The sequence below is a fragment of the Massilia pseudoviolaceinigra genome (genome assembly GCF_030846505.1).
Lineage (GTDB): Bacteria > Pseudomonadota > Gammaproteobacteria > Burkholderiales > Burkholderiaceae_D > Telluria_A > Telluria_A violaceinigra.
Genome location: NZ_JAVCWL010000023.1, coordinates 56,744 through 114,414 on the forward strand (window position 1 = coordinate 56,744; position 57,671 = coordinate 114,414).

The following is a 57,671-nucleotide window of genomic DNA, read 5'->3' on the forward strand; positions in this document are numbered from 1 at the left end:
CAGGCCGGCCAGCGCTTCCTGCGCCGGAATGTCGTGCATGGCCATGTCACGCTCGTAGCGTTCGAGGTAAAGTCGGATGGTGGCGCCTTCGGTTCCGGTGCCGGACAGGCGGAACACGATGCGCGAGCCATCGGTCATCACGATGCGCACGCCCTGCTTGCTCGCGATGCTGCCGTCGACCGGGTCCTTGTAAACAAAATCATCGGCGAAATCGACAGTGTAGCCGTCGATGACCTGGCCGGCCAGTGCCGGCAGTTGCTCGCGCAGGTGCGCCATCAAGCCTTCCGCAGCGCTGGACTCGACCGCTTCGTAATCGTGGCGCGAGTAGTAATTACGGCCGAAACGCGCCCAGTGCTCGCGCACCAGCGTATCGACGGATTTGCCGCTGGCCGCCAGCAGGTTAAGCCAGAACAGCACGGCCCACAAGCCATCCTTTTCGCGGATATGGTCCGAGCCGGTGCCGTAGCTCTCTTCGCCGCAAAGCGTCACCATGCCGGCATCCATCAGGTTGCCGAAGTATTTCCAGCCGGTCGGGGTTTCGTAGCACGGCACCTTGAGCGCCGCCGCCACCCGGTCCGGCGCGGTGGAGGTGGGCATGGAGCGGGCGATGCCCTTGATGCCGCCACGGTAGCCCGGTGCCACAGCCGCATTGGCCGCGATGATGGCCAGGCTGTCGGACGGTGTCACGGCAATGCCGCGCCCGACGATCATGTTGCGGTCGGCGTCACCGTCCGACGCGGCGCCGAAATCCGGTGCGCTTGCTGCGGACATGAGCGCAATCAGTTCGGCCGCATTGACGGGATTCGGATCGGGATGGTGGCCGCCGAAGTCTTCCAGCGGTTCGCCGTTGATGACGGTGCCGCGCGGCGCCCCAAGCAAGCCTTCGAGGATGGCGTGCGCATACGGGCCCGCGACGGCATGCATGCCGTCGAAACGCATCGTGAAGCCGCCTGAGAACAGGGCCTTGATGGCGCCGAAATCGAACAGGTCGGCCATCAGCGCCGCGTAGTCGGCCACCGGGTCGATGACTTCAACGTCCATCTGCTCGATGCGCGCGCTGCCGATGACATCGAGATCGAGATTGGCGGCGTCGCTGATGCGGTATTGGCTCAGGACCTGCGTATGGCTGTAGATGGCGTCAGTGATTTTTTCAGGAGCGGGGCCGCCGTTGGCGATGTTGTACTTGATGCCGAAGTCGCCATCGGGTCCGCCCGGATTGTGGCTGGCCGAGAGCACGATGCCGCCCGAGGCGGCGCGCTTCCTCACCACGCAGCTCAGCGCCGGCGTGGACAAAATGCCGCCCTGCCCCACCAGCACCTTGGCAAAGCCGTGCGCCGCCGCCATGCGCAGGATGACCTCGATCGCGTGGCGGTTGAAATAGCGCCCGTCGCCGCCGACGACCAGGGTCTGGCCGGCGCAGTCGCCCAGGGTGTTGAAGATCGACTGCACGAAATTTTCAAGGTAAGCGGGTTGCTGGAACTCGCTGACCTTCTTGCGCAAGCCGGAGGTGCCCGGGCGCTGTCCGGCAAAAGCCGTGGTGTTTACTGTGTGGATGGTCATTTTTACTCCTGTCTATTAACAATAAGATACGACAGGTAGGAAAATTTCGACGCCACGTTAGCTGGCCTGCTCGCCTTTGTCAGCCACGAACACGGTCAGCAAGCCGCCGATGGCCATGCACGCACCGGCCAGCAGCAGGGTCGCCACCGGACGCCCGCCGAGCAGCGCCGCGCTGATCGGACCGAGAATCACACCACCGATGATTTGCGGGATGACGACGAAGAAATTGAAGACGCCCATGTAGAAGCCCATGCGCTCCGCCGGCAGCGCGCCCGCCAGGATGGCATACGGCACGGTGAGGATGCTGGCCCACGCGATGCCAACACCGATCATCGGAATGAGCAGCATCTCTTTTTGCGTGATAAAGAAAATGCTGGCCAGGCTGATGCCGCCGATGACGAGACAAGCCAGGTGCGTCATCTTGCGGTTGGTGCGGCGCGCGATCGCTGGCAGGATAAAGGCGGCAATGGCCGACACGCCGTTATACACGGCGAACATCACCCCAACCCAGTTGCCGGCGCTCTGGAATGCAGGCGACTGGGCGTCGAGCGTGCCGAAGACATTTTCGGCCACGGCCGGGGTAGTGTTGACCCACATCGTAAACAGCGCCAACCACGAAAAGAAGCTGACGCTGGCCAGTTGAACCATCGTGCGCGGCATGGTGGTGAAGCCACCCAGAATCTCGCGCAGTGCGTGCAGCGTGCCCTTGCGCTTCTCTACATCGGCGCGAAACGCCTTGAGGTCTTCGGGCGGGGTTTCCCGGGTGGTGATGACGGTCCACGACACCGCGCCCATGAAGGCCAGGCCGCCGACATAAAACGAGTAGCGCACCGTATCCGGAATACCGCCGTTGACCGGCACATTGCTGACGTTGAACCATTCGGTAAACATGGTCGGCAGCAGCGAGGCGATCACCGAGCCGCAGCCGATGAAGAAGGTCTGCATCGCAAAGCCCGAGGTCTGCTGGGTCGGATGCAGCTTGTCGCCCACAAAAGCGCGGAACGGCTCCATCGACACGTTGATCGACGCATCCATCATCCACAGCACGAACACCGCCATCCACAGCGACGTGGAGTTCGGCATCAGGAACATGGCCACGGTGGCCAGGAACGCGCCGAGGAAAAAGAATGGACGGCGCCGGCCCCAGAACGGGTGCCAGGTATTGTCGCTCAGGTAGCCGATGACCGGCTGCACCAGCAGCCCGGTGACCGGGGCGGCGAGCCAGAACAGCGGCAGGTCGTCTGCGTTCGCGCCCAGGGTCGAGAAAATGCGGCTGGTGTTGGCGTTTTGCAGAGCAAACCCGAACTGGATGCCGAAGAAGCCGAAGCTCATGTTCCACAACTGCCAGAAACTCAGGCGTGGTTTGATTGGCGGGAATTGCATCTGCATCGAAAGTCTCCAGGCGTTTGGCTACGCATTATATTTGTAGGAAAATAACATGACGATTTCTAAGTGTCAATCTAAACAGTTCCATAGTAAAATCGCCGCAACAGGACGAGCAAAATCGCGATTTTGTAGTCAAATAACAGACAAGATGGGGACACGATGCTGGACATGCAGAAGCGCCTGAATAACCTTTTTTACGCGACCCTGAGTCTGCCTTCAACGGCGATGGGATTTGCGCTCTGTATCCAGATTTCGGCCCTGAGCTGGATTTTGAGCACGCGCTTCAACCTCGAAATTCACGAAATCGGGATCGTGTGGGCGGCCGGACCGCTGGCAGGCATCTTCGGCCAGGTGATCATCGGCTTGATCAGCGACGATGCCTGGTTCTGGGGCGGGCGGCGCCGGCCCTTCATCCTGATCGGCGGCACCCTGGCCGCGCTGATGGTGTTCCTGCTGCCGCGCATCGACATCGTGGGCAAACTCCTGGGTATCGACGACATGGTCATCGTGGCGGTGATCATCGCGCTCACGCTCGACCTGTCGATCAATATCAGCTTCAACCCGACCCGCTCGATCATCGCCGACCTGACCCCGGAAGGCGAAGCGCGCACGCGCGGCTACACGTGGATGCAGACCGTGTCGGGCTTTTTCGGCGTGATGGCCTACGTGATCGGCGCGACCATGGGCAACGACGTGCTCATTTCGGTCGGCGCCGGCATCGTGTTCCTGTTCTCGGTGGTGCCGATGTTCTTCATCAAGGAAGAACGCGAGCTGGTGAAAAAGAACGACACCGCAGCGGCCACCAAGGCCGACTGGGGCCAGCTATGGCGCATCTATATCGCGCACGGCTTTGCGTGGCTTGGCGTGCAGTCGATGTTCGTCTACACCTATGGATTCATCGGGCAGCAGCTGGTGCCGGCGGGGCTGGACACCAAGGCGGCGGACGCCATGAGCGGCCAGATCATCGCGTACGCCTTTGCGGTGCTCAATACAGTCGGCTTCCTGCTGCCGGCGCTGGTGCTCGCCCCCCTCGCGCGCAGGATCGGCCGCGTGCACACGCAGGCCGGCTGCATCGCCATCATGGCGGCCGGGTACTTTTTGATTGCGACCGTGGCGCGCACGCCGATGATGCTGTACGCGCTGATGGCGGTGGTCGGCATCGGCTGGAGCGCCATTGTCAGCCTGCCGTTTGCGATCATGAGCGACAAGGTGGACAAAAGCCGCATGGGCTTTTTCATGGGCGTGTTCAACCTGTCGGTGGTGCTGCCGCAGTTGATGTCCACCGGCGTAGGCTTCGTGCTGAAACAAGTAGCCGACCAGAGCACCTTGTACGTCATCTGCGGCACTTCGCTGGCCATCTCGGCAGCCTTGTGGTGCCTGGTGAAGGACGAAGCGCCAGCAACCCAGGCAGCGATGCCGGTTGCCTCCCACTGAGGTAAACGCAAAATGGGCAGCCGAAGCTGCCCATCTTTTTACCCGCCTGCCGCTTTACTCCGGCTTGGCCAGCTTGCGCGCTTCCTTCTTGGCCTTGGTGGCCGCGTCGTACGGCTTCTTAGGACCGAGCTTCTTCTCTTCAAAACGACGGTCGCCCGCTTTTTTCGGGGCCGCCGCCTTCTTGACCGCCGGCGCTTCGCCATCACGCGTGATGTTCAGCTGCTGGCCCGCGACCCACACACCCTTGAGGTGATCGATCAAATCCGCCGGCATGTCGACCGGCAGGTCGAGCGTGCTGTAGTCGTCGTAGATCTCGATGCGGCCGATGAACTTAGACTCGATGTTCGCTTCGTTGGCAATCGCGCCGACGATGTTGCCCGGCTTGACACCGTGCGCATGACCGACTTCGATACGGAAGGTGCCCATGCCTTCTTCCGACGGACGCGATACGCGCTCGCGCTTGAACGCTGGCGCATCGCCACGGTCGCCACGGTCGCTGCGCATTGGCGCGTCCGAACGCGGTGCGCGCGCGGCAGGGGCGTTTTCCTGCCACGATGGCGCGCTCTTGGCGTCGCGGTTCGGCTTTTCCAGCAGCAGCGGAATGTCGCCGCGCGCCAGCTTGGCCAGGGCCGCTGCGATTTCGACGGCGGGCACGTTCTGCTCGCGCTCATATTCTTCGATCAGCGAACGGAATACATCGAGTCCGCCGGCCGCCAGCACTTCGGTGATCTGGTCCTTGAATTTGGCGATACGCACGTCGTTGACGGCTTTCACGGTCGGCAAGGTCAGCGGGGCAACTGGCTGGCGCGTGGCGCGTTCAATCGCTTTGAGCAAACCCTGCTCGCGCGGGGTGATGAACAAAATCGCTTCGCCGCTGCGGCCCGCGCGGCCGGTACGGCCGATGCGGTGGGTGTAGCTTTCCGGGTCCGACGGCACGTCGTAGTTGATCACGTGGCTGATGCGTTCCACGTCCAGGCCGCGCGCGGCGACGTCGGTAGCGACCAGGATGTCGATCTTGCCGTTCTTGAGCTGTTCGATGGTGCGTTCGCGCTGCGTTTGCTGCATGTCGCCGTTGATTGCGGTGGCCGCGAAGCCGCGCGCCAGCAGCTTGGTCGCCAGTTCTTCGGTACCGAGCTTGGTGCGCGCGAAGATGATCATGCCGTCGAATGGTTCCGCTTCCAGGATGCGGGTCAGCGCTTCAAGCTTCTGCATGCCGCTCACCATCCAGTAACGCTGGCGGATATTGTCGGCGGTGCCGGTCTTGGCGGCGACCGTGACTTCAGCCGGATCGCGCAGGTAGGTCTTGGCGATGCGCTTGATCGCGGACGGCATGGTGGCCGAGAACAGCGCGGTCTGGCGCGATTCAGGGGTTTTTTGCAGGATCTGTTCGACGTCGTCGATAAAGCCCATGCGCAGCATCTCGTCGGCTTCGTCGAGCACCAGCGTTTTGAGCTTGGACAGGTCGAGCGAACCTTTTTCCAGGTGGTCGATCACGCGGCCCGGCGTGCCGACGATCACATGCACGCCGCGGCGCAGCGCCTGCAGCTGCGGACCGTAGCTCTGGCCGCCGTAGATCGGCAGGACGTGGAAATCTTTGATGTGCGTTGCGTACTTCTGGAATGCTTCGGCGACCTGGATGGCCAGTTCGCGGGTAGGAGCTAACACCAGCGCCTGTGGCGACTGCTGCTTGATGTCGATGCGCGACAGAATCGGCAGCGCGAAGGCCGCGGTCTTGCCGGTTCCGGTCTGGGCCTGCCCCAGCACGTCGCGATTGGCCAGGAGCAGCGGGATGGTGGCAGCCTGGATCGGCGACGGCGTTTCGTAACCGACTTCTTTCATGACCTTCAGCACTTGGGCGCTCAGGTTGAGTTCGGAAAACAGTAATACAGGGGTTTCAGACATAGGACACTCACAATTTGACTAGCTAGCCCGACGGGAAAGCATCCTACAGTTTACTCTCTTGTAGTCCAGAATGCGATTTTTTGTAACGGAGTTGCGTACAAGTGGGGTGTAATTGAGGCTATTCGTGCAATCTAGTCGTCGTTAACGCGCTCGGCGCCTTCTCGTGGCATCCCCAAAACGACACAACCCCGCCACACTCGCGTGCGCCGGGGTTGTTTTCAGCGCCGGAATCACCCCGGCACGGCACTCATCAGAACTTGTAGTTCGCGCCCATCAGGAAGGTGCGACCATACTTCTGGTATTCCAGCGGCTTGTTGCGGTCGCCGCCATAGGTTTCATACGCGGTATCCCCAACGTTATTAACCTGCAACACCAAACCCAAGCCCTTGAAGCTGCCTTCGGTAAAGTTGTAACCGATCTGGAAGTCGACCACATCCTCACCCACCACATAACGCAGGGTACGATCATTGGCAAAGTTGCCAATTTCACCAACGAAGTCCGAGCGCTTGCGCTGGCTGACGCGGGTCTCGAAACCGTTCTTTTCATAGTACAAAGTCAGGTTGGTCACGCGCTTCGACAAGCCCGGCAGTGGAATGTTCTTGCCGATGCTGCTGTCCGGATCTTCGATCGCGATCGTGCTCTTGCTATGGGTCGCACTGGCCGACACACCGAAACCATCGAGAATCGGCGTCAGCAGGCTCAGCGGCAGCGAAGCCGACAGTTCCAGGCCCTTCAGTTTGCCGCCACTGCCGTTGTACGGAGCCTTGTAATTACCGATGGCGGTAATGGCATTGGTACCAGGAATGTATTTTGAGAAATCGTAATCCAGGGTCTGCGTATAGATGTAGGTATCGAGCTTCTTGTGGAAGGCCGCAACCGCGAAATACGCCTTATTGCCAAAATACTTCTCATACGACAAGTCGAGTGCCTTGGCGCGCCACGGATCGAGACGCGCATTGCCGCCGCTCGCGCCTGGTTTAAAGTCGACCGTGCCGACGTTGAAGTCGAGCGCAGAGCGCAGCTGGTCGATACGCGGACGGGCCAATTGCTTGGCGGCCGCAAAGCGGATGGTCTGCTGGTTGCTCAGGCCAAACGACAGATTCAAGCTTGGCAGGTAATCGGTGTAGGTCATGCCATCGTTGACCGGCTTGACCTGGCTGCCGACAGGCGCGGTACCGTCGAAATAGTTGGCTTGCGACGACTGTTCGGTGTGTTGCACCTGCACGCCCACATTTCCCTTGACGCTCACCGATCCGATTTCGCTGTCGATATTGGCCTTGATGAAGCTGGTCGTGATCTTCTCGTTCACTTCCCATGCCTTCGAAATCAGGAACGACTCGGTCGAGCTTGGATTGAAGTTCATGTACTGGCCAACCACGCCTGGCACATTCCACGAAGGGATCATGCCGGTACCTGCAAACCCGAGGTCGACCTGGCCATACAACAGCTCGCCAGGAACCGGACCCGGCGCGCCGCGCAGGGTAATCGCGCCTTCGGGCTGCACCTTGTTTTTCTTGCGGTCGGCGTAGTTAACACCCACGTCCACGCCCGAAAAATAGCTTTGCAGCATAGTCGGCATTGGCAGCGAGGCGACCAGCTTGAAGCCCTTGAGTTCGTCCTCGATCTTCGGCGTCTTGCCGTAGCCCGAACCATAAATCGTGTTGCGCAGGTACAGGTTCTTGGCGTCGGTATAGTTCAGGCGGCCACCGATTTGCGAAAAGCCGCCGGTGGCGAATTTCAGGTCGACGGTGTCGAGGAAAGGATCGGCGGCAGCGTTGCTAAGCTGTAGGTTGTTTTCCAAGCTCACTTCGTCGCGGTTTGCCTTCGAGTAACTTACGTCGGCAAACACGGACCAGCCATCGAAACGAAGCGTGTTGCCCCAGCCGACCGCCTTGATCTCATCCTTGCGGTCGTTGTACATACCGCGCACCAATGGATATACGCCGCTCGCCGAACCACCGGTCAGCACGCCATTCGATGTGGTCGCCGGCGTGTAAAGCAAGCCCGGCTTGTAGCCGCCGTTGTAATCGTTCAGCGCCACTTCAAACTGATTGGCCGTTTCCTCGCGCTTGAATTTCGATGCGTACATATCGATCATGCTGGTCCAGGTCTTGTTTGGACGATATTGCAGCACACCCATGACGCCGTCGCGCTTGTTGGTGCCGCTACGCGCGACCGACTTCAGCCCGTCCATCAAGGAGGTACCGGCAGGCACGCCAGGACGCGCCTCGGTTTTCCACGGCTCGTACAACCCCGTTTCGTTGGACAAGACGGGCGACGCCAGGTGCGCGTAACCGATCGCGATACCGATTGTGCGGTCGGCGAACTGGTCGATGTAGCTGACGCTGAAACGGTTACCGGTGTCTTTCGCATTGGCGATGCCGCCGAGCGAATTTTTCTCGCCGCGCACATTCATCGCGATGGTGCGCTTGCCGAACGACAGCGGACGCACGGTTTGCATATCGATGGTGCCGGACAGGCCCTGGCCGACGAGGCCGGCGTCCGGGGTCTTATAAATGGTCACGCCGCTGAGCAGCTCGGATGGATACTGGTCGAATTCGACGCTGCGGTTGTCACCCGTGCTGACCTGTTCGCGGCCATTGAGCAAGGTGGTCGAAAAGTCCGGCGACAGGCCGCGTACGCTGATAACCTGGGCGCGGCCGCCGACGCGCTGCGCCGCCAGGCCGGGAAGGCGGGCGATCGATTCAGCAATACTAACGTCCGGCAACTTGCCGATATCTTCCGCGGAGATAGCCTCGACGATGGAAGACGAATCCTTTTTCACCGAAATCGCGTCCTCGATACCGCGGCGAATGCCCGACACCTTGACCGTTGTGATCGGCTGATCGCTTGCTTGCGGCGCAGCGGAAGCTTGCGCATAGACGTTGCCCGACATGGCGGACACGAACAGCGCGCAGCCGGCAGCGACCGGGCTCAGTGGGAATGCGGCACTCTTGGTACGGGTATTGGCGAAAAATTTCATTCTGTCCCCTCATCTCATCATTACTACACAATTCCCGTATCTTCAGCATGGCGGCGACTGCACGGGTTCCAAAGGCAACGTTCTAGGACGCTCTGAGCCGATTCTGTACTAAAACTAGATGCACTGTCAACGTGAGTTGCGTACGACTACGGAAAAGTGCGGTTTTTGCATCTGCTACCGGCTGCGAAAGGGTAGCTCGTTGTATTTCAGCTACAGAACATGGTAAAGACAGCTGTAGTCCGACTACATGATCCGGATTTTTCCTTGCTTTGGATGGTTCTCGCACCAAGATAGTGCAATCTTCCTTTTTGGAAATTTATTGTTACTACATTTTTGTAGCAAATTTCGTAGTAAAAACCAAACCGTGCATGACGACGCCGTCGCGCCCGTCAAAAATACCGCCCTGCTCGCCCTGCTGACGATCTCTGCGACGCAGCAAATAGAGTATTGACAGGCCATGTAGCTAAACTAGCACCCACAAAGCCGACTGATCGCAGCCCGACCATGGCGTTTGATAGCCATCCTCTTCTGTAGTATGCTTTATCGACAACAAGACCATGTAGCCATACTACGCAACTGCACAGACAGTCATCCCTGACACATTGGAGACCGCATGACCCCAGCAGGAAGCCGCACGCCCCTACTCCGACTATTTGCCGTTGCTGCCTTGGGAAGTGCCGCCGCGCTTGCCGGCGCCGCATCCCTGCCGGCCGCACGCATTTCCCACCTCGAACCGCCCTCCTGGTGGACCGGGATGCGGCACAACAAACTCCAGCTGATGGTCCACGGGGAGCGCATCGCCGACACCCGCCCCGCCATCGACCACCCGGGCGTGCGCATCGACGCGGTCACCCAGGTCGCGAACCGCAACTACCTCTTCATTGACCTGATGATCGGGCCTGACGCCAGACCGGGCACATTCGACATTCTGTTCAAGGAGGGCGCCCGCACCATCCGCTACCCCTACCAACTGCAGGCGCGCGACGCCGGTTCGGCAGAGCGCCAGGGCTTCGGCAGCAAGGACGCCATCTACCAGATCATGCCCGACCGCTTCGCCAACGGCGACCCGGCCAACGACAACGTCCCCCGCATGGCCGACCAGGCCAACCGCGCCTCGGGCACCGCGCGCCACGGCGGCGACCTGCGCGGCGTGGCCGACCATCTGGACTACATCGCGGCCATGGGCTTCACCCAGATCTGGCCCACGCCGCTGGTCGAAAACGACATGCCCGCCTACTCCTACCACGGCTACGCGGCCACCAACCATTACCGCATCGACCCGCGCTACGGCAGCAACGAGGACTACCGCCGGCTCTCGGCGCAGGCGCGCAAGAAAGGCATCGGCATCATCCAGGATGTGGTGCTGTCGCATATCGGCAGCCACCACTGGTGGATGAAGGACCTGCCAAGCCCCGACTGGACCACCAACGGCGGCACGTTCACGCCCACCCAGCACCATCGCGTATCGGTGCAGGACCCGTACGGATCGCAGCAGGACCGCGCCAACTTCACCAAGGGCTGGTTCGCCAGCAGCATGCCGGACCTGAACCAGGCCAACCCGCTGGTGGCCAACTACCTCATTCAGAACAACATCTGGTGGATCGAGTACGCCGGCTTGTCGGGCCTGCGCATCGACACCTACGGCTACTCCGACAGCGCCTTCCTCACCGAGTACACGCGGCGCCTGATGGCCGAATACCCCAACCTGAACCTGGTGGGCGAGGAATGGCACAAGTCGCCGGCGGTGGTGTCGCACTGGCAGCGCGGCAAAGTCAACTTCGACGGCTACATCAGCTACCTTCCCAGCCTGATGGACTTTCCGCTGGCCGAGACCATCCGCGCCACCCTCGCCGCCACCGATCCGGCACCGGGCTTCACCGACGTCTACGAAATGCTCTCGCAAGACCACCTGTATCCGGACCCCGGCAATCTGGTGCTGTTCGAGGGTAACCATGACATCGCGCGCACCTTCAGCGTGGTCGGCGAAGACCTCAAGCTGTACAAGATGAGCCTCGCCATGCTCATGACCTTGCCGCGCATACCTCAGTTCTACTACGGCACCGAGGTGCTCATGACCAGCGAAACCAAAATCCGCGACGACGCCAGCTTCCGCCAGGACTTCCCCGGGGGCTGGCGCGCCGATGCGGCCAGCGCCTTTACCGGCGAAGGACTGAACGCGCAGCAGCGCGAGGCCCAGGCCTTCGTCAAGAAGCTGGTCAACTGGCGCAAGTCGCGCAGCGTCATCCACCACGGGAAGACCATGCATTACGGCGCCGAGAACGGCACGTACGTCTACTTCCGCTACGACGGCAAGAACAAGGTCATGGTGGCGCTGAACAAAGGCGGCAAGGATGCAGTGCTGCCGTTAGAGCGCTTTGACGAAATGCTCAAGGGCGCCAAAAGCGGCGTCGACGCGATCACCGGCGCCACCCATGCCTTTGCAAGCACGCTGACCCTGCCGGCGCGTTCGGCCTTGATCCTGGAGATTGAATGAAGTACCTGATCGCACTGGCGGCCGCAGTCACCATGCCAATCACCGCGACTGCCGGCAAGCCTGGCGTGGACGCCTTTTTCGACGCCATGGCGATCAGCGTCCCACCGGGCCAGCAATCGCAGTTCGTGGTGGGCGACAACCTGGCGGGCTACTTCGAGGGCTACACCCAGAGCCATGACAGAGGTGCCGGCTACACGATCAGGAATGCCTCCGTGTTCGAAGGCTACGCCACGTTTGTAAACGGCACGCCCAACGACCGCACACGCTCCAGCGAACAGGTTCTCCCTTACGGCCACCGGGTGCGCCACGCCGGCGGCGCCATCGAGGAAATGGCGCTGCTGTCGAAAAAGCACGCGCTCGCGATCCGGCTGACCAACCCGGCCGATGCCGAGCTGACCGTGCACTCGCTGCTCAAGGCGCCCGGCGCCATCCGCCGCGACGGCGACGTTATCGTCGTTGCGCCAGCCGATGCCACGGGTCTTTTCACCGCCCTCGCCGTCAACCGCCCCTTCGTTCTGGGCGACGGCCTGACCCTGCGCAGCGCGCAAGCGGTGCGTGACATGACGGTGGTCGTGGCCTTCGGCGACACCGCAGCCCAGGCCAGCGAACGCGCACTGGCGCAGGTCAAGCTTGAGCCGATCGACGCCGAACGCAAGGCACTATATGAAGCGCTGACCAAAAGCTACCTGTCCACCAGCGACGCCGAATACAACAAGGCGCTCAACTGGGCCAAGGCCGCCAGCCGCATGTTCGTGGTCGAGGAATTCGGCACCGGCATCTGGGCCGGCCTGCCTTGGTTCCGCGACAACTGGGGCCGCGATACCTTCATCGCGCTGCCCGGCACCTTGCTGGTATCGGGCCAATTCGACGAAGCCAAAGCCGTGCTGTCGAACTTCGCGCGCTACCAGAACCTGAGCGAGCCGCGCGACACGGAGTACGGCCGCATTCCCAACCGCGTCGCGGCCGGCGAGCGCATCATCTACAACACTGTCGACGGCACGCCGTGGATGCTGCGCGAAGCCTTCGAGTACATCCAGTACACCGGCGACAAGGCCTTTGCGCGCAAGATGTACCAGCTCGCCCTGCCCTACTTCGACGGCGCCCTCGCCAACTACGCCGACCAGGACGGCCTGCTCGCGCACGATTCGGCCGACACCTGGATGGACGCGCGCATCGACAACAAGGACCCGTGGTCCGCACGCGGCCCGCGCGCCGTCGAAATCCAGGCCCTGTGGCATACCGCCCTCAAGACCGGCGCCTGGCTGGCCACGCAGGCCGGCGACCAGGCCCGCGCGCGCCAGTGGAACGCACTGGCCGCCAAGGCGCAGCGCAGCTTCCTCAAGCTGTACTGGGATGGCAGCGTCATGGCCGACCGCCTGCGCGACGACGCCAGCCGCGATACCAAGATCCGCCCCAACCAGCTGATGCTGGTGTCCATTCCGTTCGACGACTTCATTCCGTCCAAGGTGCAGGCGCGCGTGACGCGCAACGCGGTGTCCGAGCTGCTCTACCCCTACGGCATTGCTTCGCTGAGCCAGAACGATCCCTACTTCCATCCGCGCCATGAAAACCCGGCCTTTCACCACAAGGATGCGGCCTACCACCAAGGCACAATCTGGGGCTGGAATGCCGGCTTCACGGTCACGGCGCTGAACAAGTTCGGCTACCAGGATCTGGCCTGGAAGTTGAGCCAAAACCTGGGCCAGCAAATCCTCGGCCTCGGCACACTGGGGAACATGAGCGAACTGCTCGACGCCCTGCCCGGCGACGACGGCAAGCTCAAACCATCCGGCACCTATGCGCAGTCATGGAGCGTGGCCGAGTATGCGCGCAACGGCTACCAGGACTACGTGGGCTTTCGGCCACGCCTGCTCGACAACATGCTGGCCTTCACGCCGGCGATCCCCGCAGCATGGAGCGATTTTTACGCGGCCCTGCCGTTCGGCGCGGCCGACAGCATCGAGGTCGATTTCCGCCGCGTGGGCAAGCAGCAGCACTGGAAGCTGCGCCTGAACGGCGGCGCGCCGCGCAGGGTGTCGTTCAACTTCCTGAACGACGACAAGAGCCGCTCGCAGCTCGCGTTTGAACTCGCTCCCGGCAAGCCGGCCCTGCTGATGACGGGTGGCGGCAAGGCCACGGTCAACGGCAAGCCGCTCGCGGTGCGCCAGCGCCAGGCCAGCTATGCCAGCGAGATCGGCGAACTCGTTTTCCAGACGCCCAGGCGCTACCGCACCGATGACTTCCCCATGCTCAAATCGAAGGATGCCTTGAAGGGCATCGTCGAACGGAAGAAATACCGCTGATGTTCAAGACCACCCACCTGCTCGCCGCCGTCCTGTTCTCGGCCAGCGCCGCCAGCATCGCTGGCAGCGGCACGCTGGCCGCGCCCATGTACCTGCGCGGCGGCTTCAATGGCTGGGGCCTTGACCACCCGCTGGCCTACAAGGGCAATGGCGTGTACGAAGCGGAGATCCTGGTCAGCCCGGGCTACCACGGCTTCAAGGTCGGCAGCAAGGACTGGTCGGCCGAATGGGTGATCGACCCAAGCGCCAGCGTCACCGTCGCCGCCGGTGCAAGCTACAAGATGCAACCCCGGCCCGGTCCCGAGGACTACCTGTTCGTCAAAAAGACCTCGATCTGGCGCTTTTCCATCGACGCTTCCGACCTGGCGGCGCCGCTGCTGCGCGTGGCGCGGACCGGCACGCCAGAAGCCAGCACGGTCGATCCACACCAGGGCCACGCGGTCGGCAGCACCAGCGAATACCGCATCATCGATGGCGCCACTGCCACGGTGCGCTACTCGACGCCGGACGCGGATGCGGCGCTGCGTAGCTACACCCAATCGACCACGATGCCGCTGCGCGACCCCGGCCCGCAATCGGCCACCTATCGAGAGGCCGCAGGCCAGCCCACGGTGCGCAGCGGCAGCCTCGCCTTCGACGCGCTGTTCGCACTGGCGCTCGATGAAATGAAGCAGAACGCGGTCGCGCAGATCAAGGATGGCAACTACAACGGCGCCAGCGCCATCGACTGCGACTGCTTCGAAACAGGCGAAAAATGGCACTACGTCTGGACACGCGACCTGTCGTACGCGGCCGACCTGGGGCTGGCGATGCTCGACCCGGAGCGGGTGCGCAACTCGCTCGACTTCAAGCTGTCCGGCTACCGGCCCGGCATCACGCGCGCGCCGCAGGTGGCGGGCAGCGCCGATGGCCTGCAGATCATCCAGGACACCGGCAGCGGCGGCAGCTGGCCGGTCAGCACCGACCGCGTGGCCTGGGTACTCGGCGCCGAAGCGGCACTTAATAATTTGCCGCCGGCGCAGCGCGCACCGTTCGCGGAGCGCGCCCTGAAAGCGCTGGTCAATACCCTGGAAAACGACCGCCTGGCCGCGTTCGACGCCGCCTCCGGCCTGTACATGGGCGAACAATCCTTTCTCGACTGGCGCGACCAGAGCTACGCCGCCTGGATCGTGGGCGACCTGGCCTCGCTGGCCAGCTCGAAAGCCCTGTCGACCAACGTCCTTCACTACAAGGCGCTGGCCCTGGCCGCATCGCTGGCGCATGACAGCGGCGACCGCGCACGGTCGGCCAGATATGGCGCCTGGGCCACGGCGCTCAAGCGCAGCATCAACGAGCGACTCTGGCTTGAAGACGCCGGCATGTACAGCAGCTTGAGCGCGCCCCACTTCGACGGCGCACCGATGCATAAATTCGACTGGCTCGGACAAGCGCTGGCCATCGTCACCGGCGTGGCCGACGGCGAACGCGCGCGCCGCATCCTGGCCAGCTATCCGCACGGGCCGATGGGCGCACCCGTGATCTACCCGCAGCAGCAAGGCATGCCGGTGTACCACAACCGCGCCATCTGGCCGTTCGTCACCTCCTACGGCCTCAAGGCCGCCAGCCTGCGCGCCAACGTCAGCGTGGCTGACGCCGCATACGACACGCTGATGCGCGGCGCCGCGCTGAACCTGTCGAACATGGAGAACCTGGAGTGGATCTCCGGCCAGCCGCTGCTGCTCGATGAACAGCAGCCGGCGCTGATCGGCCCCGTGATCAACTCGAAGCGGCAACTGTGGTCGGTCGGCGGCTACCTTGGCATGGTGATCGGGAACGTGTTCGGCATCAGCGTGACAGGCAGCGGCATCGATGTACGTCCCTTCATCACCGCCAAGCTGCGGCGCGAGACGTTTGGCGCAGCCTCCGTCATCACCCTCAATAACCTGACCCTGCGCGGCAAGCGCATGAATGTCCGGATCGCGCTGCCTGCCGCCAGCAACGAAGAGGGCTACTATCCGGTCAAGAGCATCGCCATCGGCGGCGTGCCGGCAGCGGCGTCGCTCACGTGGCAGCAACTGCCCGACAACGCCACCATCGATATCGTGCTCGGGGCACTGCAAAAGGGCGATCAGCAGATTCGCCGCGTCGGCGCGGCGCCCTACGCCGAAGGGCCCGACGTTTTCGGACCGCGCGAACCGGGCATCGCCAAGGGCACCAAGGCGGCCACGTTGCGGATCGATGCGAACGGCAATGGCGCCGGCACCGTGTACAACGTCTACCGCGACGGCAAGCTGGCTGCCGCCAGCGGCGCCGCCGGCGCCTGGAGCGACCGCGCTGCGCCGGCGGCCGCGTGCTACGCTGTCGAGGCGCAGTTTGCCGCTTCGGGCAATCGCAGCCACCACAGCGTGCCGCACTGCACCGGCACGGTGATCGAGGTCCCCCTGAGCGGCGCCGGCCTGGCGCAGCTACCGCTGAAGGACTGGGGCAAGCCGGGCGAGCGCCTGCGTTTCGGCGCGATCCGGGTCGCACAGGGCGGCGAGTACGGCGTGCAGGTGCGCTACCATAATCGCGCCAACCAGATCAACCTTGGCATCAGCGGCGGCGTAAAATGGCTGGTCCTGAAAGACGCCTCCGGCCGGATTGCGGCGCAGGGCGTGGTGCAGCTGCCGCATGCGCGCATCGACAAGACCGGCACGCCACCGGTGATGTCGACGCCCTTGCGGACCCGCCTCAAGCCGGGCCGGTACTCGCTGGAGATGAGCGACTTCTATAATATGAGCTACCTGCAAAGTAACAGCACCTTCAGCGCGGCCGGTGGCGCCAAAGGCCCGTCCAACAAGTTCGATGTGTACGGCGCGCGGCTGCTGCGCCTGAAGTAAAAAAGGAAAACGCAATGACACTGGCACGAGTTACGCTGGCCGCAGCAAGCCTGCTGCCGCTGGCCGCGGGCGCCACCACGGTGCGCGTCCATTACGAGAGCCCGAAGGATGGGGTCACCATCCGTGGCGACAAGGGACCGATGTCCTGGTCGAAGGGCGCAGCGGCCAAGAGCGACGACGGCAAGGTATGGACCTATACCTGGCCCGACGACCTGGGCGACGTCGTCATGAAGCCCGCCCTCGGTGACGAAAAAGTCGCCATCGGCGGCACCTACAAGCTCGCCGCCGGCAGCACGCGCGACATCTATCCTTTTTTTGGTGCGCCGTTCGGCAAGGTGAAAATCATTCCCGGCTTCGCCTCGCCCCAGCTCAAGAACAGCCGCAATCTGCGCGTCTACCTGCCGCCCAGTTACGATGAAAATCGGGCCAAGCGCTATCCCGTGCTGTACATGCACGACGGCCAGAACCTGTTCGACGCAAAAACCGCCGCCTTTGGTGTCGAATGGGGTGTGGACGAAACGGTGAACCGGCTGGTCGCCACCGGCATCATGGAAGAGATCATCGTGGTCGGCATCGACAATACGCCGGAACGCATCGCCGAATACACGACTTGCTGCGACCCGCAGTACGGCGGCGGCCAGCTCGACACCTATCAGCGCTTCGTGGTCGACACAGTCAAGCCGTATATCGACAGCACGCTGCGCACCATGCCGGGAAAGGAATCGACCGCCATCATGGGCTCCTCCCTGGGAGGTATCGCATCGATCTGGATCGCCCAGAAAAATGCGGCGGTGTTTTCAAAGGCGGCGTCGGTGTCCGGTTCGTTCTGGTGGAACAAACAGGAATTCGTCACCAGCCTGCCGCCACGCCTGCCGGTCAGGTTCTACCTCGATGCCGGCACCGTCAAGGATGGCCTTGAAGATACCGTCAAGATGCGCGACGCGATGCTCAAACAGGGCTACCGCCAGGACGCCGACCTGTTTTACCACGTGGCCGAAGGCGCAACCCACAACGAAAAATCGTGGGCGGCGCGCGTCGACAAGCCGCTCGCGTGGTTCTTCCCCTGGCAGTAAGCGACCAGGCAGCTGGCGGTCAGCGCTTGCGGCGCTGCAGGTCGAGCGAGGTAACCTTGGCGAAATCGATCGGCTTGACGATATGGTCATCGAAGCCGGCCTCCATCGCCTGCTCGCGATCGCGCGCCTGGCCATAGCCGGTCAGGGCCACCAGCACCGCGTCGTCCATGCCAGGCAGTACGCGCATTTTAGTCGCTACCTCGTAGCCGCTCATGTCGGGCAAGCCGATATCGAGAAATACATAGGTCGGCCTGAACTCGGCCGCGCGGTCGAGCGCCTGCTGTCCGTTGTACGCCACCGTCACATCATGGCCGCTGATGCCGAGCAGCTCGGCCAGCATGTCGGCCGCGTCGACGTTATCGTCCACCACCAGGATGCGCGCAGCGCTGGCGTCATCGGCGCCCGGCACGGCGGCGCCAACGTCAGCGCTGCCGATAGCGTCGATCGGCAGGCGCACCGCGAACACGCTGCCCTGTCCTACCCCGGCGCTGGAGGCGCTGACGGTTCCGTGGTGCAGGGCAACGAGGGTGCGCACCAGCGACAGGCCGATGCCCAGGCCGTCCTGCACCCGGTCCGGCGTAAAGCCATCCTGTGCAAACAGATCGAAAATGTAATCGAGCTTGGTGGCGTCAATGCCGATGCCGTTGTCCGCAATGCGGATAAGGATTTCCTGTCCGATCACGTCGGCCGAGAGCTTGACGACTCCACCCGGCGGCGTGAACTTGAAGGCATTGTGCAGCAGGTTGCCGACGATTTGCGCCAACCGCACATGGTCGCCGCTGAGCCACACCTCGTGCGCCGGCAGCCTCACTTCGAACGCCTGGTTGCGGCTTTCGGCGATGTGCGTCACCGACTCGCGCGCGCTGCCGATAAAGGTCCGCAGTTCCACGCGCTCTTCGTGCAGCGTGATCTTGCCCTGCGAAATACGGGCCACGTCGAGCAGGTCTTCCACCAGCCGCACCAGGTGGCCGGTATGGCGCAGGATGGTCTGGCGTGCCTTGTCCTGGCGCTCCGGCACGTTCGGGTCGAGGCGGCACAGCAGCTCGACCGCATTGCGGATCGGCCCCAGGGGATTGCGTAGTTCATGCGCCAGCGTGGCCAGGAATTCGTCCTTGCGGCGGTCGACATCGCGCAGTTCGCGTTCGACCTTGCCCAGCCGGAGCAGCGCCTTGACGTTGGCGACCAGCTCTTCCGGCTCGATCGGCTCGAACAGATAATTATCGGCGCCGCCTTCGAGCGCCCTGATCTTGTCGGCCACGCCAATGTACGAGGCCGACGTTTGCAGCACCAGCACGGCGCGCGTTTCGGGGTCGGACTTGAGCAGGCGGCACACTTCGAAACCGTTAATGTCGGGCAGCTTGACGTCGAGCAGAACCAGGTCGGGCTTGTCTTCTCGCGCGCGCAACAGGGCCGAGTTGCCGTCGGCGGCCTCGATCACCGTGAAACCGGCACGTGTGAGGATGCGCGACTTGGCGTAGCGCGCTCCTTCGCTGTCGTCGACGTTGAGGATCAGGGAATCGGCAAATGGCATGGACTGCATGGTGGACCTCAATCCGGTTAATAGGAATACGGCGGTACGGCGGCATTGCCTCCCTCTGCCGTGTAGGTGAGCGGGATCGATACCCAGAATACGGAACCGGCGCCCGGCACGCTGTCGACGCCGACCGACCCGCCCAGCAGGCCAGCCAGATTACGGCACAGCGGCAAGCCCAGGCCCGTTCCCTTGACGCGCGTCTGCAAGCGGTTTTCGATCTGGCTGAACTCCTCGAAAATGAGTGCCTGGTCCGACTCGGCGATTCCGAGCCCGGTATCGGACACGCTGAAGTGCATCATACCCTGCTCCGGCAGAAGCGCCGCCCGGACCGTGATATCACCCCGTTCGGTGTATTTGATCGCGTTCGATATGAAATTGCGCAGGATCTGCGACAGCTTGCCCTGGTCGCTGTGCAGCGCCAGCGCCGCTTCCGGTTCCTGGAACGTCAGTGCCAGGTTGGGACTATGCAGCAAGGGTCGCAGCAGGCCGCGCAAGGTGCTGAACATGTCGGCCACCAAAAAGCGCTCGGGCCGCACATCGACCTTGCCCGCTTCGATCTTGGCCAGGTCGAGAAGGTCGTCGACCATCTCGTTCATGGCGACCGTGCCCTGCAAAATGTAGCTGACCTGCTTCTCCTGCTCGCCCGACAGCTCTCCGTCGGCGCGCGCCAGCAGCAGCTTGGCCAGGGCCCGGATCGAACTCAGTGGCGTGCGAAATTCGTGGCTCATGTTCGACAGGAAGCGCGACTTCATCTGGTCGGCGTGGCGCAGGTGGTCAGCCTTCTCGTCGAGCTCAGCGTACAGGACCTTGACGGCGCGGTTGTTCTCTTCGAGTTCGCGCGTCAGCTGCAGCAGCTCCTCCTGGCGCGCCTTCAGTTCATCGAGGGTGCCGAGCAGTTCCTGGTTTTGCTGCTGCACCTCGCCCAGCATCGAATCGGGCGCCTGCGCGTTCAGGTGGGCGCACATGTCGCCCACCATGCGCGCCGTCATGCGCGGCGCATCGCTGGAAAGGCGCTTTTGCAGCACGATCTGGGTGCCGCTGGCGCGCGCCGTGCTGATGTCGCACCGGTCCATCAGGCGGCGCGCGCCCAGGATGCCCAGGCCCATGCCGGTCGACGACTGGTAGCGCCCGGACAGCACCAGGTCGAGGTCGGCGATGCCGGGGCCCTGGTCGTCGATGCGGATTTGCAGCACCTGCACGCCGTCGGCATCCTCTATCGAAAACTCGACCTTGCCGCCATGCGCATAATTGAAGACGTTACGCGCCAGTTCGGACACCGAGGTGGCGATGCGCACCTGATCCTGCATGGCGAAGCCGCACAGCACCGCGATCTCGCGCGCCCGCTGGCGGGCTCCGACCACATCGAGCTCGGTGCCGATCGCGATCTTGAGAATGCGCAGCGACATTACCCAAGCTCCCTTTCGCGCACCACCAGCACGCTGGCGTCGTCGCGCTGGCGCGCGAAATCGCGGTACAGCACCGCCGCGATCAGGCCCGGGTGGCGGAACGCCAGGCCCGGATAGGCATCGAGGTCCCAGCGCGTTCCCAGGCCGTCGGAATGCATGATCAGCATGGCGCCGGGCGCCCACGGATGGGTGAACGTCTGCACCTTGCGCAGATTGCTGCCGACGATGCCGTTGTGCGACATCAGGTGGCGCCGCGCGCTGCCATCGAAGATGCAGCCGGCGATATTGCCGATGCCGGCAAAAGTGAGTTCGCCAGCGTCGCAATCGATTGCGGCCAGGGCCACCGCGGCGCCGCGGGTGCCGTGCAGCGCGCCATGCGCCAGCTGCATCAGTTCCGACACGCCCACGGCTGCACGTTCGACCACCAGCGCGACCGCCGCCTCGGACGCGACCGCCGCTTCCGGGCCGTGGCCCAGGCCATCGGCCATACCGAAGGTCAGGCCCCACTTGGCAAAGCCGAAGTCCCAGGCGTCGCCGCACACGTCTTCGCCCGGCATCGGCAGGCATACCGCGCCCGCTTCCCAGTCCGACACGGGCGCGCCGGCCGCGCCGCTCCACACCGTCATGCGCAGTACTGTGCCCTGGCCTTCGACCGAATAGATATCGAATTCGGGCGTCAGGCGGCCGATGGCGCCCAGTCCCACGCCGTACGTGCCGGCGGTGGAATTGCCGTCTTCCATGCGCAGCGCCACATTGGCCATGCCGGGACCGCGGTCGAGCGCGATCACTTCCACACCGGCGCGCTCGCCCGCATGCAGCGCGCGCAGCAGGATCTCGCCTTCGCGGGCATGCTTGACGATGTTGGTGGCCGCTTCGGTGATCACGATGGCCAGCTGGCCGGCGCGCGTTTCGTCGAACCCCAGCTGGCGCGCCAGCGTATTGCCGGCGCGCCGCGCCGATGCGATTTCGCTTAATTCGCCTACGTGAAACGCCGCTTGCCTGCCTAATCTGTTCAAAACAGCTTCCATTTCGCGATTGTGACGGTCGTGCCCTTGCCTGGCGCGCTGTCGAGGATGAAGTCGTCGGCCAGGCGGCGCGCGCCGGACAGGCCCAGGCCCATGCCGCCGCCGCTGGTGTAGCCGTCGGTCAGGGCCAGGTCGACGTCGGCGATGCCGGGTCCCTCATCGATGAAGCTGACGCTGATGCCGCGCTTGCCGCCGCGTTCGACCAGTTCGAGTTCGGCGCGTCCGCCGCCGCCGTAGCGCAGCGTATTGCGCGCCAGTTCGCTGGCGGCGGTGACCATCTTGGTTTGTTCGATCAGGGAGAACTTGAGGGCGACCATTTCATCGCGCACCAGCTTGCGCAGGCGGACCACATCTTCATCGGTGACCAACGGCGCGTGGACCAGGCCATCGGCGCCGCTCACGGCACGCCCCGCCGCTGCGCGGCGGTCATTCCCGTTCCTGCTGCAGCAGGGCCAGGCCGCGTTCGACGTTCAGGGCGGTGCTCACGCCGTCGAGCGTCAGGCCCAGCTCCACCAGCGTGATCGCCACGGCCGGCTGCATCCCCACCAGCACCGTGCGGGCATCGAGAATCCGGGCCATGGCCGCCGTGTGGCTGATCATGCGGCCGATAAAGGAATCGACGATGTCGAGCGCCGAGATATCGATCAGCACGCCCGTTGCGCGCTCCTTGACGATGCGCGCGGTCAGGTCGTCCTGCAGCGTCATGGCCAGGCGGTCGTGCATGTCGACCTGGATCGTCACCAGCAGCAGACGGCCCATTTTCAGGATCGGTATGCGTTCCATGGCTTAGCGCGCGTTCTGCGGATGGGTGATGGTCGAGCCGGTGCGCTTGAGCGCCACCACGAAGGCGTCGGCCAGGGTGGCCTTGGTGACCACGTCTTCCAGGTTCACGCCGAGGTGCACGATGGTCTGGGCGATCTGCGGACGGATGCCGCTGATGATGCAGTCGGCGCCCATCAGGCGCGCGGCGGCGATGGTTTTGAGCAGATGCTGGGCCACCAGGGTGTCCACGGTCGGCACGCCGGTGATGTCGATGATCGCGATCGAGGCGCCGGTGTCGACGATTTTCTGCAGCAGGTTTTCCATCACCACCTGGGTGCGGGCGCTGTCGAGGGTACCGATCAGCGGCAGCGCCAGCACGCCTTCCCACAGCTGCACCACCGGCGTGGACAGTTCCAGCAGTTCCTGCTGCTGGCGCAGGATGACCTGCTCGCGTGCCTTCTGATACACCTCGATCGTAAACAGGCCGAGGCGGTCGAACAGCGCGCTGGTGGCGGCGGTTTGCTCGACCAGCTGGATCGGATTATCGGCCAGCGCGGTGCGCAGGTAAGCGAACAGCGGCTCTTTCAGCGCGAAGATGAAGCTTGCGGTCTCGATCGACGAAAAGCCCTGGCGCACGCGCGCCTGCGAGATGTCGGTCAGCATGTGGCGCGTGTCATCCCAGGCGGCGCCTTCGATGTCGTTGGTGGCACCGCGTTCGAGCGCCTGCACCAGCAAGGGCAGGAAACGGGCTGCCTGCTGGCGTAGTTCGGCCTCGGCGTTCTTGTCGCGCCGGATCATCCGCGTCATCAGTCCCGACAGCCAGACTTCCAGCAGCTCATTTTCATACTTAGTGATAATTAACGCTAACTGCGGGCTTTTGTCGGTGCTCATTGGATCCTTTTAGGGATAGTGCGGCTGAGAATGGGAAAGCGATAGGCGGACCGGTCCCGGTCGCGGCGATGTTCTTCGCATTATATAGATACTCGACAAGCAACCGTGCACAATTAGTAAAACCTCCCCCCGCAAATCGGCACACCCAAGCGCACGCATTCCTTAGGGGAATCACATGTCCAAACGGACCAGCGATCTGTCTCGAAACATTTCTTAATCGGGGTCACCTATCAGACTGACATGCTCGCAAACATAATTTACTGCGAAATCACGATATAAGACTTCCGAATCGAAACATGTCAAAAGGAGGAGCAGGCGGTGATGCAGCGATGAAGTGATGGGGTAGCGAGGGGTAAATGCAGCACAACCTGCGGCCGGCGCCGGCTGTGCGAGCAAAATGGTGCGAGCCAGAGCTCTGACTCCAGTTAAGAAATGTTTCGAGTCGGAGGTCTGGCCCCGGTTAGGAAATGTTGCAATGGGGTTTTAGAACTCTTCCCAGTCGCTTTCGCCGGCCGGCACTGGCCGCGCCGCGGCCGGTTTGCTGGCGGGCAGACGGGCGGCCGAGGTCGCCGCACGCGCTGCCGGGGCCCGCGCCGTCGGCGCGCTACGGCGGGCAGCGCGCGCCGCTGGCGCTGCCGCCATGTGGTGATCGCCGATCTTGAAGATGCTGACCGCTTCGGCCAGGCTGGCCGCCTGCTGCTTCATCGCTTCCGCCGCCGCGGCCGCTTGCTCCACCAGCGCCGCGTTCTGCTGCGTGACGGCATCCATTTGCCCGATGGCATCGTTGATCAGATCGATCCCCACGTTCTGCTCGCCACTGGCAACGGCAATCTCGCCAATGATCGCGGTGACCCGCTGCACGCTGGCCACCACTTCTTCCATTGTGCTGCCGGCCTGCCCCACCAGCTTGCTGCCGGTTTCGACCTTGTCGACCGAGTCGCCGATCAGGGTCTTGATTTCCTTGGCCGCCGCCGCCGAACGCTGTGCCAGGTTGCGCACTTCCGAGGCTACCACGGCGAAACCGCGCCCCTGCTCGCCCGCCCGCGCCGCTTCCACGGCGGCATTCAAGGCCAGAATATTGGTCTGGAAAGCAATGCCATCAATCACGCCAATAATGTCCACGATTTTTTTGGACGATTCGTTGATCGAGCCCATGGTGTGGATGACTTGCGCCACCGCATCGCCGCCGCGCACCGCCACCACCGAGGCGTCGCTGGCCAGCTTGCTCGCCTGGCTGGCGTTTTCGCCATTCTGCTTGACCGTCGAGGTCAGCTCTTCCATGGCCGAGGCGGTTTCTTCGAGCGAACTGGCCTGCTCTTCGGTCCGCGCCGACAAATCCTGGTTGCCATCCGCGATTTCGCTCGAGGCGGACGCAATCGCATCGGTCCCGGCGCGCACCTTGCCGACGATCTCGGCCAGGCTGTCGTGCATATCCTTGAGCGATTTGAGCAGCATGCCGATTTCATCGTTGCCGCGCGCCACAATCGAGGTCGACAGATCGCCGCTGGCCACCGTGCGCGCAATGTTGACCGCTTCGTTGAGCGGCCCGGTGATGCTGCGCACCAGCCAGACCATGATCACTGCCCCGACCGCCACCGTGACCAGTACGATCACCAGCAGTTCGATGGTCGCACGCCGTTCGCCGGCGGCCTGCTCCTTGGCCATGGCCACCGTCAGCGCGCGCGATTCGGTGCCGATGAAGGCGACAATGGCATCGATTTTCTGGGTCGGCTCGCGATCCATGCCCTTGACCAGGTTATCGACGGTTTTGTAGCTCTCCGGATCGGCACCATCGAATTTTTGCAGCGCGCCCAGGTAGTTCTTGCTCAGATCCTCGGTGGCCTTGATGGCCTCGTCGACCAGGGGCGTGCGCATCCCCAGTTCGCCGAGCACGGCATTGACCTTGACCAGGTCGGCGCGCACGGTCTCGCCACTCTTGCGAAATGAGGCCGTATACTTTTCCAGCTGGGCCGCGTCCGAGCCGCGCAGCAGGATATTCTTCCATTCCTGCACCTGGATCTTGAATTCGACCTGGGCAGTGCGCGCCATGTCGACCGCGTCGGTCAGTTTCGCGGCGCGCTGCAGCGCCAGCGCACTGGTGGCGTTGGCACTGGACAAGGCCGACCAGGCGCCCAGGGCAACCAGCAGCAAGGCGGCAAAAAAGAAGACGCCGAGCGCACCGAGGCGCACGGCAATTCGGAGGTTGGCGAGTTTCATGGTCTCTCTCGGGATGGTTGCGTTGCGCCTGTAAAGACGATTGCTCTGCAAGCTCATCATGCACTCGTGAAAGACAAAAAGAAATACGTTTCCGTTAACTGAGAACAAGTATTTCAGGCAGTTGCACACAGTTCCATCGTGTATAGCCGGGTGCCGGTATCTTCCGGTGTAAGGTGGACAATCTTTTCAAAACGCAGGCCCAGTTTTTCGAGCAGCGCGCTCGATGCGGTGTTGTGTGGCGAGGTAATTGCCAGCAGGCGCGCCATCCCGAGCGTGTGGCGCGCATAGGCGAGCACGCCCTCGGCCGCTTCCAGCGCATAACCCTGGCCGCGCCAGGCCGGCAGGAAGGCGTAGCCGATATCGACCTCGGGCAGCGTGTCGCGCTTGATCAGGCCGCACATGCCGATCGCCACCCCGCTATCCTTGAGCGCCACCAGCCAGATCGCATGCCCGAGCGTTTCCTGCATCTTCACCGGACCGTTTTCGATGTGCAGGCGCGCCGCCTCCAGCGTGCGGATGCCGCGGTCGCCGATGTTGGCGATGAAGCCGGGATCGTTGACCACCTCCAGGTAGAACGGCGCATCGGCCGCTTCCACGGTGCGCAGCGCCAGGCGCGCGGTATCGAGGATCTTCATCGCAGCAGCGGCGCCGGCCAGCCGGCCGGATCGCTGAGCAGCTGGTACATCACGTAGGCGTCCACATAGCCCAGGCGCGCATGGCGGAACGATTTGGGCAGGGTGCCGATGATCGCGAAGCCAAGCTTTTTCCACAGCGCGACGGCGGCCAGGTTACTGCTGATGACGTAGTTGAACTGCATCGCCAGATAGCCCTGGCGGCGCGCTTCTTCCAGGCTGTGCCGGCCGAGCAGGGTGCCCACGCCGGCGCCCTGCTCGGCCGGGCTGACCATGTACGAAGCATTGGCCACGTGCGCGCCCAGGTCCATCTGGTTCGGCACCAGCTTGTACATGCCCAGCACGCGCTCGTCCCCGGCAACGGCGACGAAGCTGGTCGAGCGCGGGTTGAACCAGTAGTCGGCGCAGGCCGCCCTGGAAGTGCCCGGCGCGAAAGGATAGGATTCGCCGGCGCCGATGACGGCGTCGAAAATCGTCCACATCGCCTCGCTGTCGGTAGCGGCGGCTGGACGGATCTGGATCTGGGTCTGGATCTGATTGCGGCTCACGCGGCCTCCCGTTGAACGTCGCACCTGGTTCATGTTTCGACAAGATTTGCGTTGACGAGTGTAGCACCGATGCCGCCCTGCCCGTCAAGCCGCCACCCTAGCGCCGGAGTCGGAAATCGATGGTGGCCGCGCGATCCGGCAGGTTCAGGGTGGCGCGCGCGCGCGGCGCTTCGCTCACCACCACGCCGCGCCGGATCACCATGCGGCGCGCCGCGCGCAGGCGGATCGCTTCGACCGTGCTGGCAGCGTCGAGCAGCACCAGGTCGGCGTGGCAGCCCGGCGCGATGCCGTAGCCTTCCAGCCCGAGGATGCGGGCCGGGACCTGCGTCACTGCCAGGAAGCACTGGTGCATCGCGTCCTGTCCCGTCATCTGCGCCACGTGCAGGCCCATATGCGCCACTTCCAGCATGTCGCCCGACCCGAGGCTGTACCAGGGGTCCATCGCGCAATCGTGGCCGAAGGCGACGTCCACCCCGGCCGCGATCAGTTCCGGCACGCGCGTCATGCCGCGCCGCTTGGGGTAGGTGTCATGGCGGCCCTGCAAAGTGATGTTAATGAGCGGGTTGGCGATCGCCGCCACACCCGCCTCGCGGATCAGCGGCAGCAGCTTGCTGACATAGTAGTTGTCCATCGAGTGCATCGAGGTCAGGTGCGAGCCGGCCACCCTGCCCTGCATCCCGAGGCGCTCGGTCTCGAGGGCCAGCGTTTCGATATGGCGCGACATGGGGTCGTCCGATTCGTCGCAGTGCATGTCCACCCGCAGTCCCTGCCCGGCCGCGTATTCGCACAGCAGGCGCACCGAGGCCGCGCCTTCGCTCATGGTGCGCTCGAAGTGGGGAATCCCGCCCACCACGTCCACCCCCAGCTTGACGGCGCGCTTGAGGTTTTCAAAGGCGCTGGCGCTGCGCAAAATCCCGTCCTGCGGAAACGCGACCAGTTGCAGGTCGAGATAGGGCGCCACGCGGCGCCGCACTTCCAGCAGCGCTTCGACCGCCAGCAGGCGGTCGTCGCAAATGTCGACGTGCGAGCGGATCGCCAGCAGCCCGCGCGCGACCGCCCAGTCGCAATACTGCATGGCGCGTTCGACCAATGCATCCTGGGTAAGGCCGGGTTTCAGTTCGCCCCACAGCGCGATCCCTTCGAGCAGGGTGCCGGAGCGGTTCAGCCGCGGCAGGCCGTAACTGAGCGTGGCGTCCATATGGAAGTGGGCGTCGACGAAGGGCGGCGTGACCAGGTCGCCCTCGGCGTCGATCTCGTGCGCACCCCGCACGGCCAGGCGCGGGCCGACGGCGGCGATGCGTCCGCCCTCGATGGCAATATCGATCTGAAGGCGCCCGTCGGGCAGGCTGGCGTTGCGGATAACGAGATCCATCGAAAGGCTCCTTGGGAACGGCTGTATCGCCCTGGCGCGGGCCGTTTCCGATTGTAGCGAGTTTGGCGGCACTTGGGTCGCGCGGACACGCAGTGCCATGCCGCTGTCATGCCAAATACATAAATGCTGCGATGCAAGAAATTTTCCTGAGCACGGTTGAAAAACTGCTTTTCAAGGCAGGCATTCATGGATAGACTTAGCAATATTGCAGCGCGTCATAAAACACTTCCAAGGAACCCCGATGAGTAACCTTCCAGAACAGTTTTCCGCAGCACGCAAGGCCCAGCTCGAAGCCCAGTTCGACGCTTTCCGCCATTTTTCCGGCAAGGCGGTCGAAAATACCGAGAAGCTCATTGCCCTGAACCTGAGCACCACCCGCGCCAGCGTTGAAAAGTCCACCGCCGCCTTCCAGCAGCTGCTGGCCGCCAAGGACCCGCGCGACCTGCTGGCGCTGACCGCGCACAGCCGCGAGAGCGTCAAGTCCTTCCTCGACTACAGCCGCGCCCTGTTCGGCATCGCCGGCAGCGTGGGCACCGCCGCCGCCAAGGTATCGACCCTGTCCGCGCCGGGCCTGGCGCGCCCGCCCGCCAACGATGAAGCGCACGGCGACGAACCCGAATACGACGAGCAAGCCGCCGACGACGAGATCGAAGCGGCCGCCAGCGATGCCCCGGCCGAGCCGGACACGGACGATGAGCCGATCATCATCAGCATGAACCCGATCGGCGAATCGGACCCCGATCCGCTGCCGCTGGCCGAAGCCACGCCGATCGCGCGCGCGGTGGCCAGCTTCGCCGCCGGCGCCTCGCAGGATGCGCCGTCCGCCGCGCCCCTGGCGGCCGATGACGCGATCTAGATCGACGTCTCCGGCATCCGGCCGGTCGACGCCACGCCGCCGCCGGCCCCGCATGCGGGCAGGCCGGGCATCGGCAAACAGGCCGATGCGTCGGCCTCGAAAGGCGCGCGCAAGAAGTAAAGAACAGCTGGCCTCTGCGCCAAGTTGCCAAAAGTAGTAAATTAACGGGCTTCGGCCCGTTTTTTCATCTGGGCGCAACTTCCAAGGAACGTAATGAGTTTATCGAAGCTCGTCGGCAGCTTTGTGCGCCGCCATTGGCGCTCCTATATATCTTCGGCCTTCATGCTGGCCGGCGTGGCCGCGCTCACGGTCTGGATTCCGCGCAAAATCGGCACCCTGATCGACGGCCTGGCCGCGCACAGCCTCGGTGCGGGCGACCTGCTGCGCGGCCTGCTGCAACTGCTCGCCATGGGCGTGGCCATCTACCTGCTGCGGGTCGGCTGGCGCCTGCGCCTGTTTGCCGCCGCCTACCAGCTCGGGGTCGAACTGCGCACGCGCTTTTACGCGCGCCTGTCGGCCCAGGGGCCGGCGTTCTACCAGAAGCAGCGCACCGGCGACCTGATGGCGCTGGCCACCAACGACATCGACGCCATCGAAATGGCGGCCGGCGAAGCCATGCTGGCCGGTTTCGACGGCACCCTGACCCTGATCATGGTGCTGGGGATCATGACGCTCGGCGTCGACTGGCGCCTGGCCTGCATCGCCCTGCTGCCCTTCCCCTTCATGGCGTTCGCGTTCTGGCGCATCTCCACCCATATCCACGTGGCGGCCACCGATTCGCTCAAGCGCTTCTCCAGCCTGAACGACCATGTGCAGGAAGCCCTGTCGGGCGTGCGCACCCTGCGCGCGCTGGGGCTGGAGCAGCGCAGCGCGGCCCAGTTCGGCGAACTGGCCGCGCACGCGGCCGACGCCAGCCTGCGCGCCCAGAAATGGGAAGCGGCCTACGAGCCGGCCGTCGGCCTGACCCTCACCGCCGCCAGCGTGCTCACGCTCGGCCTGGGCGGCTATCTGGTGTGGCATAACGAACTGACCATCGGCGCGCTGACCAGCTTCACCATGTACCTGGGCCAGTTGATCTGGCCAATGTTCGCGGCCGGCTGGGTGCTCTCGCTGATCGAACGCGGACGCGCGGCACTGGCGCGCGTGCAGCCCCTGCTCGACACGCCCCTGAGCGTGGACGACCATGGCAAGGTGGACGAGCTGGCCCCGGGCGCGCTGGTGCTGGACCATGTCGGCTACACCTACACCGGGCAAACCGTGCCGGCGCTGGCGGACGTGTCGTGCAGCGTCGCGCCCGGCCAAACCCTGGGCCTGGTGGGACCGACCGGTTCCGGCAAATCGACGCTGCTGCGGGTGCTGCTGCGCCAGGCCACGCCGCAGACTGGTGAGGCCAGCTGGGGCGGCCGGCCGCTGGCGGACTATACGCTGGCGACCTTGCGCTCCGCGATCAGCTGGGTGCCGCAGGAATCGTTCCTGTTCTCGGCCACCATCGCCGAGAACATCGCGCTGGCGCGCCCGGACGCCACGCGCGCGCAGATCGAGCACGCGGCCCACATGGCCGCCATCCACGAAGACATCCTGCGCTTCCCGCAGGGTTACGACACGCCGGTGGGCGAACGCGGCATCACCCTGTCGGGCGGACAGCGCCAGCGCGTGGCGATTGCCCGTTCGCTGCTGGCCGACAGCACCCTGCTGCTGCTCGACGACGCCCTGTCGGCGGTCGATACCGGCACCGAAACGCGCATCCTCGAACACCTAGAACAACTGCGGCGCGCGCGCCCCGAACGCAGCGTGATCATCGCCAGCCACCGCCTGTCGGCCGTGGTCAACGCCGACTTCATCGTGGTGCTGCGCGACGGCCGCATCCTTGAATCGGGCACCCACGAGGCCCTGCTCGAACGCGACGGCTGGTACGCCAGCCAGTGGCGCTATCAACAACTGGAGGCCAGCCTCGATGCACTCTGATACCACACCCAAGGCGATGCGCGCGCAGGCCGCGCAAGCCATCGGCCTGTTGCGCCGCGCCGCCCATCCCGACCGCCGGCACTTGGCTATTGCCACCGTCTGGCTCATTCTCGCCGCCGCCCTCGAAGTGATCGGCCCGATCCTCGGCAAGGCCCTGATCGACGAGCACCTGCTGCCGCGCCACCTGGATTTTCCGCGCATGGCCATGCTGCTCGGCGCCATGCTGGTGAGCGGCTGGATCGCCAGCTGGCTGCGCTACCTGCAGCTGGTGCGCCTGTCGGGACTGGCCATGCGCTCGGTGCAGCGCCTGCGCGAATGGGTGTTCGGCCATGTGCTGCGCCTGCCGATGGCTTTTTTCGACCGCGCCATCACCGGCCAGCTGATCAGCCGCGTGACCAACGACACCGAAGCCGTCAAAACCTTGTACATCCAGGTGCTGTTCGTAATCCTCGACAGCAGCATCGTGCTGGTCGGGACCATGATCGCCATGGCCTGGCTGGACTGGCGCCTGATGCTGATCGTGCTGGCCCTGGTGCCGGCGGTGGTGGCCATCGTGTTCGTCTACCAGCGCCTGTCGGCACCGGCGGTGACGCGCGCGCGCGCCCTGCGCAGCGACATCAACGGCCAGATCGCCGAATCGATCGGCGGCATGAGCGTGCTGCAGGCGAATAACGCGCAGGAGCGTTTCGGCGCGCGCTTCGCCGCCACCAACGAGTCGCACTACAAGGCGCGCCTGGCCGAGCTGCGCGCCAACGCGTTCCTGCTGCGTCCCGCGCTCGACCTGCTCAACGTGATCCTGCTGGCGGTGGTGATCTACAGTTTCGGGCGGCGCGAAATGAACGCGGTCGAAGTCGGCGTGCTGTACGCCTTCATCAGCTACATCGCGCGCGTGGTCGAACCGATGATCCAGATCACGATGCAGTTCAGCGGCCTGCAGCAGGCCGTGGTGGCGACCGCGCGCGTGTCGGCCCTGCTCGACGAAGCGGGCGCGCCGGAGCACGCGGCCGGGCGCGCGCAGCCCACCGACCCGGCGGCGCCGGATGCGCCGGCGGTGCGCATCCGCGACCTGACGTTCGGCTATGCGCCGGGCCAGGATGTGCTGCACGAATTGAGCCTGGACGTGCCGCAGGGCGCCTTTTTCGGCATCGTCGGCCACACCGGCAGCGGCAAATCGACCCTCTTGTCGCTGCTGCTGCGCTACTACCCTTCACGCCCGGGCTGCATCGAGATCAACGGCCAGCCGCTGGCGGCGATCGACAACGAGCGTTTCCGCGCCGAAGTGGGGCTGGTGCCGCAAGACCCGTTCCTGCTGGCGGCGTCGGCGCGCGAAAACATCGACATGGGGCGCGGCCTGTCGCAGGAAGCCATCGAGACGGCGGCGCGCGCGGCGCACGCGCACGACTTCATCGCCGCGCTGGAAGACGGCTACGACACCTCGCTCGGCGAAGGCGGCTCGCGCCTGTCGGTCGGCCAGAAGCAGCTGATCGCGATTGCGCGCGCGCTGGCCGGCAAGCCGCGCATCCTGCTGCTCGACGAAGCGACCTCGCACATCGACAGCGCCACCGAACAGGTGGTGCAGGAAGCGCTCAACGAGTTGCGCGGACGGGTGACCATCATCGCCATCGCGCACCGCCTCTCGACCATCCGCGAGGCCGACCGCATCGTGGTGCTCAATCATGGCCGCATCTCGGAAGCCGGTTCGCACGACGAGTTGATGCTGGTCGACGGCGGCCTGTATCAGCGCCTGTACCTGCTGCAGCAGCTGGCGGTATGAATACGCTAGCGCTGCGGGCGGCTGGCGTTCCACAGGTAGCCGCCTGCCAGCGCCAGCGCGCCCGCCAGCGCGTACATGCCGGCCGAGTGCAGGTTGGCCGCGCCGTTGAAACCCACCGCATCGAGCATCGGCGCCTTGGTCGCGTTCACCGCCACGTATAGCCCGAACAGGAACAGCGACAGGAACAGGCGCGCGCTGCGGCTGCAGCGGCCGAACAGGCTGGCCAGCGCCGCCAGGCAAGCCACGCCGGTCACCAGCGCCAGCGCGCGCACTGGCTGCGCCAGCGACCAGCGCAGCGCGACCGGTCCCGTGAACATCAGCCCAAGCAGCACGCTGGCCGCGTACTGGCGCAGGTAGCGCCGCGCCACGCCGCCGCCGACCACCCCGGTCATGTCTTCGGTGCCGGCGGCAAAATCGCGCGTGCTCATGTCGCTCACGAGGATGCCCCAGAACGCCACCCCGGCGATCAAGACCGCCGGCAGCGCGGCAGTTGGCGCGAACAGGGCGGCCCCCGCGCACAGCAGCACCACCAGCAGCGCCGATGGGGCGATGATGAACGTGAGGGCGATATCGGCCAGCACCTGGCCGGCCACGCCGGGCAGGCGTGCGGCAAGGCCAAGGAGCGGCGCGGCCAGCGCGGCCAGGGGACGCAGCGCGGCGTTGAGCAGTGCCAGCGGCGAGCGGCGCACGCGCGCGCGGCCGGGCTTGACCCGGTCCGGCGAATAGCGGTGGAACAGCCACCATGCCGGCAGCAGCGGCAGGATGGCGATCAGGCTCGATGCGCCGCGCAACGCCATCATGCGCGCGCTCCACAGCAGCGACGGCAAGGTCACCGGCGTCAAGGCCGGATCGAACTTGCTGGAACCGATGGAAAAATCGGCGCTGCTCACAAAACCCTGAACCGCCGCCACCGCCACCGCCAGTCCGGAAAAATCGAACACCATCAGCACCGGCAATTCGCTGCTCGTACCCTGCGTCATCAGTACCAGCTGCGCCACCCACAGCACGAAGAACAGCAGGTCGCCGCCCTTGCCCATCAGCGGCGCCCAGCTGTCGAACAGGATCGCGCAGCTGGCCGCGAAAAACACCATCGGCAGCAGCAACAGCACATAGGTTTGCAGATAGACCAGCGGCTCGATCGGGCCGTCGCCACGCAGCGCGTGCAGCACCAGCATGGTGAGCATGAAGGCGGCCACCAGCGCGCCCAGATACGCCACGCAGCCCAGCCAGCGCCCCGCCAGGAACATGCCGCTGCCGACCGGCGTGGCGCCGATCACGCCGCCGATCCCGCTGCGCAGGTCTTCGCTCATGCGCCCGCGCACCAGGTAAAAGCCGCCCAGTCCGAACAGCACGGCGCCCAGCGCGGCGCTGCCCAGCGCCAGCGCGGAACTGGTGTAGAGCACCCGCGCCTTGTCAAATACCAGCAGCGCCTCGCCGCCGGCCGGATCGGCGATCATCGCCCAGCTCAGCGCCACCACCGCCAGCAGCGCGACCATGGTGGAGGCGCGCCGCATGCGCAGGCGTACTTCGGCCAGCGCCAGCGTCGTCAGTACGTGCCCGCTCATGCGGCCTGCCTGAGCGCATGGCGCTGCGCCATCAGCGCTTCTTCCAGGGTCGGTTCGGCCACGCGCGCCCCATCGCAGGGCGACGCGCCGTGGACCATGCGCAGCGCCACATGGTCGCCCTCGCGCTGCGCATGCAGCACGTTGACCCGGTTGCGCAGCTGCTCGTATTCGGCCGCGCCTACATTGGCCGACCAGATGCGTCCACGCGCCTGGTCGAGGATCACGCGCGGCGTCGCGCAGGAGATCAGTTTGCCGGCGTCCATGGTGGCCAGCTGGCCGGCGATGCTCTCGACGTCGGACACGATGTGGGTCGACATGATGACCAGCTTGTCAAATCCGAGCTCGCCGAGCAGGTTGCGAAAGCGCAGGCGCTCCTCCGGATCGAGGCCGGCGGTGGGCTCGTCGACGATCAGGATGTCGGGGTCGTTGAGCAAGGCCTGGGCGATGCCGAGGCGGCGCCGCATCCCGCCCGAGAACGAGGCCGCCGGCCGCCTGGCCTGCTCGTGCAGGTTGACCAGTTCGAGCAGGGTGCGGATGCGGGCCGGGTCGCGCACGCCCTTGAGGGCGGCGAAATACTGCATGAATTCGAGCGCGGAAAGGTTCGGATAGACCCCGAAATCCTGCGGCAGGTAGCCCAGCCGGCGCCGGATGTCCTGCGGCCGGGCAACGATGTCGGCGCCGTCGAACAGGATCTGGCCGCTGCTCGGGCGCGTGAGGGTGGCGATCATCTGCATCAGGGTCGTCTTGCCGGCGCCATTGTGGCCGATCAGGCCGACCACGCCACGTTCGAGCGTCAGGCTCACGCCGTCCACCGCACGGACATCCTTGCCGAAGGTTTTGACCACGCTGCGCAGCTCGAGCATTTTATATCCTGACATTATTGTTGGGCTTGCAGGAAATATAAGGCATGCGCGCGGCGCCGGGTTGCAAATGCGACAGGCGGCAAAATCGGAGTCCTCAAGCGCCGCGGGGACGTCGTATGGGACCAACACTTCGATGCCAAAGCGGCATCGAAACGCACGTCCCTGCCACAAAAATGTGCATTTAGATGCACAATCTGAGTGCGACTAGGACTTTCCAGACTGCAACAAGAATATAATTGGCTGCAGTTTTCCCGTCCGGAAAGCATCGGTTTTCACATGAAGGAACGTGATGTTGGCAGGTTTATCAGACACCTCGCATGGCCGCAAGGTCCGCGTGCTGCTGGCATCGCTATGGCTGGCGTCGTGCCTTGCGCACGCCCAGCATCCGGTGCTTGACGCGCGCCTGAACGAGATCCGCGAGATGACCCGCTACGTGCCGCCGAAAGCGCTCGTCGCGCTGCTCAAGATCGAGAGCGAGGCGCGCGCGGCCCCCGTGCGCACCAAGGCCGATTTCCTTGTCCAGCTGTGCCTGGTCCGGCGCGACATGAACCAGGTGCCGGAATCGCTGGCCCTGGCCGAGGAGCTGGTCGCTTTCGGACGTGACAAAAAAGACAATGTGGTCATCGCCAAGGCCTTGCTGACCAAGTCCTACGTCGTCTGGCGCATGGACCAGCTGGCCCTGTCGCACCAGCTGGCGTGGGAAGGAGAAAAAATCGCCAACACCACCAGCGACGTGCCGCTGCGCGTGCATGCGGCCATCAGCTCGGGCCAGGCGTACTCGGAAGACGGCAATTTTCCGGCCGCGGTGGGCAAGATGCAGACCGCGCTGACCCTGGCGCGGGCCCACGGCGAGCCGATTCCCAAAGTCCAGGCGCTCAATGCGCTGGCCTTCCTGTACGGCCAATTGAATGAACACGACAAGGGCTTCGAGGCGCTCGAAGAAGCAATCGTGCTGGCCGAGCAGACCAATTCGCCGGGCCGTCTGGCGAGCCTGAAGGATACCGAATACGGCCTGTCCGTCGAAACCAACCAGCCGCAGCGCGGCCTGCGCGCCCTGCTCGCCGGGCTCGCTTACGAGCGCCAGATCGGCGCCGAGGCGATGATCGCCGGCTCCCTGGTGAACCTGTCGGACAGCTATCTCAAGCAGCACGATTACGCGCGCACGCTCACCTACGCGAACCAGGCCTTGCAGGCAGCACGCAAACTGAACGACGACAGCACCGAAGCGACCGCGCACCTGAACCTGGGCCAGGCGTACCTCGGCCTGGGCAGCCTGGTCGAGGGCAAACGCCATTTCGAGCTGGGCCTGGCCTGGTACGAAAAAGTCGGCGACAAGCCGGAACTGCAGGAAGTGCTGATGGAATACGGCGCCGCGCTCGAACGCGCCGGCGACATGACGGGCGCGGTCAAGGCCTACCACCGCGAGCGGGCGCTGTCGAACGAGCTGTTTGAAAAGCGGCGCCAGAAAGCCACGCTGGAGCTGCAGGAAAAGTACGAGACCGAAAAGAAGCAGCGCCAGATCGAACTGTTAAGCCGCGAGAACCAGCTCAAGTCGACCGAAATCGACAACCGCCGCCTGCAGCAGCGCGTGTGGTGGCTGCTGGCGGTGGTGTTTGCGCTGGCCGCGGTGGTGGTCGGCATCCTGTACCGCAAGGTGCGCCACGCGAATGCCCAGCTCAAGGTGAAGAACCTGGAACTGAAGCAGCAAAGTTCGCGCGATCCGCTGACCGGCTTGTACAACCGGCGCCACTTCCAGGAATTCATGCGCAGCCACCTGCAGGTGGAAAAGCGCGGCGCCGGCACCTCGGGCGAAGAAATCGTGGGCGCCCTGTTCCTGCTCGACGTCGACCACTTCAAGCACGTCAACGACAGCCATGGCCACGCCGCCGGCGACGCCGTGCTCAAGATGATCGCCGAAAGCCTGCGCGAGATCCTGCGCGAGACCGACATGATCGTGCGCTGGGGCGGCGAGGAATTCCTCGCCTTCCTGCCAGCCATTCCGCGCAGCGGCGTCGAGGAAATCGCGCGCCGCCTGCTGACCGGCATCTCGACCCAGGCTATCGACTACCAGAACAAGAAGCTGTCGGTGAACGTCTCGATCGGCTTCGCCCCCTTCCCGCTGGTGCCGGGCACGAATGCGCTGCCGTGGGAGCGCGCCGTCAACCTGGTCGACATGGCGCTGTACCTGGCCAAGGCGCACGGGCGCAACCGCGCCTACGGCGTGCGCGGCTTCGCCAACTTCGACAAGACCTCGATGGAAGACATCGAGCAGGACCTGGAACGCGCCTGGGGCGCCGGCTACGTCGACATGTCGATCGTGCTGGGCACCTGGCCGGAAACCAAGAACGCGCCCGCGCCGCCCAAGCTGACCATCGTCTGACATGCCCCACACGCTTCCCTGTTTTTCCCGGCTTGGCCTTGGCAAGGACGCCGATGTGCGCGCGGTGCGGCGCGCCTACGCGCGCGAACTCAAACAGATCGACCAGGAACGCGACGCCGCCGGTTTCCAGTACCTGCGCGAGGCCTATGAAATGGCGCTGGCGTGGGCCGCGCAGGCGGCCGAGCGGATCATGCCGCCGCCCGCCAGTACTGGCGCCAGGGCCTGGCAGCCGCTGTTGCCGGACCTCGAACGCGGCGACCCGCAGCACCTGTGCGACCTGGCCATTGCGCAGTTTGGGGCGGCGCTGCCGCAACTGACGCAAACGCACCTGGCCGGCGACGACGCCTCATGGCGGCGCGAACTGCAGCGCATCCTCGACGACGAGGCCATGGTCAATGTCTGCGCGCGCACCCTGTTCGAGGAAGTCATGGCGCACCTGCTGGCCGCGGGCTGGAAGCCGGGCCACGAAACGCTGCTGCCGGTGGCGGCCAGCCTGTTCGACTGGACCGGCGACAGGGGCCGGCTGCTGCGCTTCGGCGCGGCCGGCGCGCTGGTCGACAGCGCCATCGCCGAACTGGCGCTGTTCAACGCCCAGGGCCAGCAGGAACTGGCAAGGCGGCGCCGCGTGCTGGCACGCTTGCGCGAGCCGGCGCGGCCCGGCATCGATCAACTGATGCAGGACATGCCGTGGCTGGACCAGATGCAAGAGCGCTTCCCGAACATGGTGGCGCTGGTCGTGAGCCTGGACACGGTCGACGACTGGCGCGCCATGGCCGTGCGCACGCCGCTGCGGCAGGCGCGCGGCCACGGCTAGGGTCTCTCTGGCGGAACTGATTGCGAGAGTGTAGGTCATATGCCGATGAGGCGGCGGTATCTAACCGAGAGAAGCAATGGCGGCTTCAGAGCCGCACTACGGGGCTACCGAAAATGCGTAAGTGATCGATTGGCTTAGCACTCAAGCGCCGAAACGAAAAAAACGGCCAACGGCCGTTTTCGCTTTCATGACGATCATCAGGCCGCTGCCAGCGGCACCTCGATAGGGTCTTTATGTTCCGCGCTCACGCGCCGTACTATCTTGCCATTGCTCGTCGGCACACGCTTAACCGTGACAAAGACCCCAGGCTTCAAATCCATGCGCTGTTTTACCGCACTTGCGCGCAGACTCGCGTTCACAAGCTCGGCAAGACCCAACTCTTCCTCCAGCAGGCCTCTGTTGCCAATATTAAAATTAAACTTTGGTTTCATGATCGCTCCAGTCCATACCCACTTCGGAACTTCATCAAGAAATACCGGGACGATAGGGCGCAAGACCAGTTGCCGTGCGAGCGCTTTGTCCGATCGCAGGTCCAAAGTACTCTGATGTTTCTTTTTCGATTGCATGGTCAACAGGACCCCACTGGCCTGTTCGGGCAAGCCTATTTCCTGCGTCTTGCCGCCCGCATCGCGCCACAGTCCGATCGATCGAATTGGACGCGATTAATGCCAGTTGGAGCGGTCCACCATGCCGGCACAGGTCAAGGTCAGTACGGCCGAACCCGGGTCGTCGGCTAGAACCGTCGCGTATTGGCCAGGCCAACGCACCGCCAGTTGGGGACCGTCCATCGGCAGCGCCACCACCAGGTTGGGCCCGACGGCCCTGACAGCGGACATCGCGGGGGCGGAACGGGCGAGGTCTTCGCAGATGAGAGTGACGAAGGACATTTCCTTGCGCAATCCAAAAAATGGCAAGGTACGCTTGCTGGCATCGATGTCCTCCCACCACTTGTCATTGTCGTGCCTGTGGTCAAAGTCCAGGGCGTAACTATCAGCTTGGGTGCGATTGAGGCGCCACCGGTGGTGCTTGTTCTGCACAAACGGAGCGGCGTCTTCCTGCTCATGATCGATAACGAAGGTACACGCCTGGTTGTACGTTTTTCCGTCCTCCTCGTGTATGAGCCCCACAATCACAAACTCAATTCCCGAGTCCCACAATTGCCGCACCAGCTCTTGGGCCACCGCGCGGCTCAGCGCACATTCCGGCAACACGATACCGTGCGGCTTTTTGCCGGTCTGCTTTTCCGCGTGTTCAATGAGCGGCCGCACGAATTGCCTGGCAAGCCGCTCCCCTGTCAACGGGCCGGACTGCGTACTCAACCAGTGCTGGTCCAGGCCGAAGTAGGCAGGCCAATAGTGTATGCCGCTCAACTGGGCGCGCGCGGAATTTAAGACGAAACTCTGGCTCGGTACGTGGAAAGGAAAGGCGATCAGCAGGAGACGGATATCGTATGGATCGGAGGGCTCGGTCTGGCCCTCCTCCAGATGGCGTCCGGCAGCCCAATTCCAGGATGTGCGGACCACATGTGACGGCGGCAGTAGGGCCAGATAATGGCTCAGCGACCGGATGGTGCAACCGACGGATGCCGTAATGGATTTCGGCAACACGACCGCGGACTCGGGCGACACCTTGCTGCATAAGGAAAACGGCAAGTGAATGTGTACTTCAGCCCACCCCCCGATACGCATCAAGACAAAATGCGAAAAGCGGGTCGACAGTGGTTTGCCAACGTCGTCGCCCCAGCCCATCCCTCTGCACGCCTCATCGGCAATAGCAAACAATTTCAACAGGCAGCTGGCCGCAGCGGGATCGGATTCGACGTGCGCCAGCGATGTTTTTCCATGGACTTGCACCAACTCATCCCATAAGCCCGTTACCTGGACCGGCGGTACCAATGGATCCTCGCTCCATGCGTTCACGAGGGTTGACAGCGCGTCCAGTGCGGTGCGCGCGAACTTTGGCGTCATCGAACGTGCCCCTGTTTGCAAGGACATCGCCGCGGTCGGGACTGGCAAGTGTATAGCAACCAGACTCTTCTATGATCCGCCCGACGACGGCAAAAAGATCGGGTGGCCAGGTCGGGCACGTCAATCCTATATGGGGGACCAAGGGAGCTGCTCCGCCCGACCTCAACGAGAAAAAAGCATCGCTACCATCAGGTAGCATGTTCTCGATAAGTTCAAGGATTGTCATCAGTTCCTCATTGATCGGCGATTCAATTAGCCAGTCCACTAGCCTAGTCTACGCGGGCAGAGAATTACGCGCTTGGCACCGCGTTTGAACGGGCCACGCCGGATGAACGCCAACGCCGTGTTCTCGCGCGCCTCCTTGTCCAGGATTGCGAACAGGACTTCTTTCGTGCAAGCCTGACCGGTGCATGTAAAACCGCCGCCCGCGCGTAAAAAAGGCGTGAGCGCTAGCCGCCGGCACGATTCACGCCAGGCTTACTTGCGCGCCGCTTCCTGGATTTTTTCGCCCGCTTGTTCCACCTTCTTGCCGACATTCTTGGTCGCCTGGTCCAGCCCCTTGCTGGCATCCTGGGTCGCCTCGTTGATCTTGTCGCCGGTGGCCTTGGCCGCGTCGGTGATCTTCTTGCCCGCCTCTTCGGCCTTGTCGACGTTGGCCTTGAGATTGTCGCCGACCGTGTCGCCGGCCTGGTCGAGTTTGGCGCCGGCCTTCTGCGCCGGTCCCATGCCCTGCTCGTCCTTGTGGCAGCCCCCCAGCGCGGCCAGCGCGGCGGCCAGCGCGGCGCAGCCGATGAGCGATGTGATTTTCATGATTTCTCCTACGGTTGTTGTTGCTCAATAGCATACACCCGTGCCCGACATTCCGGTTGACAGTTCGGCACTAAGTGCACACAATCGCACGACCGTTCGATTTTTTGGAAAGCGCTCGCCATGACCTTGTCCACGACCCCGCCTGCCGCCGTGCCTACCGCCGTGCCTACCGCCGTGCCTACCGCCGTGCCTACCGCCAGCGCGCACCGCATTTGTCCGTTTTGCGAAGCCTGCTGCGGCCTTGAACTCGATCTCGAAGAGAACAAGGTGGTGCGCATCCGCGGCGACGCCAACGACGTTTTCTCGCACGGTTTCCTGTGTCCCAAGGCGATCGGCCTGAAAGACCTGCACGACGATCCGGACCGCCTGCGTACCCCGCTCATCAAGCGCAACGGCGTGTTCGAGCCGGCCACCTGGGACGAAGCCTACGCCGAGATCGACAAGCGCCTGCCGCCCGTTATCGCCGCCGGCGGCGCCAATGCCGTGGCCACGGTGCTGGGCAACCCGGTCGCCCATAAAATGAGCCTGATGCTGTACTTCCCGCGCCTGGCCAAGGCGCTCGGCACGCGCAATATGTACTCCGCGTCGAGCGTCGACCAGATTCCCAAGATGCTCTCCGTCGGGCTGATGTTCGGCAACTGGATGTCGGTACCGGTGCCCGACATCGAACGCTGCGACTTTCTGCTGATATTGGGCGCCAATCCGATGGTCTCGAACGGCAGCATGTGGACCGTGCCGGACTTTCGCGGCAAGGCCAAGGCGCTGCGCGCACGCGGCGGCCAGCTGGTCGTGATCGATCCGCGCCGCACCGAAACGGCCGACGTGGCCGACGCCCATCACTTCATCCGCCCCGGGGCCGACGTCTTCTTCCTGCTCGGGATCGCGCACGCGCTGTTCGACGAAAACCTGGTGCGCCTCGGGCGCCTCGCCGCACACACGGTGGGCCTGGAACAGGTGCAAGCCGCGGTGCGCGACTACGCGCCCGAACTGGCGGCGGCGCGCTGCGGCATCGATGCGGCCACCATGCGCCAGCTCGCGCGCAGCCTGGCCAATACGCCGCGCGCGGCCATCTACGGGCGCATCGGCACCTGCACCCAGCAGTTCGGCACCCTGTGTTCGTGGCTGATCGATGTCATCAACGTGCTGACCGGGCACCTCGATGAAGAAGGCGGCGTCATGTTCCCGAAAGCGGCCGCGTTTGCCGCCAATACGCGCGGCGCCCCGGGCGCCGGGCGCGGCGTGATCACTGGACGTTATCGTTCGCGCGTCTCGGGCGCGGCCGAAGTGTCCGGCGAGCTGCCGGTGACCTGCCTGGCCGAGGAAATCGACACCCCCGGCCCCGGGCAAATCCGCGCCCTGATCGCCATCGCCGCCAATCCGGTGCTGTCGGCGCCGAACGGGGCGCGCCTGTCGAGAGCCCTCGACCAGCTCGATTTCATGGTCAGCCTCGATATCTACCTCAACGAAACCTCGCGCCACGCCGACGTGATCTTGCCGGGCCTCTCTCCGCTGGAAGACGCGCACTACGACGTCACCTTCACCCAGTTCTCGCACCGCAACCACGCCCGTTTCAGCGCCCCCGTGCTGGCGCGCGCCGGCGACCAGCCGGACGAGTGGCAAAGTGTGATGCGCATCGCCGCCATCGCCAAAGGACTGGGCGCGCAGGCCGACATCGACGCGCTAGATGACGACATGCTGCAGGAAGAGCTGGAGCGCGCTGCCGGCGCGGCCGCCCCCGCGCTGATGGCGGCCTTGGGAGGCCAGCGCGGCGCGGAACGCAAGCTCGATCTGGCGCTGCGCAGCGGCCCTTACGGCGACCAGTTCGGCAAAAACCCGGACGGGCTGACCCTGGCGCGCCTGAAGGCGGCGCCCTCGGGCATCGATCTCGGGCCGATGGGCAGCCGCATTCCCGAAGCGCTGCGCACGCTCTCGGGCAAGATCGAACTGGCGCCGCAGGTGCTGCTGGACGACCTGGCGCGCGCCGCGGCCGACCTGCGCTCGCCCGCGCCCGACCTGGTCATCGTGGGCCGGCGCCAGCTACGCTCGAACAACAGCTGGATGCACAACCTGCCGGTGCTGGCCAAGGGGGCATATCGCTGCACTGCGCTGGTCCATCCCATCGATGCGGCGCGGCTTGGCCTGGTCGATGGCGCCATGGCGCAGATCCGCAACGGCGAGCGCATGATCGAGGTGCAGGTGGAGATATCAGGACAGATGATGCCCGGCGTGGTCAGCCTGCCGCATGGCTGGGGCCACAACCTGGAAGGCACGCAGATGCGGGTGGCGGCCGAGCGCCCGGGCGTAAACCTGAACGCCCTGCTGGACGAAAATCTGCGCGATCCCCTGTCGGGCAACGCGGTGCTGTCGGGGATTGCGATCCAGATGCAGCCGGTGGCCTGAAGCGGCCTGCGCTCAGCGCAGTTCGACCGCGTATTGAACCGGGGCCTGCTCGACGAAGCGCGCGGCCTGGCTGTCGCGTTTGACGCGCACCGGCGCGTCGGCGCTGCGCGTGCGGCTTTGAGTGCGCGTGAGCGTCATCCAGCGTTCCAGGCCGGCCGCCACTTCATCGTTCTGGCGCGCGGCATCGATGCTCCAGTGCCCGGCGCGGAACTCGGCATAGCACTTTTCCCACGCGCGCACCTGATCGTCCACCCGGCGCGCGGCCTGGCTCGATACTGATTTATCGGGAAACTCGGGCGACACGCAGTCGAAACTGGCAGCTTGCGCCGAGGCTGCGCCGCAGGCCAGCGCCAGCGACGGGAGAATTCTGCTGAGAGCCATCGACGTCTCCAATGATCGGGAAAGTATCGATCCTAGACCAAGTAGCAACATTCTCGCAAGCACTTTGACAATCTTTACAAAAAAGATACATGTCAGATGAGTTGCGCTGGACTTGACATGATTGTATTTACGTGCAGCGCCCATTGGCCCAGTAACGTCCCGCCGCCACGCAGTTCTCCATCTCCCTGAGCAGGCGGTTGGCGTATTTCTTGAACGCGGCGCACTCGCGGCTGCCGCCCTCCACCATGGCGATGCAGGTTTCCAGCTTGGCGGCGGCGGCCCGGTAATCGCCCTGCGCGATCTGGCGCTCTGCTTCGGCGATCAGGTTGCGCGCCGACTGATCCAGCGGGCGCTCCACGGGCCGCGGCGCGGGCCTGGACGACGCCGCCGCCGGCTCGGTCCTTGGGGCGGCCTTGGGCTTGACCGCGCGCGGGTGCTTGCGTTCGCAGGCGTCGGCCGCCGCGTTGATCGACGACTGCAAGCGGCGCAGCTGTGCGGCACTGACCTTGTCGGCCCTGAGCGCGACCACTTCGTCCTGCGCTTCCTTGATCTTGCATTTTTCAGCCAGCTCGGTGGCCTCGCTGATGCGCGCCTCGATCCGTTTGGGTTCCGGTTTGGCCGTGAACCAGATCACGGCCAGCAGAGCCAGCGCCATCAGCCAGTAACGCAGGCGGATCGGCTTGCGCAGCCCGGTACCGGGGGCCGGCGCGGGCCGCGGCGCGGTCTTGCGCGGCGGCGCGGCGGGGGCCGGCCTGGGGGGCGCAGGAGGCGCCACAGGCACCTCCTGCACGAACGACGGGGCGTCGAGCGGCGGCGCGGGCGGTGCCGCCACCGGCGCCGCGGAAGCGGGAGCAGGCGCGCCGGCGGACGCGGGCCGGCGCGCCCCGTCGTGCTGGGGGGCGCCGCAATACGGACAAAAATCGACCCGGCGCGGCATCGGCCGCGCGCAGGCGGCATCGATGCAGCGGTAGATCACTTGGTCTTGCAGGTTCATGGCGTCAGTCTGGATCGGGTATGTCGGTGTCGGGGTCGGGAATGGCATCGTCGAACAAGGCGGCCAGCTCCGGCAGTTCGCCTGCCAGCTTCCACTTGTCGGCCTTGGGATTCCATTGCATGTTCCACGCACGGGTCTCGGGCCCCACTTCGGCGCGGGCGATGCGCAGCCCGATTTCGTCGATCGAGTACGGTCCCTGCTGCGCGCCGTCGATGAACAGTTTATAGCGTCCACCGCCCGCGTGCAGGGGCGGCGCAAGCGCGCGCCCGGCCAGCGCCTGCGCCGCCTCGGACTCGCTGGCCAGGTAAGCGGCGCGGATGGCGCGCTTGTCGACCGATTTTTCGACCTCCCAGGTGTAGGCGTCGCTGGCCGAATTGGGCACCGGCTCGCTCCACTGGAGCAGCGATGCGCTGGCGGCATCGATGTCGCGCATGGACAGAGCCGGGTTCATGGCGCTGGCGCGCTTGAACCATTGCTCGTACAGGCGGCGTGCGGTGATGTTCGGCAGCGACGGCGACGGCAGCTGGGCGCCGGTTTCGTCGACGTCGAGCTTCGGCTCATACACGCGCAGCTGGAAGTGGCGCATCAGGGTGGCCAGCATGGTGAGCTGGGCCGGACCCACGCCGGCCAGGCGCTGCTGCACGGCGGCGATCACCTGTTCGCGGTAGTACGGCGGCAAGCCGTTGGAGCGGATCGCGAACTCGTTGCCGATCTGGAGCCACTCGCCCGATCCCGGCTCGACCTCGAACAGGTACTGCCCGCGCGGCTGGAACGACGCTTCGCGGTCGGCCAGGTCGCCCTTGCGGCGGATGACACCGAGCGCGTTGGCCTGCAAGAACCACTCGTAGTCGTCGGCCAGGCGGTTCAATTCATCCATCGATGGCGAAATCGGATGACGGAAGCGCGTCGCGTCGAAATGCAGGTGAGTCGGAATCTTGGGATTTTCGATCTGGTACGAGGTGCGCCAGGTCGGCAGGCCGCGCAGTACCGTCATCGGAAAGCCCGACAGCTCGATGTAGCACACGGCCTTGCCGGTGATCCCCGTGTTGACCACCGAAACCAGGTCGCCGTGGAAGGAGCCGGCCGGCACGGCGGCGCGGATTTCGGCTTCCATCTTGCGCCAGGCGTTGACGTCGCCCACGCCGATGAAGCACTTGAACTGGTCGGCCTTGGGCGTGAACTCGGCGGAAAAGCGCGCATTCATCCACGGCATGGCGCTTTTGAGCCACTCGTTGAAGATGCGCTGGCGCTCTTGCGGCGACATGGCGCCAAGGCGTTCGAGCAGCGGATCGACCGGCTCGGCGTCGCCCGGTTCCTGCACGGTGAGCTGGGTCTGGGCCCGGCGGAACAGCTTGAGCAGCAGGCTGGCGCGCAGCTTTTCATCGCCCAGTTGCGGGAACAGGCGCGCCGAGCCGCCGAATTCGAGCAGCACTTCCTCGCTCCAGGCGTGGATGTCGCCGCTCAAGGCAACCGGATCGGGCAGGATGTCGCTGGCCAGCTTGATGCAGGTGGCGTGTTCGTGGCGCGCGTCGGCGCGCAGCTGGTCGATGCGCTGGTCGACCGCGCCCAGCATGGCCTGCACGCAGCGGCGGCCTTCCTGGAATTCGCCGGCGATGCCGCTCCATACCGGCTGCCCCTGTTCGTCGGTGCTTTGCGGGTCGCCCAGCCAGGCCGACATGGCGCGCATCACTTCGATCGACTGGCCCGCCGCCACCGCCAGCAGGTGAAAGCGCAGATAGTCGGCGATGTCGCGCTTGAGGTGAGCCATCACTTCGCGCGCCTGTACGTCCTTGCCGAACAGGCGGCTGGCCGCCTGCGACAGGTTATTGAGCGATTCCTCGACCTGGCGCGTGCGCAGCGCGTCGCGGATGTCGCGATAGCGCTTGCCGTTGCGTTCGGCGTTGCCCAGGTCGCGCTGCAGCAAGCGCGCCTTGATCTGTTCCAGCAGCGAGAGCACGAATTCCAGGCCGCCCTGCTTGCGGTCGTCCAGCAGCGCATACAACTGGGTGCGCGCACGCCCTTTCAGGCGCGTGGTCAGTTCGGCCGTGTGGCGCTTGATGCGGTCTTCGCTCGTTTCGGCGGTGGCGCCGGCTTCGCGGATGGCGTCGCGCTCCAGGTGCGGCAGGAGCTCGACCATTTTTTCGCGCCACACGCCCAGGTCGTACGAACCCATGATGCGGTCGATTTCCAGCTGCACCTTGCTTTCGACCCGCTCCAGCAGCGAGCGCTGGTCCTTGTCCATCAGCAGCTGGTCGGTCAGCGCGTATTCCTGGAACGGCGTCAGGTCCACCGTGCCCTTTTTGAAGTCGGGGAATTCGTCGAACGGATGCTCGTTCATCGCCATCTGCTCGCGCATGAAGATATCGCGTTCCTGGTCACCCGCGCGGCGCGCCGCCACGCCGTCGCTGCCGATCAGGCCGAAAAACGCCTTGACCATCAGCGCGGCCAGCTCGTAGGCGCGGATATCGTCGCGCAGGCTTTGCTGGGTGTCGAGCACCGCCTGGCCGAAGGCCGAATACACCTTGGAGTACGACAGGCGCATGTCGCCGAAGCGCTGTTCCGGCACGCGCGGATTGAAGGGCCCCAGCTTGTGCTGCTGCTGGTTGACCGCGATCGAGCGCTTGCGGTTGGCAAAATCGGCTGAGGCGAAATCTTCGAACAGGGTGTCGGCCACCATCTGGTAAAGATCCTTGATGTCGCCCGTAGCCTTGCTGGCCAGGTTGGCGGTGTCGATGAAATACACATCGTCGAACGGCGCGCCCTTGCCCACCAGGCTGTCCGGCTCGGCCCAGCGTACCTGCGCGTTCATGTCGCGCATGGTGGTCTCCAGCTCCATCAGGGTCGCGTAGGCATTGGCCTCGGTTCGCTCCTTGTTGGCCTTGGCGAAACCGGACGGCATGAACATCACCAGGTCGACCTGGTTGTCGGACACTTCCTGGCGCGCGATGGCCTTGGAAATCCAGCCAAGGTCGATGGCGCTGCCGGCGCCCGTGCCGCCCGCGCAGGAAGCGATGACGACGATGCGGAACTTGGAAGTGTCGACCTGCAGGCCGAGGCGCTGGTAGGTTTCCTTGCGCTCGTTGCCGGCATTGCTGCTCAAGAAATTCAGTGCGCCTTTAATCCGCCCGCGCAGCTTGGGATATTTGTCGAACAGGTACAAGCGCGCCAGCGCGCGGATCTGGCCCGCGCCCTTGGACGGATCGATCCCGAGCGAGCGCAGTTTCTTGGGGCGCAGCGGCATCCAGCTTTCGATCAGCGGAAAACGCGCAAGGCTGTCGTCCGATTCGTGATACTGGGGCAGGTCGAGCGGCTCGACCAGGCGCTCGTCGTCGGCCAGCTTGACCAGCTCATACCACGGGTCGGTGCGCTGCGACTTGCCCTCGTCGATGATGGCGTTGTTATCGAGGTCGAAGTGCAAAAAGCGCGCGACCGGAAACTGCGCGATCGATTCCACCCGGGTCGGATTGTGGCGGTTCCATACCTCCGACAGGATGCGGCGGCGAATCCGCAGCATCACTTCCATGCCGGTGCCGCCGGCACCGATGAACAGCGTGGGCCGCAGGTCGACCTTCAGTTCCGCCTTGAGTTCAGCTTTACCACCGCCACTGCCGGTGTTGGAAAATTCTGCCATGTCAAATCTCTTTCGGTTGTTAAGTCAGCGCCGGCCCACGAACAGGGCGGCGATGATGGCGATCAGGCCAATCAGCACCAAGGTCGCGGTAATGGCCATGGTCAGGAATTTGCCGGGGTTGATGACCGCCAGCACCCCCGCCGCGCTCACCAGCGACAGACCGACGAACATCAGCCATCCGGCGCTGCCGGCCGACGACGGCGCCACGCGCTTGACCACCAGGTGGTGCACATAGGCATTACGCACGAAGAAAAAACCGATCAGCAGCACCAGGAACACGGCGCCGCCGATGGCCAGGTCGCGCGTGGAGGTATCGGTCACCGGCGCGCCATCCATCGGGGCGATTTCGATCGGCAGGGGCGAAGTGCCGCCGTTCGCGCCGCCCTTGAACGGCCCGATGGGAGGCGCACTGGCCGCATTGGGCAGCCTGAAGCCGGGATCGGCGGGTGCGCTTGCGGGGTCCTTGGGATTTTGCATGACAGTGGTCCTAGTAATAAAGATAGATCAGCGGCCCAGCCGGACCTGCGCGCCTTCGCGCAGGTCGATCAGCTGGTGGCCGAACAGCGTGGTTTTCAGTTGCGCGACCTTGTTGCCCGCCTTGTCGTAGATCGGCTGGGTCATGCCGGCGCGCGCGTGCATGGTACGCAGTTCATCCTCCACCGTCACGAACGCCTTGCGCGGGCGCGCCATGGCCAGCACCGCGGCAGCCGCCGCGCCCAGCAGCGCCAGCGCGGCGCCGATCAGCGCCACCAGCGGGCCAACGCCGTAATGCACCCGCACCTCGATCGGCAGCACGGCGGTCGAACCATTAATCTGCGCCGGCGGCGTGAAGATGTCGGGCAGCGGGTCGCCCGGGAACAGCGTGGCCATGCGCTGGCGGAAGGCGTGCGACAGTTCCAGGCGCTGGCCGCTCAGTTGCAGTTCGATCCGTCCCGGCACCACGTAGGCCGAACCGGCCGATGTGACGGCCTGCATCGACCACTTGCCCGGCAACTGCCCCACCGGCAGCTGCATTTTCGAAGCCAGCGGCGCGCTTTTGCCCGGCGCGAGCTTGCTGACCTGGGTGCCGGCCAATTCGATGGGATGGTCTTCCCCGCCCAGCACCGAGCGCGCACCGAGGGTGGCGCTGACGATGGTGTACGGGTACATGGTGTTCTCGAGGTTCCACTCGATCCTGGCGCTTGGAGTGCGCGCTTCGGCATCCACGTCGGCATGCAGCACGCCGTTCGGCGCCATCGAAAACGCCACACCCGGTCCGTCGCTGACCTTGCGCGGCACCAGGCGCACGGTATCGCGGTCGAGCGGTTTGAGGCGCGCGGCCGGTTCCGTGATGACCTGTTGCAGGCGCCCGGTGGCCAGCAGCGCATCGAGTTCGCGCGCGCCCTGCGCGCCCACCGCGAACACGTACACCATCAGCCCGTTGGCGCGGTACTGCGCGCCCTGCACCGGCATCTGCAGCGGAAAGGCGAGCGCCTTGCTGATCGCGCCGCCGCGGTGAATCAGCTGGTAAAAGTCGCGGTTGCGCAGCGCCGTCGCCTGGTCGTTGTTCGGGCTGTTGCGGTTGTTCGTGAACAGCCACACCAGGCCCGGTTTGCCGCCCAGCGCCGTGCCGATGGCCGAACCGACGGCTTCATTGAGATCGGTGTCGGCCAGCGCCGTGCTGCCTGGTTTGCGCGCGACCTCCAGCGCGGCAAGCGCGCCGACCACCTGGCGCCGCGTGGGCACCGGGTCGACCTTGAGCGAGAGCAGCGCCCTGGGCGACGGCGCGCCGGGAACGCCCTGGTTGAACGCGGCCAGCACCACCGGCTCGCCCGGCCGGGTGGCGGCCATGACGATTTCGGCCACCAGCGGCTTGAAGGGCGACGCGGGATCGGTATAGAACGGCTCCATCCAGCCGGAGTTCTGGACCAGGAACACGTGCGAGCCGGCCAGCGCGGGCGCGCCGGCGCACAGCAGCGCGGCGCTGGCGGCAAGGCGCGTGGTGCGCGGCAGCCACCGGGTCACGACAGTGCGTCCAGATGCCAGCCGCGCACCTGGTTCCAGTCCGGATGGTGCAGCCACAGGCAGTTGTCGTACACGAAGGGCACGCACTCGAGCGGGCGCGCCAGGCGCGCGAGGTCGTCGAGGATCACGTTGCGCTTGCCGATCCATTCGACCGTGGTGCGCGCGATGATGCGCCCGGACAGCGCATCTTCAGCCATGCCGGTGTACTGGTGAAAGCGCAGCACCAGCCCACTTGGCTGGCTGCGGTTGTTATTGAAGCCGCGCAGCAGCGGCAGGACCATGGCGTCGTCGTCGTGCGGATCTTCGACGTGTTCCTGTCCCCACGGTTCGCCCACCACCGCATGGCCGCGCCGGAACAGCAGGCTGGCAAATCCCAGGCGCGCGCCGGACAGCGCTTCGAGCTGGCCGTCGGCCTTGCCCAGTTCGAGGAAGGAATAGGCCTGGCCATCATGGCCGATCAGCCACAAGCGGCCGTCGCGGCTTTGCGTCGGGCCGCCGAACTGCAGGCGCGGCGACCAGCCGGCCGGCCACGCGATCCATTGCGGTGGAGCGCCGGGCTGCCACACCATCTGGCCCTGGGCGTGCAGCCAGAACAGCTTGCCGTCGTAGCCGACCGGCCGCTCCCAGTGGCCGGCCGGGGCGTCGCATTCGTAGACGACTTCATTACTCATGTCGCTGTGCGCGCTCCACAGGCGCACGCCGGCCTCGCCGTTGACCAGGCAAGCCACGTGGCGGCGCATGGCGCCAGGCGCACTGGCAAGATGGCCGTCGAACACCGACTCGGTGCGCCAGGTTTCGCTGACCGGATCGATGAACAGTCGGCGCAGGCCGCGGTCGGTCGGCACCAGCCCCACTTCGCCGCGCAGCGGGTCAGGCGCCGGCAGCCAGGCGTAGGACGAGGCCGGGGCGCTGAAGGTCAGGTCGGACGTATTGTCTTCGGCCGCCATGACATGCCAGGCCGCGCCGAGCGGGTCCCAGTACTGCAGCACATTGCGGGCATGGGCCAGCGCGATCAGGCGCTGCGCGGAAAAGCCGAAGGCGCCGGCCGCGAACACGCAGTGCGCATTGGGTGGGGCCGGCATGCTGCGGTCAGGGCGGCCGGGGGCTGGCGCGGCGGGACGTTCTTCGAGACTGTCGCCAAGCGCCAGCGCGGTCACGTTCAGGCCATGCGGCACATGGCGCGGCAGCAGGCGGTCGGACCACGGGCCCCACCAGTCGGGCGGGGTCTTGCCGCGGCCGGCCAGCTTGTCGAGCGGCGCGCCGCAGGTGGGGCAAAACGCGAAACCTTCCGGATAGATGGGCGAACAGTCGCACGACAGCGGCAGCGAGGCGCCGAGCAGGTGGGCGATGTCGGGAAGCCGGCCGCGCGACTGGGCCTCGCGCTCGACGCGGCCCAGTCCTTCGCTCGACGCCAGTTCAAACTGCGCCGTGTGTTCATCTTCCAGCCAGACGCTGCCGGACGTTTCCCATCGGTGTACCATGTCGCTTGCCGCCATATATATGTATAAGAAGTCGCGGCCCGTCAAAGCGGGCCGTTGTTGCTCTTCAAATCATAGCGCAAACGGGTTGGCTACGCGGTATATTTACCGGGTACCGTTTCGCGGTATTTCAGGGGGCGGGACCGGATGCCTGGAGAGAAACCGCCATTGTCGACAAGGACGGTTTTCAGGGTGCAGCGCAATTTTAATCTATTTATAGGTGCCGACGCCGATCAGCACCTCGCCATTGCGCTCGATGTAGGTATTTTTCTCTTCCATGGCCTTGGTGATCGAATTGGGCCACTTGTAGCCAAACCAGCCCGTGCCGGCGGGGCTCTTGGCGATCTTGATGAATTCGCGGATCGGATACACCTCGCCGGCCTTCAGGTCGATCAGGTTCTTGCCGACCATCTTGGCATTCTGGCCGTGCGCGAGCGCGGTGCCGTCGAAGGTGAACATGAAGACGTACAGATCGCCCTTGATGAATTCGCCCTTGGGATCGTTGAAGGCGGCGATCGCCTTCTCGCGCCCGTTGTCGTTCAGGTAGGCGCTGGCCTTCTTGACCATGGCCGCCGCTTCATCGGCGGTGCCGCGCTTGACATCCTGCGCGCTGGCGGCGCCGGCGAGGGTGAGGGCAAAGACGGCGAACATCAGTTGCTTGAACAATGATTTCATCTGTATCTCCTGTGGTTGGTCAGATCGAGGGGCCCGGCTTTGCACCGTGTAGTTTTACTGACGTTAACATATGCCCGTCCGCTTATCGGAATAAATAACACAAAGCATTATTCCTTCGACAAGGAAGTGTGGCTGCCAAGCAAAACCATGCCTGCGCGCCACGTATAATGGACGCCATCCAAGACCCTCGCACCGCACCATGACCTCCCCTGACCTGACCGCCGCCCCCTGGGGCGACATTCCCGCGCACGCCGTCGATGCCGCCGCCGCCCACCTGCACGAGGTGCTCGCCACCGTGGTCGAGCACGGCCCGGCCCAGCGGGCGCTGGTCGTGTACGACTGCCGCTCCGACCTGGCGCGCGCGCTGACCGAAGGCTATCGGCGCAATCTGCCCGATGCCGTCTTCATCGACTTCGATACCGTGGCCGCCGACGACGTGCTGGCCGCCTTCAAGGGCATGGCGGCGCACGACCTGGTGGTGCTGATCCAGTCGACCAACTTCCGGCTCGAAGCCTTCCGCATCCGGGTCGAGCTGTTCAAGCTGGGACTGAAAGTGATCGAGCACGTGCACCTGTCGCGCATGCCGGGCGCGCAGGGCGAGCACTACATCGAATCGCTGGCCTACGACAGCGCCTACTACCGCGGCGTGGGCAAGGCGCTCAAGCGCCGCATCGATGCAGCATCGACCGCCGTGGTGCACAGCGGCGGCGAGACGCTGGTATTCGCCTCGCCGTTCGAGCCGGCCAAACTGAATGTGGGCGACTACAGCGGCATGAACAACGTCGGCGGCCAGTTCCCGATCGGCGAAGTGTTCACCGAAGCGCAGGACCTCGAAGCGGTCAACGGGCGCGTGCGGGTGCACGTGTTCGGCGACACCTCCTACATGGTCAACCGCCCCGACACTCCGATCACGCTGGTGATCGAACGTGGCCGCGTGGTCGATACGGTCGACGCCACGCCGGAATTCGCGCGCCTGCTGGAGATCATCCGGGCTGATGAAGGCGAAGTATGGGTGCGCGAACTCGGTTTCGGCATGAACCGCGCCTTTACCCGTGAGCGCCGCGTCAACGACATCGGCACGTACGAGCGCATGTGCGGCATTCACCTGTCGCTGGGGGCCAAGCATGGCGTCTATCCCAAGCCGGGCTTCAAGCGCAAGGATGCGCGCTACCACGTCGACATCTTCGCCGTGACCGAAAGCGTGTACCTGGACGAGGAACTGGTCTACCAGGATGGCGCCTGGCAGGTCGGCCCCGAGGCGTAACGCCGGGGCATAACTACAGAATGCCGGCGCGGGCCAGGGCCAGGTCCCACGGCGCCACGCGGTATTCCTCCACCAGGAAATCGACCAGCGCCCTGACCTTGGGCGATAGCTGGCGGCTGGCCGGGTACAGGGCCGACAGGTCGTTCAGCGGCAGCTCCCAGTCCGGCAGCACCGGCAGCAGCGCGCCATCGATCAGCTTTTGCCACGCCAGGAAGGTCGTGTTGTAGACGATGCCCAGGCCGCGCTCGGCGGCCTGCTGCAGCACCAGTCCATTGTTCGCCGTGAAGCCGGCATTCACGCGCACCGTGCGCCGCTCGCTCCCGCGCGTGAAGTGCCAGCTGGTGCCGTCGGTGAGGTGGCTGAAGTGCAGGCACTGGTGATCGAGCAGTGCTTCCGGCGTTTGCGGCATGCCCCACCTGGCCACGTAATCCGGACTGGCGCACAGCACCCCGCGGCAGGGCGCCAGGCGGCGCATGGCCAGGCCGCTGCTGTCCGGGATGCCGCCCACGCGGATGGTCAGGTCGAAGCCGTGGCGGATCGGGTCGAGCAGCGCATCGTCGACGAACAGCGATGGCGTGAGCAGCCGATGGCGCAGGCTGAAACGCGCCACCGCATCGGCCAGCCACGCGCTGCCGAAACCGGACGGCGCCTGGATCCGCAGCGCCCCGGCCAGCTCGGCGCCGGCGGGACTGATGGCGCGCGCCGCTTCGCGCGCCTGCTCCACCGTCGCCAGGCACGGCGCCAGATAAGCGTGGCCGGCGTCGGTCAGGCTCACTTCGCGGGTGGAACGGTGCAGCAGGCGCGCATCGAGCTTGCTTTCCAACTGCATGATATGTTTGCTGACCATGGCGCGCGTCAGTCCCAGGCGGCGCCCGGCGGCCGAAAAGCTGCGCAGGCGCGCCACCTCGACAAAAATCTCCATTGCGCGCAATTGGTCCATGCGGCCGATTGTCAACCCGATGGCGACAATCTGTCAACCGATCCAGCAATTGCGGCGCTGCGGGCCCAACCCTACAATGGCAGCTTCCATCATGGCAGGAGCCACCTTCATGCTCAGCACCGAACAACGCGACCAGTTCCAGCGCGACGGCTACCTCGTCGTCCCCGGTTTCAAGACAATGGACGAGATTGCCAGGCTGCGCCAGCGCGCCGGCGAGATTGTCAACGAATTCGATCCAGCCCAGGGCCGGTCGATCTTCACCACGCGCGACCAGACCACCGCCACGGACGAGTATTTCCTGCGCTCGGACAACACCATCCGCTGTTTTTTTGAAGAAGAAGCGTTCGGTGCGGACGGCCAGCTGCGTCAGGAAAAGGCCCTGTCGATCAACAAGATCGGCCACGCGCTGCACGACCTCGACCCGGTGTTCGACGCCTTTTCGCGCGACGCGAAGCTGGCCGCGGTGGCACGCGACCTGGGGCTGAGCGACCCCAAGGTGTGGCAATCGATGTACATCTTCAAGCAGCCCGGCATCGGCGGCGAAGTACGCTGGCACCAGGATGCGACTTTTTTCGAGACCACGCCGATCAGCGTGACCACCTTCTGGTTCGCGCTGGAAGACGCCACCATCGAGAATGGCTGCCTGTGGGTCGAACCGGGCGGCCACCGCGGTCCGCTGCGCGAGCGCTTCGTGCGCCATGGCGACGCCATCAGGATGGAAACGCTCGACACCATGCCGTGGCCGGACGACAGCACCGCCGTGCCGCTTGAAGCGAAAGCCGGCAGCCTGGTATGTTTTCACGGGCTGCTGCCGCACTACAGCGCGCCGAACCGCTCGCCCGTATCGCGTCACGCTTATACCCTGCATGCGACCGATGGCGCGACTGTCTACTCGCCGCAGAACTGGATCCAGCGCGATGCCAGCTTTCCGGTGCGAGGCTTCGACTAGTTCATGGATATGCGCATCTTCGCCCCGCACTGGGGCAGCAACGACCTGGCCCCTGGCGTATTCATCGAGCGCGTGAAGGCGGCCGGTTTCGACGGCATTGAAATGTCGTTGCCACTCGACGCCGCCCAGCGCGACGACTGGCGCGCGCGCATCGCCGACGCCGGCCTGCTGCTCATCGCGCAGCAGTGGGAAACCGTGTTCCACCCGGAGTTCGATGCGCACCGCGATGCGCTGGCGACCTACCTGGCCAATGCCTGCGCCGCGCGTCCGCTGTTCGTCAACACGCACACGGGCAAGGACTTTTATACGCATGAACAAAACCTGGAGCTGATCGCGCTGACCGGGCACATCGCGCGCGAGCATGGCGTGCCGATCGTGCACGAAATCCACCGCAGCCGCTTTTCCGGCCATCCGATGCTGCTGCTGCCGTATCTGCGCGAGCTGCCCGAGCTTGAACTGACGGCCGACCTGTCGCACTGGTGCTGCGCGTGCGAATCGCTGCTGGACGACCAGCCGGCCACGCTGGCGGCGACCCTGCCGCACGTGCGCCACATCCACGCGCGCGTCGGCCATGCGCAAGGGCCGCAGGTGAGCGACTTTCGCGCACCGCAGTTCGCCGCCGAGCTGGCGCGTCATCTTCAATGGTGGGACCGCATCGTCGCATTGCGCCGCGCGGCCGGCGCCGCACTGATGACGATCACGCCCGAATTCGGCCCGGCGCCCTACACCCAGAGCATGCCGTTCAGCGGCGAGCCGCTCTCGGATGCGTGGGACCTGAACGTGGCGATGCTGCGGCTGCTCAGGGAACGCTACGCCGCCTGAACCGGGCAGCTTTACATCAGCAGCATGTTGACGTCGGCCGCCTCGCTCTCGCGGTTGGGCGCCTTGCGCGGAATGCGGACCGTCACGCTGGTGCCGTGCTCGGGCGACGATTCGATCTTGATGCTTCCGCCCAGCATGCCGGTAACGATGTTGTACACGATGTTCATCCCCAGGCCCGAGCCACCCTGCCCCATCTTGGTCGTGAAAAACGGATCGAACACCTGGTGCAGGATCTTGGGTGGCATGCCCACGCCATCGTCGCTGAAAATGAGCAGCAGCTGGTCGTCCTCGATTTCGCGCGCGGTGATCGTAATGAGCGCGCTCGGGCGCCCCTCGAACGCATGCAGCAGCGCGTTGTTGATCAGGTTCGACAGCACCTGCCCAACGCTGCCCGGATAGGAGTCGAGCAGCAGGCTGGCCGGGCCGTCCATGCGCGTTTCGCAGTTGGCGCGGCGCAGCTGCGCCGCGTACGTCGCCAGCGTATCGCGCACCAGATCGCACAGGTCGAAGCGGCGCCGCTGGTCGCTGGTCTGGTCCACCGCGACCTGCTTGAACGAAGTAATCAGGTCGCCCGCGCGGCGCAGCGAACTGGCCATGATGTCGCACGCCAGGCGCGTATCGGCCATGTGCGCTTCCAGCGCCGAGCGCTTGATGCCGCCGTCCGCGTACTTGCGCTCGAAGTCGGCCACCATGTCGGCCAGCGCGGTGGCGGTCAGCAGGCTGTTGCCGATCGGGGTATTGAGTTCGTGCGCGATGCCC

General features: G+C 64.8%; 42 protein-coding genes (2 of these 42 running past the window's edge). 14 read left to right on the forward strand and 28 right to left on the reverse strand.

The window, feature by feature from the left end:
- Positions 1 to 1,560, reverse strand: the 5' portion of a protein-coding gene (locus RBA40_RS21830; protein ID WP_306649897.1) for an alpha-D-glucose phosphate-specific phosphoglucomutase. It extends 72 nt beyond the left edge of the window; 1,560 of the gene's 1,632 nt are visible here — the first part of the coding sequence; the start codon lies at positions 1,558 to 1,560; its stop codon lies beyond the left edge, outside the window.
- 57 nt (positions 1,561 to 1,617) lie between these two features.
- Positions 1,618 to 2,949: an MFS transporter gene (locus RBA40_RS21835; RefSeq protein WP_306649899.1), complete on the reverse strand. Its 1,332-nt coding sequence runs from the start codon at positions 2,947 to 2,949 to the stop codon at positions 1,618 to 1,620.
- Between the two features lie 165 nt (positions 2,950 to 3,114).
- Between RBA40_RS21835 and RBA40_RS21840 the strand changes: the two genes are divergently transcribed.
- Positions 3,115 to 4,380 carry an MFS transporter gene (locus RBA40_RS21840; RefSeq protein WP_306649901.1) on the forward strand — a complete coding sequence of 422 codons (1,266 nt, stop codon included), beginning with the start codon at positions 3,115 to 3,117 and terminating at the stop codon, positions 4,378 to 4,380.
- Positions 4,381 to 4,434: 54 nt separating this feature from the next.
- On the opposite strand, the gene RBA40_RS21845 is transcribed toward RBA40_RS21840, so the two are convergent.
- Together RBA40_RS21845 and RBA40_RS21850 are read right to left on the reverse strand one after the other, a co-directional pair.
- Positions 4,435 to 6,282: a DEAD/DEAH box helicase gene (locus RBA40_RS21845; RefSeq protein WP_306649902.1), complete on the reverse strand. Its 1,848-nt coding sequence runs from the start codon at positions 6,280 to 6,282 to the stop codon at positions 4,435 to 4,437.
- A gap of 250 nt (positions 6,283 to 6,532) precedes the next feature.
- On the reverse strand, positions 6,533 to 9,265 hold the full coding sequence (locus RBA40_RS21850; protein WP_306649904.1) for a TonB-dependent receptor: 2,733 nt from the start codon (positions 9,263 to 9,265) through the stop codon (positions 6,533 to 6,535).
- A gap of 613 nt (positions 9,266 to 9,878) precedes the next feature.
- Between RBA40_RS21850 and RBA40_RS21855 the strand changes: the two genes are divergently transcribed.
- The 4 genes from RBA40_RS21855 to RBA40_RS21870 are packed head-to-tail and all read left to right on the forward strand — an operon-like array spanning position 9,879 to position 17,993.
- Entirely contained in the window at positions 9,879 to 11,759 is a 1,881-nt protein-coding gene (locus tag RBA40_RS21855; protein WP_306649906.1) for a glycoside hydrolase family 13 protein, read from the forward strand.
- Positions 11,756 to 14,062, forward strand: a complete 2,307-nt coding sequence (locus RBA40_RS21860) for an amylo-alpha-1,6-glucosidase (protein WP_306649908.1) — start codon at positions 11,756 to 11,758, stop codon at positions 14,060 to 14,062. The genes RBA40_RS21855 and RBA40_RS21860 overlap by 4 nt, the downstream gene beginning before the upstream one ends.
- Positions 14,062 to 16,920 (forward strand): early set domain-containing protein, encoded by a 2,859-nt coding sequence (locus RBA40_RS21865; protein WP_306649910.1) that lies wholly within the window; start codon positions 14,062 to 14,064, stop codon positions 16,918 to 16,920. The genes RBA40_RS21860 and RBA40_RS21865 overlap by 1 nt, the downstream gene beginning before the upstream one ends.
- A gap of 14 nt (positions 16,921 to 16,934) precedes the next feature.
- On the forward strand, positions 16,935 to 17,993 hold the full coding sequence (locus RBA40_RS21870) for an alpha/beta hydrolase (protein WP_306649911.1): 1,059 nt from the start codon (positions 16,935 to 16,937) through the stop codon (positions 17,991 to 17,993).
- A 19-nt stretch (positions 17,994 to 18,012) separates the two neighbouring features.
- Here the strand turns inward: RBA40_RS21870 and RBA40_RS21875 are convergent, their stop codons facing one another.
- From RBA40_RS21875 to RBA40_RS21920, 10 genes are all read right to left on the reverse strand, one after another.
- Positions 18,013 to 19,533 (reverse strand): ATP-binding response regulator, encoded by a 1,521-nt coding sequence (locus RBA40_RS21875; RefSeq protein WP_306649912.1) that lies wholly within the window; start codon positions 19,531 to 19,533, stop codon positions 18,013 to 18,015.
- Between the two features lie 17 nt (positions 19,534 to 19,550).
- Entirely contained in the window at positions 19,551 to 20,933 is a 1,383-nt protein-coding gene (locus RBA40_RS21880; RefSeq protein WP_306649914.1) for an ATP-binding protein, read from the reverse strand.
- On the reverse strand, positions 20,933 to 21,949 hold the full coding sequence (locus RBA40_RS21885) for an ATP-binding SpoIIE family protein phosphatase (RefSeq protein WP_306649915.1): 1,017 nt from the start codon (positions 21,947 to 21,949) through the stop codon (positions 20,933 to 20,935). Before RBA40_RS21885 ends, RBA40_RS21880 begins: the two co-directional genes overlap by 1 nt.
- Complete coding sequence (locus RBA40_RS21890) at positions 21,946 to 22,359, reverse strand: anti-sigma regulatory factor (RefSeq protein ID WP_306649917.1); 414 nt, start codon at positions 22,357 to 22,359, stop codon at positions 21,946 to 21,948. Before RBA40_RS21890 ends, RBA40_RS21885 begins: the two co-directional genes overlap by 4 nt.
- A 25-nt stretch (positions 22,360 to 22,384) precedes the next feature.
- Positions 22,385 to 22,741 carry an STAS domain-containing protein gene (locus RBA40_RS21895; protein WP_306649919.1) on the reverse strand — a complete coding sequence of 119 codons (357 nt, stop codon included), beginning with the start codon at positions 22,739 to 22,741 and terminating at the stop codon, positions 22,385 to 22,387.
- 3 nt (positions 22,742 to 22,744) lie between these two features.
- Positions 22,745 to 23,611 (reverse strand): STAS domain-containing protein, encoded by an 867-nt coding sequence (locus RBA40_RS21900; protein WP_099875417.1) that lies wholly within the window; start codon positions 23,609 to 23,611, stop codon positions 22,745 to 22,747.
- A 483-nt stretch (positions 23,612 to 24,094) separates the two neighbouring features.
- A complete protein-coding gene (locus tag RBA40_RS21905; protein WP_306649920.1) occupies positions 24,095 to 25,828 on the reverse strand; it encodes a methyl-accepting chemotaxis protein in 1,734 nt (577 codons plus the stop codon).
- A 113-nt stretch (positions 25,829 to 25,941) separates the two neighbouring features.
- Entirely contained in the window at positions 25,942 to 26,463 is a 522-nt protein-coding gene (locus RBA40_RS21910) for a GNAT family N-acetyltransferase (protein ID WP_306649922.1), read from the reverse strand.
- Complete coding sequence (locus tag RBA40_RS21915) at positions 26,460 to 27,008, reverse strand: GNAT family N-acetyltransferase (RefSeq protein ID WP_306649924.1); 549 nt, start codon at positions 27,006 to 27,008, stop codon at positions 26,460 to 26,462. Before RBA40_RS21915 ends, RBA40_RS21910 begins: the two co-directional genes overlap by 4 nt.
- A gap of 97 nt (positions 27,009 to 27,105) precedes the next feature.
- Positions 27,106 to 28,380 carry an amidohydrolase family protein gene (locus RBA40_RS21920; RefSeq protein WP_306649926.1) on the reverse strand — a complete coding sequence of 425 codons (1,275 nt, stop codon included), beginning with the start codon at positions 28,378 to 28,380 and terminating at the stop codon, positions 27,106 to 27,108.
- A 241-nt stretch (positions 28,381 to 28,621) separates the two neighbouring features.
- Between RBA40_RS21920 and RBA40_RS21925 the strand changes: the two genes are divergently transcribed.
- The 3 genes from RBA40_RS21925 (at position 28,622) to RBA40_RS21935 (ending at position 32,975) form a co-directional block, all read left to right on the forward strand.
- Positions 28,622 to 29,236, forward strand: coding sequence for a phasin family protein (locus RBA40_RS21925; protein ID WP_306649928.1), 615 nt, complete (start codon positions 28,622 to 28,624; stop codon positions 29,234 to 29,236).
- 213 nt (positions 29,237 to 29,449) lie between these two features.
- Complete coding sequence (locus RBA40_RS21930) at positions 29,450 to 31,201, forward strand: ABC transporter ATP-binding protein (RefSeq protein ID WP_306649929.1); 1,752 nt, start codon at positions 29,450 to 29,452, stop codon at positions 31,199 to 31,201.
- Positions 31,191 to 32,975, forward strand: coding sequence for an ABC transporter ATP-binding protein (locus tag RBA40_RS21935; RefSeq protein ID WP_306649931.1), 1,785 nt, complete (start codon positions 31,191 to 31,193; stop codon positions 32,973 to 32,975). The genes RBA40_RS21930 and RBA40_RS21935 overlap by 11 nt, the downstream gene beginning before the upstream one ends.
- Before the next feature lie 5 nt (positions 32,976 to 32,980).
- Here RBA40_RS21935 and RBA40_RS21940 read toward each other — a convergent pair whose 3' ends face one another.
- Together RBA40_RS21940 and RBA40_RS21945 are read right to left on the reverse strand one after the other, a co-directional pair.
- Positions 32,981 to 34,540 (reverse strand): ABC transporter permease, encoded by a 1,560-nt coding sequence (locus RBA40_RS21940; protein WP_306649932.1) that lies wholly within the window; start codon positions 34,538 to 34,540, stop codon positions 32,981 to 32,983.
- Positions 34,537 to 35,403, reverse strand: coding sequence for an ABC transporter ATP-binding protein (locus RBA40_RS21945; RefSeq protein WP_306649933.1), 867 nt, complete (start codon positions 35,401 to 35,403; stop codon positions 34,537 to 34,539). Before RBA40_RS21945 ends, RBA40_RS21940 begins: the two co-directional genes overlap by 4 nt.
- Positions 35,404 to 35,692: 289 nt before the next feature.
- Here RBA40_RS21945 and RBA40_RS21950 point away from each other — a divergent pair, with 289 nt between their 5' ends.
- Together RBA40_RS21950 and RBA40_RS21955 are read left to right on the forward strand one after the other, a co-directional pair.
- Positions 35,693 to 37,783 carry a tetratricopeptide repeat-containing diguanylate cyclase gene (locus tag RBA40_RS21950; RefSeq protein ID WP_306649934.1) on the forward strand — a complete coding sequence of 697 codons (2,091 nt, stop codon included), beginning with the start codon at positions 35,693 to 35,695 and terminating at the stop codon, positions 37,781 to 37,783.
- 1 nt (position 37,784) lies between these two features.
- Positions 37,785 to 38,597, forward strand: coding sequence for a hypothetical protein (locus RBA40_RS21955; protein ID WP_306649935.1), 813 nt, complete (start codon positions 37,785 to 37,787; stop codon positions 38,595 to 38,597).
- A gap of 197 nt (positions 38,598 to 38,794) precedes the next feature.
- Here RBA40_RS21955 and RBA40_RS21960 read toward each other — a convergent pair whose 3' ends face one another.
- The 3 genes from RBA40_RS21960 to RBA40_RS21970 all read right to left on the reverse strand — a co-directional run bounded on the left by RBA40_RS21960 (position 38,795) and on the right by RBA40_RS21970 (position 41,374).
- Complete coding sequence (locus RBA40_RS21960) at positions 38,795 to 39,196, reverse strand: hypothetical protein (protein ID WP_306649937.1); 402 nt, start codon at positions 39,194 to 39,196, stop codon at positions 38,795 to 38,797.
- A 63-nt stretch (positions 39,197 to 39,259) separates the two neighbouring features.
- Positions 39,260 to 40,564 carry a hypothetical protein gene (locus tag RBA40_RS21965; RefSeq protein ID WP_306649938.1) on the reverse strand — a complete coding sequence of 435 codons (1,305 nt, stop codon included), beginning with the start codon at positions 40,562 to 40,564 and terminating at the stop codon, positions 39,260 to 39,262.
- A gap of 477 nt (positions 40,565 to 41,041) precedes the next feature.
- On the reverse strand, positions 41,042 to 41,374 hold the full coding sequence (locus tag RBA40_RS21970) for a hypothetical protein (RefSeq protein ID WP_306649940.1): 333 nt from the start codon (positions 41,372 to 41,374) through the stop codon (positions 41,042 to 41,044).
- Between the two features lie 120 nt (positions 41,375 to 41,494).
- On the opposite strand from RBA40_RS21970, the gene RBA40_RS21975 reads away from it, so the two are divergent.
- Entirely contained in the window at positions 41,495 to 43,774 is a 2,280-nt protein-coding gene (locus RBA40_RS21975) for a molybdopterin-dependent oxidoreductase (protein WP_306649941.1), read from the forward strand.
- 12 nt (positions 43,775 to 43,786) lie between these two features.
- On the opposite strand, the gene RBA40_RS21980 is transcribed toward RBA40_RS21975, so the two are convergent.
- The 7 genes from RBA40_RS21980 to RBA40_RS22010 all read right to left on the reverse strand — a co-directional run bounded on the left by RBA40_RS21980 (position 43,787) and on the right by RBA40_RS22010 (position 52,937).
- Positions 43,787 to 44,155, reverse strand: coding sequence for a hypothetical protein (locus RBA40_RS21980; RefSeq protein ID WP_099875403.1), 369 nt, complete (start codon positions 44,153 to 44,155; stop codon positions 43,787 to 43,789).
- Between the two features lie 127 nt (positions 44,156 to 44,282).
- Positions 44,283 to 45,149, reverse strand: a complete 867-nt coding sequence (locus RBA40_RS21985; protein WP_306649942.1) for a hypothetical protein — start codon at positions 45,147 to 45,149, stop codon at positions 44,283 to 44,285.
- 4 nt (positions 45,150 to 45,153) lie between these two features.
- Positions 45,154 to 48,780 (reverse strand): tubulin-like doman-containing protein, encoded by a 3,627-nt coding sequence (locus tag RBA40_RS21990; protein WP_306649943.1) that lies wholly within the window; start codon positions 48,778 to 48,780, stop codon positions 45,154 to 45,156.
- Between the two features lie 24 nt (positions 48,781 to 48,804).
- Positions 48,805 to 49,257, reverse strand: coding sequence for a hypothetical protein (locus RBA40_RS21995; protein WP_306649945.1), 453 nt, complete (start codon positions 49,255 to 49,257; stop codon positions 48,805 to 48,807).
- 27 nt (positions 49,258 to 49,284) lie between these two features.
- On the reverse strand, positions 49,285 to 50,784 hold the full coding sequence (locus tag RBA40_RS22000; RefSeq protein ID WP_306649946.1) for a hypothetical protein: 1,500 nt from the start codon (positions 50,782 to 50,784) through the stop codon (positions 49,285 to 49,287).
- Positions 50,781 to 52,265 (reverse strand): hypothetical protein, encoded by a 1,485-nt coding sequence (locus RBA40_RS22005; protein ID WP_306649948.1) that lies wholly within the window; start codon positions 52,263 to 52,265, stop codon positions 50,781 to 50,783. The genes RBA40_RS22000 and RBA40_RS22005 overlap by 4 nt, the downstream gene beginning before the upstream one ends.
- 207 nt (positions 52,266 to 52,472) lie before the next feature.
- A complete protein-coding gene (locus RBA40_RS22010; protein WP_306649950.1) occupies positions 52,473 to 52,937 on the reverse strand; it encodes a cache domain-containing protein in 465 nt (154 codons plus the stop codon).
- A gap of 199 nt (positions 52,938 to 53,136) precedes the next feature.
- Between RBA40_RS22010 and RBA40_RS22015 the strand changes: the two genes are divergently transcribed.
- Positions 53,137 to 54,201, forward strand: a complete 1,065-nt coding sequence (locus RBA40_RS22015) for a M29 family metallopeptidase (protein WP_306649952.1) — start codon at positions 53,137 to 53,139, stop codon at positions 54,199 to 54,201.
- Positions 54,202 to 54,214: 13 nt separating this feature from the next.
- Here RBA40_RS22015 and RBA40_RS22020 read toward each other — a convergent pair whose 3' ends face one another.
- Complete coding sequence (locus RBA40_RS22020) at positions 54,215 to 55,141, reverse strand: LysR family transcriptional regulator (protein ID WP_306649954.1); 927 nt, start codon at positions 55,139 to 55,141, stop codon at positions 54,215 to 54,217.
- A 109-nt stretch (positions 55,142 to 55,250) separates the two neighbouring features.
- Between RBA40_RS22020 and RBA40_RS22025 the strand changes: the two genes are divergently transcribed.
- Together RBA40_RS22025 and RBA40_RS22030 are read left to right on the forward strand one after the other, a co-directional pair.
- Positions 55,251 to 56,090 (forward strand): phytanoyl-CoA dioxygenase family protein, encoded by an 840-nt coding sequence (locus RBA40_RS22025; protein WP_306649955.1) that lies wholly within the window; start codon positions 55,251 to 55,253, stop codon positions 56,088 to 56,090.
- 3 nt (positions 56,091 to 56,093) lie between these two features.
- Positions 56,094 to 56,912 carry a sugar phosphate isomerase/epimerase family protein gene (locus RBA40_RS22030; RefSeq protein WP_306649956.1) on the forward strand — a complete coding sequence of 273 codons (819 nt, stop codon included), beginning with the start codon at positions 56,094 to 56,096 and terminating at the stop codon, positions 56,910 to 56,912.
- An 11-nt stretch (positions 56,913 to 56,923) separates the two neighbouring features.
- Here RBA40_RS22030 and RBA40_RS22035 read toward each other — a convergent pair whose 3' ends face one another.
- A protein-coding gene (locus RBA40_RS22035; RefSeq protein WP_306649958.1) for a CHASE domain-containing protein crosses the window boundary here: on the reverse strand, positions 56,924 to 57,671 show its end. Its footprint extends 1,565 nt past the window's final position; 748 of the gene's 2,313 nt are visible here — the last part of the coding sequence; the start codon falls outside the window, past its right edge; the stop codon is at positions 56,924 to 56,926.

What these genes read in the sequence shown, in the direction of transcription:
- RBA40_RS21835 (WP_306649899.1), bottom strand. Translation starts at nt 2,949, where the DNA reads ATGCAGATGCAATTCCCGCCAATCAAACCACGCCTGAGTTTCTGGCAG.
- RBA40_RS21840 (WP_306649901.1), top strand. Translation starts at nt 3,115, where the DNA reads ATGCAGAAGCGCCTGAATAACCTTTTTTACGCGACCCTGAGTCTGCCT.
- RBA40_RS21845 (WP_306649902.1), bottom strand. Translation starts at nt 6,282, where the DNA reads ATGTCTGAAACCCCTGTATTACTGTTTTCCGAACTCAACCTGAGCGCC.
- RBA40_RS21850 (WP_306649904.1), bottom strand. Translation starts at nt 9,265, where the DNA reads ATGAAATTTTTCGCCAATACCCGTACCAAGAGTGCCGCATTCCCACTG.
- RBA40_RS21855 (WP_306649906.1), top strand. Translation starts at nt 9,879, where the DNA reads ATGACCCCAGCAGGAAGCCGCACGCCCCTACTCCGACTATTTGCCGTT.
- RBA40_RS21860 (WP_306649908.1), top strand. Translation starts at nt 11,756, where the DNA reads ATGAAGTACCTGATCGCACTGGCGGCCGCAGTCACCATGCCAATCACC.
- RBA40_RS21865 (WP_306649910.1), top strand. Translation starts at nt 14,062, where the DNA reads ATGTTCAAGACCACCCACCTGCTCGCCGCCGTCCTGTTCTCGGCCAGC.
- RBA40_RS21870 (WP_306649911.1), top strand. Translation starts at nt 16,935, where the DNA reads ATGACACTGGCACGAGTTACGCTGGCCGCAGCAAGCCTGCTGCCGCTG.
- RBA40_RS21875 (WP_306649912.1), bottom strand. Translation starts at nt 19,533, where the DNA reads ATGCAGTCCATGCCATTTGCCGATTCCCTGATCCTCAACGTCGACGAC.
- RBA40_RS21880 (WP_306649914.1), bottom strand. Translation starts at nt 20,933, where the DNA reads ATGTCGCTGCGCATTCTCAAGATCGCGATCGGCACCGAGCTCGATGTG.
- RBA40_RS21895 (WP_306649919.1), bottom strand. Translation starts at nt 22,741, where the DNA reads ATGGAACGCATACCGATCCTGAAAATGGGCCGTCTGCTGCTGGTGACG.
- RBA40_RS21900 (WP_099875417.1), bottom strand. Translation starts at nt 23,611, where the DNA reads ATGAGCACCGACAAAAGCCCGCAGTTAGCGTTAATTATCACTAAGTAT.
- RBA40_RS21905 (WP_306649920.1), bottom strand. Translation starts at nt 25,828, where the DNA reads ATGAAACTCGCCAACCTCCGAATTGCCGTGCGCCTCGGTGCGCTCGGC.
- RBA40_RS21910 (WP_306649922.1), bottom strand. Translation starts at nt 26,463, where the DNA reads ATGAAGATCCTCGATACCGCGCGCCTGGCGCTGCGCACCGTGGAAGCG.
- RBA40_RS21920 (WP_306649926.1), bottom strand. Translation starts at nt 28,380, where the DNA reads ATGGATCTCGTTATCCGCAACGCCAGCCTGCCCGACGGGCGCCTTCAG.
- RBA40_RS21925 (WP_306649928.1), top strand. Translation starts at nt 28,622, where the DNA reads ATGAGTAACCTTCCAGAACAGTTTTCCGCAGCACGCAAGGCCCAGCTC.
- RBA40_RS21930 (WP_306649929.1), top strand. Translation starts at nt 29,450, where the DNA reads ATGAGTTTATCGAAGCTCGTCGGCAGCTTTGTGCGCCGCCATTGGCGC.
- RBA40_RS21935 (WP_306649931.1), top strand. Translation starts at nt 31,191, where the DNA reads ATGCACTCTGATACCACACCCAAGGCGATGCGCGCGCAGGCCGCGCAA.
- RBA40_RS21940 (WP_306649932.1), bottom strand. Translation starts at nt 34,540, where the DNA reads ATGAGCGGGCACGTACTGACGACGCTGGCGCTGGCCGAAGTACGCCTG.
- RBA40_RS21945 (WP_306649933.1), bottom strand. Translation starts at nt 35,403, where the DNA reads ATGCTCGAGCTGCGCAGCGTGGTCAAAACCTTCGGCAAGGATGTCCGT.
- RBA40_RS21950 (WP_306649934.1), top strand. Translation starts at nt 35,693, where the DNA reads ATGTTGGCAGGTTTATCAGACACCTCGCATGGCCGCAAGGTCCGCGTG.
- RBA40_RS21955 (WP_306649935.1), top strand. Translation starts at nt 37,785, where the DNA reads ATGCCCCACACGCTTCCCTGTTTTTCCCGGCTTGGCCTTGGCAAGGAC.
- RBA40_RS21965 (WP_306649938.1), bottom strand. Translation starts at nt 40,564, where the DNA reads ATGACGCCAAAGTTCGCGCGCACCGCACTGGACGCGCTGTCAACCCTC.
- RBA40_RS21970 (WP_306649940.1), bottom strand. Translation starts at nt 41,374, where the DNA reads ATGAAAATCACATCGCTCATCGGCTGCGCCGCGCTGGCCGCCGCGCTG.
- RBA40_RS21975 (WP_306649941.1), top strand. Translation starts at nt 41,495, where the DNA reads ATGACCTTGTCCACGACCCCGCCTGCCGCCGTGCCTACCGCCGTGCCT.
- RBA40_RS21980 (WP_099875403.1), bottom strand. Translation starts at nt 44,155, where the DNA reads ATGGCTCTCAGCAGAATTCTCCCGTCGCTGGCGCTGGCCTGCGGCGCA.
- RBA40_RS21985 (WP_306649942.1), bottom strand. Translation starts at nt 45,149, where the DNA reads ATGAACCTGCAAGACCAAGTGATCTACCGCTGCATCGATGCCGCCTGC.
- RBA40_RS21990 (WP_306649943.1), bottom strand. Translation starts at nt 48,780, where the DNA reads ATGGCAGAATTTTCCAACACCGGCAGTGGCGGTGGTAAAGCTGAACTC.
- RBA40_RS21995 (WP_306649945.1), bottom strand. Translation starts at nt 49,257, where the DNA reads ATGCAAAATCCCAAGGACCCCGCAAGCGCACCCGCCGATCCCGGCTTC.
- RBA40_RS22005 (WP_306649948.1), bottom strand. Translation starts at nt 52,265, where the DNA reads ATGGTACACCGATGGGAAACGTCCGGCAGCGTCTGGCTGGAAGATGAA.
- RBA40_RS22010 (WP_306649950.1), bottom strand. Translation starts at nt 52,937, where the DNA reads ATGAAATCATTGTTCAAGCAACTGATGTTCGCCGTCTTTGCCCTCACC.
- RBA40_RS22015 (WP_306649952.1), top strand. Translation starts at nt 53,137, where the DNA reads ATGACCTCCCCTGACCTGACCGCCGCCCCCTGGGGCGACATTCCCGCG.
- RBA40_RS22020 (WP_306649954.1), bottom strand. Translation starts at nt 55,141, where the DNA reads ATGGACCAATTGCGCGCAATGGAGATTTTTGTCGAGGTGGCGCGCCTG.
- RBA40_RS22025 (WP_306649955.1), top strand. Translation starts at nt 55,251, where the DNA reads ATGCTCAGCACCGAACAACGCGACCAGTTCCAGCGCGACGGCTACCTC.
- RBA40_RS22030 (WP_306649956.1), top strand. Translation starts at nt 56,094, where the DNA reads ATGGATATGCGCATCTTCGCCCCGCACTGGGGCAGCAACGACCTGGCC.